Raw genomic sequence first — 57,671 nt, forward strand, 5'->3', positions numbered from 1 at the left:
CAGTCTAAAAGCTCTGGTTGCGTTCCCGATTTTTGCATGAAGAAGAGTCTGTCTTATATTTATCCAGCTATCAACTTGCCCCCCCTGGTATATCCAGGGGGGGCCGACTCTACTTCAGACGAAAGTCTTCTTCTTTGATTTTAGTTTCAAGTGATGGTTTAAAATTCACCCCTTGAACATGAACATTTGCCTCTACAACCTTTAGCCCCGTCATGCTTTCAATGGCTTCCTTCACTGCTTCCTGTACGCTTAAGGCGACCTCAGGAATTGATACACCAAATTCTACAACGATAAAGAGATCTACTGCAACTTCATGTTCACCGACTTCAACTTTAACCCCTTTTGACAGGTTTTTATTTCTCCCTAACATGTGTGCAAGATCTCCTACAAGACCCCCACTCATGCCAACTACTCCCTCAACTTCAGAAGCAGCTAACCCAGCAATGACTTCAACTACTTCGTCAGCAATCCGAATAGAACCGAGGGAATTATCCGTTCCCAAGCTTTCCATCTCGTACCCTCCATATTGATGTTCGTCGTCTGTGGTTCATGGTTCGAAAATCGCACTCCAAATATCGAACATCACCTTTTTCCAATATTATGTTGTTATTATACCAAATAAGGGCTGATCTAGCAAAGGCATTTTTGGCAGTTGCTATTTTTCGAATTTTACTCCCCTAAAATACGTCGTTGAATAAAATTCGTATAAACTTCTCCACGACGGTAGAAGGCATTGTCTAACACTTTCAAGTGAAATGGAATCGTCGTATGAATCCCTTCGATAACATATTCCTCAAGGGCTCGCTTCATACGTGCTATGGCCTCTTGCCTCGTAGCACCCCAGACAATCAACTTCCCGACCATCGAATCATAGTAAGGTGGAACCGTATACCCCTGATATACTGCACTGTCAACCCGTACTCCTGGCCCACCTGGAACATGATAGATTTTAATCATCCCTGGTGAAGGCATGAAGTTCTTATCTGGGTCTTCTGCATTGATTCTGCACTCTATTGCCCAGCCTCGAACTTGAACATCTTCTTGAATTAATCCCAGCGGCTCACCAGCTGCTATACGAATCATTTCCTTGATTAAGTCAAGTCCCGTTACCATCTCTGTGACGGTATGCTCGACCTGTATCCGAGTATTCATTTCTATGAAATAGAAATTCCCGTGACGATCCAATAAGAACTCAATCGTCCCTGCACTTGAATAGTTAACCGACTTAGCCGCTTTGACAGCCACCGCACCCATTTCAGCTCTTAACTCTGGGGTTATAGCACTTGAAGGAGATTCCTCGAGAAGCTTTTGATGGCGACGTTGTAGTGAACAATCTCGTTCTCCCAAATGGACTACATTACCAAATTTATCTCCTAATATTTGAAATTCGATGTGTCTGGGTTCTTCAACGTATTTTTCTAGGTAAACCTCAGCGTTGCCAAATGAGGCCTGGGCTTCGTTTTGTGCCGCTTGAATGGACTTGATCAATTCTTTGGAGTTTTGAGCAACCCGCATTCCTTTACCACCGCCGCCGGCTGATGCCTTAATTAAAACGGGATACCCGATTTCTTCCGCAACTGCCCCAGCCGCTTCTACATCTTTGATGATATCTTTAGAACCAGGAACTACAGGTACGCCGCACTCAATCATTGTTTTCCGTGCCATGGCCTTATCTCCCATGGATTCGATGACTTTCGGGGATGGCCCGATAAATGTGATGCCACATGATTCGCATATCTCTGCAAAGCGAGCATTTTCCGATAAGAAGCCGTATCCCGGGTGAATGGCATCAACACCTGTTAATTCTGCCGCGCTGATTATGTTAGGGATGTTTAAATAACTCTTGGCACTTGCCACGGGCCCGATGCAAATTGCTTCGTCCGCTGCCTTGACGTGCAAAGCTTCTCGATCTCCCTCAGAAAAAACAGCGACCGTCTCAATATCAAGCTCGCGACATGCACGAATGATGCGCAAAGCGATTTCTCCGCGATTCGCGATCAAGACTTTTTTAAACATACTACTTCTCCTTATTTTCAATGATGAATAGCGGTTGACCATATTCCACAGGTTGCCCGTTCTCAACAAGAATTTGAATGATCTTACCCTCTATTTCTGACTCAATTTCATTCATTAATTTCATAGCTTCAACAATGCAAACAGGCTGCCCCACTTCGACCATCTGACCGACTTTAACATAAGCAGCTGCTTCTGGAGACTGTGAACTATAAAACGTCCCTACCATAGGAGACGTGATCATTTTTGTGTTCTCCAAGCCAACTTGTTCTGGAGCTTTAGGAGAAGCTTCAATAGTGGGAGAGGGATGAACTGCAGGAGGTGCAACAGCACGCTCCGTTCCCTCTTGACGTGCACTGGCAATCACTGGAACACCGGCAAAACTTGGTCCTTTGCGAATGGATACCTTCACTCCATCGCTTTCAAGATTTAATTCACTGATTTCAGTTTCATCTATAATCTTAATTAATTCTTTTATCTCTTGTAAATTCAATTTCGAGTCCTCCTTAGATAACCACGCTGGCTGTGTTTCTTTCGTCTCTTTTGTCTCTTTAGGCCCCTCTCTGGATATGACGCCAGCCTGTCTCTCCTCAAAAAACTTCTTGGCGACTTGAGGGAAAATGGCATAACTGATCACATCTTCTGGGGAACGAGCTAATTCTGCACTTTCTCGCTGTGCCTTAGCAAGACCTGGTTCCAGAATATCAGCCGGCCGAACGGTCAGCGGTTCCTCATCGCCAATAATTTTTTTCTGAATTTCATGGTCTATTGGGGCTGGGGGACGACCATATTGACCACGAACATAGGCCTTTACTTCGCCTGGTACTAATTTATATCTTACCCCGGTCAGCACGTTTAATACAGCTTGTGTCCCAACAATTTGACTTGTAGGTGTGACCAGCGGTGGATATCCTAATTCTGCTCGAACCTTAGGAATCTCCTCCAGCACATCATGAATGCGCTCCAATGCCCCTTGTTCTTCCAGTTGAGATACAAGGTTGGAGATCATTCCGCCCGGAACTTGATGTTCAAACACTCTCATATCCGAGATACGAGTTATACCACGTTCGAAACCTCGGCTTTTACGCAATGCTTCAAAATATTTCGCAATTCGGAACAGCTGACGCAGATTCAAGCCCGTATCATGTTCCGTGTCTTGTAACGCCCGAACGACGGTTTCGACAGGAGGTTGACTTGCACCAAAAGCCAAAGGAACACTGGCAGTGTCAATAACATCCACACCTGCTTCTGCTGCTTTTAAGTAAGTCCCGACAGCCATTCCCCCAATATAATGGCTATGTAAATGAACCATGATCCCTAACTCTTTTTTTAACAACGAAACCAATTCATAAGCCTTGTACGGGGTTAGCAATCCTGCCATATCTTTTATACAGATGGAATCAGCACCAAGTTCAGCAAGTGACGTGGCTGTTTCTAAATAATGTTTTGTGGTATGAACTGGGCTTATGGTATAGACAACAGACGCCTGAACATGGGCACCTGCTTTTTTTGCCGCGTCCATTGGAACAACCATATTTCGAACATCGTTTAGCGAATCAAAAATACGGATAATATCGATCCCATTTTTCACACTCAGTGAGACAAATTCTCGAACGACATCATCTGGGTAGTGTGAATACCCAACTAAGGACTGGGCTCTTAATAGCATTTGCAGTGGCGTCTTTTTGACAATACTCTTGATCTGACGCAACCGCTCCCAAGGATCCTCACCTAAAAAGCGCAAACAGACATCAAAGGTGGCTCCTCCCCATACTTCTAGCGAAAAAAACCCAGCCTCATCCAACTCGGTTAGAATTGGCAGCATATCTTCAGTTCGCATCCGAGTGGCCCAAAGGCTTTGGTGAGCATCCCTCAAAGTTGTATCCGTAATTTTGACTGGTTTCACTGCCTTTACCCCTCTCTGTATTCTCCCCATTGTTCGAATATCCCTGCAATGGTTAATCTTTTTATTATCGCAAAATAAGACATATATTTATTATATGGGGGTGCGGGGTGTTTATCAACGAGATGATAGTAAGTATACAGTATTTTATGACAGATACTATTCACCCTATGTAAGCGAGATTAAACCGCATAAGCTGCTACATAGACAATGCAGCCCAATTCTATGAGCTGCACTTCCGGATCAGTAAATGTAATTATCTTTAATTTATTTTCCTATTCTAATAACGCTTTTACTCCAAACATAGTTTGATAGCCGCCAACAACCCCGATTAATACACCTACAACTATCAGCCATTTTGGGATGTTTGTAGTCACCCATAATATTATTAGCAACATCGTTTCTAACTATACCATCTTCCGGTGGATAGACCTATTTTCGAGCTGATATTGTAATTTTATCAAGTCGAACTTTTGTTACCCTCACGACGATGTCTTGAATGTGACTTACTTCATTCGGTGTTAAGCTGGGGGCATAAACAATGACTGTCACATTTTCGGGGAAAACGTCTGCCACAGCATCTTGGAACCCTTTCATTTTGAGAAGGTTCTCGACTTCTCCTTCTTTAAGTATTTTCGTACTGAGTTCAAGCCATTTTTCTTGAGCTTGTACTTTACTCTTATCGACCGTTGAGTTTAACAACTCGGAAAGCATTGCTTTTGTTTCTTGGCGAAATTGGTCTCGTTTTAAGCGATAGTTCACAAAATAATTTTCCCCTGAAACGTTTTCTTTCACTGTTTCAACTTCAAACTGAATCGGAGGGTCCTCGACGGAAGCATTAACAGGTAAACTCGCTTGTCTCGAAAAATAGGCAGGTGGTTCGGACTTGATCACCCAAATTCCAAGTGCTGCAAGAATTACCATCAAACTCACTATACCACCCACCCACAATTTATATACGTGTCCGAAAAGCAGGATGACCGGTCTCTTTCCCCGACTATTAAACATACGTTATGATCCTCCCATCGGTACGACAGTGATTTTAGTACCCGGGATACTAAGGAGCGTTTGTACTGCTAAATGAATTCCCTCTCTCACCGTTGCGTCCCTAGCTCCCTCAGCAATAATCAAAACTCCTGCAACTTCTGGACGATCTTCCATGACCATGACTGGTTGAGATGAACCACTGGGCATGACCACTTGATTATTTTCCGTTACTTCCGTCGTTTCCCTAGTTCCTCCGGTCTTATCTGTTTCCTTTGAAGTTCGTTTCGTAACATTCTCGTTGCGTGCATACTCAGTTTTTAGCCCGGTTGAAAAGCTAACAGAAACATGCACCTTGCCAGCCCCTTCCATCTGCAATAAATTGGCTTGTAATTTGCTCTCTAATTCTTTTTCCAAGGCCCCGATTTTCGTCATTGAGGTCGACGAAGGCGTAGTCTGGGCAGACTTAGACAGCGTTCCCTGGGTAGGCGTTGCTGGCTCTTTACCAAAGTAAATGAGCGACATCCCAATTACGATAACTGCCACTAAACCAATTAACATTCTGTCCGACGATGAAATTTCTTTGAGTAGCTTCATACTCAAAATCTCCTTCCATAGTTTTTATTTAGCCTTACCTTCTTGAACGATAATCTTATCTTTCGAAATGCTCATTATCTCGGAAATTCTTTCCCTTGCATTATTAGCTCTTGGCGACTGGTTTTCAGTGGCTAGAGGGGGGTGTCCGATCGTAATTGGTTGAACTGAAAGTATTTCTTCCTTTGTAGAAGTGAGTGTAACTTTGACCAGAACGATCTTAGGCTGATCTGTTAACCCGCCTGAACCTTCTTCAAACTCAACCTCGACCTCGACCTCCGCCCCCTCGACTCCATCAGACCCTAGGGCGAGAGCTTTAATCTGATTTACAAGAATCTGACGGTATTGCTCTTGAACAGCATCACGTGCCAATTTTAGCCCTTGTCCTTCCGTGGCTATTGCCGGTAAATCCTGAGGGGTTGTGGCTGACCAGGCAGGTATATCCATATCTAAAGGAGTATGTAAAAACGTTGTAATCGGAGCAAGCACTGCAGAGATCACAAACAATCCCATCACCATCTGCACAAATCCGCGCATCGATTTATTAGGCAACAACATTTCCAGAAAGGTGGCCAACAGTAAGATCACGGCCAAATTACGCACAAGGGTATGTAACGTCTGCACAATTCTTTCCTCCTTAGTGCAACATCACCGAAAAGGTTCCCGTTCCTATGACCACGGCGACGGTCATAAAAAACATAATCCCAACTGCAGCTACCGTTACTAGGATAAAGATTAGACTCTTGGACATATCTTGTAGGCTTTCTGCAAGGGTCTTTTCACCGAGCGGTTCAATGAGGGCGGCTGAAATACGAAATACAAAGATCATAGCTAATATTTTCACCAAAGGGGCTACACATATCACAATAATGGCTAGCAAGGCAATGATTCCCACCGCATTTTTCAGTAGTAAACCGGATGTAATGACTAGCTCAACAGCATCTTTAAAAAATTTTCCGACTACTGGAATAAGATCTGCTGAATACTTAGCTGTACGGAATACCACGCTATCGGCAACCCCTCCTGTCACCCCTTGAATCGTCATAACTCCGATAAACACTGTCATGATGACGCCTAAACTCAATTTGCCTGCAAATTCAAGAAGTCCGGCGAGTTTACCAAGCTTAAAGTGTTCAGATATATGATTAAACAGTCTAAGTACAGCAGCAAGAAAAAAGAATGGTAACACAACCGTTTTGATCATAGTGGCTAAAACTGTCAAACTTCCCATAATGAGGGGCTTAAATAGGGCAGCGCTGGTTAAGTTTCCCATGGAGATCAGTAAGGTTAACATCACTGGAAACAAGGTTTGCATGAGCCCAACCATCTTATCAATGGTTCCCATGGCGACCCCTAAGGCCTCCCGAAAAGAAGTTAGGGCCAAACTTATTAGCACAAGATAAGTCATAACCTGAGCGAGCTTCCCAACATTCCCCTCATAGGCTACCTGCAGCTGACCCAATACTGCACAGAGTACGGCCAAAATAAGTAACTTGCCTATTAGAGGAGCACTACTCAAAACTTCCCGTCCAAGTAGTTTTACTAAACTCTGACCTAAATTTTCCGGGCTCAGATCCAACGTTCCGCTCTTTAAATCCTCAAACATTTGTGCCAATGAAAAACCAGGCATAGCCTCCAGCACATCAGAATCCAGTTGTTCGAGAAATCCCCGCATTTGAGTTAGATCAATTTGGTGGGAAAGTCCTGTTGACTCTGTTGAAGAAGGAACTTCCTCGGCAAGTACGGGGGAAGTTGTCCCACTGATCAAGACGACAAAAAATAGTAGTTTGATAAGGAATCGCTGCAAATACATCACCTCACGGAACGAGTCGTACCAGTGACTCGGTAATGGCTACAATAATGGGAATGGCTATTACAATAACTGCAACTTTAGCCGCCAGCTCAATTTTACTTGCCAAGGCACCTTCCCCTGCATCACGACAGATTTGAGCACCAAACTCAGCCAGATAGGCCACGCCCACTATCTTTAAAACAATCAGTAAGTAATAAGAACTAATATTGGCCTGATCTGCTAGGTTCTGAAGTAAATCTACAATGATCTTAATCTTGCTCATCACGAGGATAAAAATTGACGCACTTGCTAATATAGTAAGTTGCAAGGCAATTTCTGGTCGAATCTGTTTCAGAACGACACTAATAACTGTAACAATCAGGGCTAGCCCTACGATTTGCCATATCTCCACGTCTTAGCCCCCTAATAAAGGTTAAAAACACTCTTAACCAGGGTAAATAATTCAGCAATAGATTGTACTACAATATAGAGAACCACTATGACGCCTATAATCGTGACGCCCTGAGCCATTTCCTTGCGGCCGGATGAATCCAGCACGGATGATAATACTCCAACCAAAATACCAATGCCAGCAACAGTAATGATTAGATTAAAGCTCATTTATCCGACTCCTCTCCATGGTTAAATTAAAATGAGCACACCAGCGATCCCACAGAGGAAACCTAGATAGGACCACATCTTAGCTTGCTTATCAGACCACATTCCTGCTTGCTCCTTCAGCAAAGCTAGTTGACGTTGAACTAGTTCTATTTGTTTATGTTGCTCATGGCTATCCGATCGACCTAATCCTCTGCCAACATCACTGATTACATGCCAGTCTTCTTGTTTCAAACAGAAATGCTGATTCTGCTTGAAGATTGTGCCTTTCCAAGCCAAGCTTGCTGACTCGCCCCGCTGCAAACGTTCCTGTAGCTCTTCAAAAAAGCCTTGCCAGGGTTGATCCGTTCGTTCCTTCACGATACAGAAGGCCTCTGGTAATGGGGTAGACCCCCAAATAATTTCCGTATCTAGAAGAGCCAAGGCCATTAGACAGCCTCGTAATTCTACCGGTCTTCGTCGAATTCGGTGAGCCAACCACAATCCCAAACTGCCGCATCCAGCGATGATTGCAACACACCCTATTATGAGCATCACAGGCTCCTCCCTGTCTTAAGGTCATACACCCCATCGATCGTTCCCGGCCCATGTTTCCGGCTTAACACAACTAGACGTTCGAACACTCTTTGCTCCAGCAAATGAGCTAAGGTCGGCCTGCTCCGTGCTTCTTCTAAAGAACTGGCGTGTGCTGTACTAAGAATTCGCACCCCGGTGCGCAAGGCATCCATAAGGGCAGTCACATCTTCGCTGTGACCAAGCTCATCCATAGCTATCACTTGAGGGGCCATAGAACGAACGATCATATTCATCCCACAAGCTTTTGGGCAGCCATCCAACACGTCTGTTCTGTATCCCAAGTTATAGGTGGGCACCCCTTGCCACATCCCAGCCAGCTCCCCACGTTCATCTACGACACCGACGGTTTGCCCCCTTAGTCCTATTTGCGGAACCCCGTTACTTATGAGGCGGATCAGATCCCGTAAAAGAGTCGTTTTACCAGCCCGAGGCGGAGAAATCAAGAGAGTATGGTAAAACAATCCTTTTTCGTCTAAGAGTAAGGGTATGATTTTTAAGCCCTGCCCCTTAATTTCCCGAGCAATTCGCAGATTCAAGGCAGAAACGTGCTTCAAGGTTTGAATTTGGCCACGTAGTAAGACTGCCTCTCCCGTTACCCCCACTCGGTTCCCTCCCGGAAGAGTTAAAAAACCCTGTTTAAGGTCCTCCTCGGCAGCATAAACTGAACTTTGAGTCATTCGCTCTAGCGCACAAACTAGATCTTCCCGTGTAGCGAAGTATGCCTTTTCTGGGTTCGTTACTCCTCCATCTCGGTTCATAAATAAATCCTTATCTGACGTTCGTACCATAAGAGGTTGACCCACTCGCAAGCGAATTTCTTCAACCTCATGAAAGGGGACTGCCCTGATATTGTTTATAATCGAACTTATCTCTTCACCAAACCATCTTGCCATATCCGCCCATAGCACCGAGCTTTGATTCGGACAGAAAATGTTCTCCTCCGCCTCCAAGACCTTGCCCTTAGCAATGGTTTTAGTTACTTTTGGTGCTTGAATGACAGATAGCGTATAATGTAGCGACACGTCATTGCCCCCCTTCATTGAAGGTATGTCCTCAGGTTCGATTTTAGACATGATTAAGCGTAAGTTTTGCGCGTGGAAAAGGCACACCTCTCAGGTGTACTGAAATAAAAGAGGCTGTTACGAAACTTGAGATTATTTAAGTCGGTGGTGCGTTATCCCAAAAAAGAGGATTGTACACCTTTGAAGCGGTGAACAATCCTCTAAATATATAAGGAATTAACAAATATAGTGGGGCTGTAACAAACTGGAAAACAAGTGTAGTTACAGCCCCTTAACTTAAATGGAATGGAATGTATCGATAGGGTAATTACTTGGAGGATTTTTGAAACAATTTTTCCACTTCTTCAGGAGTGACCGCCCTACTAAAGAGGAATCCCTGCATTTCATCACACTGCTTGTCCTTGAGGAAAGTCCTTTGTGTCTTCGTCTCCACGCCTTCAGCAATTACTTTCAAGTGGAGGTTTTTAGCGAGCTGGATAATGGCGGCAACAACTTGCTCTCCATTTTCGCCCAAACTTATGTCTTGAATAAAGGACTGATCTATCTTCAGAGTATCAATCGGCATACGCATCAAATAATTCAATGAAGAGAATCCAGTTCCAAAATCGTCGATGGAAATTCGCACACCCAAATTCTTGAAAGAGTTCAGCATTTCAACCGAAGCATCACCATTTTTCATTGCAATGCTTTCCGTAATTTCAAGTTCTAGCCACTGTGGATCTAGGCCAGTTTCTTTTAGCACATCCGCCACCAGCTTAATGAATTTCGGTTCTTGAAATTGCCGAGCAGAAATATTAACTGCCATACGCAAGTGGGGATATCCTTGTTTTTGCCAGGTCTTATTTTGAGCACAGGCTGTCCGTAAAACCCATTCTCCAATGGGCACAATCAAACCAGTCTCTTCCGCTATGGGAATAAATGAAAACGGGGGAATGATTCCATTTTCTGCTGAATTCCAACGGATCAGAGCCTCTAGACCCACGATACATCCACTTTCAATATCGACCTGGGGCTGATAATGAAGGATAAACTCTCCTCGATTTAAAGCCTTACGCAGGCTATTCTCGGTTGAAAGGCGATCATTAGCTTGAATATTAAGACCCGCAGTAAAAAACTGATAATTATTTCTGCCCTGCTCCTTAGCATAGTACATCGCCGTATCCGCGTGTTTTACCAAGGTTTCCAAATCACTGCCATCGGTGGGATAAAGGGCGATCCCGATACTTGTACTCATGTATACTTCATTACCATCCAGCATTAAGGATTGGGAAAAGACCCGCAGGATCCGTTCGGTCACGGACTTAACCTCTAATTCATCCTTAATTTCCGGAAGTAAAACTAAAAACTCATCGCCGCCTTGTCTTGCAATCGTATCTCCTTCGCGCAAGGTTTGACGTATGCGATCTGCGATATCCTTCAGAAGTTTGTCACCAAGGTTATGACCCATCGTGTCATTAATCAGTTTAAAGCGGTCCAAGTCCAAAAACATGACCGCTAACATTCCCTGTTTGCGTTTCGACCTTGCTAAGGCCTGATGCAAACACTCATTGAAATTCAGACGATTTGGAAGACCCGTTAAGGCATCATGATGCGCATGATGCGCCAATTCTTTCATCAGGTTTCGCTTATAACTGACATCGTGAAAAACTAAGACCCCACCAAGGACCGTTTCTGTTCGATCACGAATAGGAGCAGCCGAATCCTCAATAGCGATGCTCGAACCCGTTTTATTGATCAAGACCGTATGGTTTGCTAAACCGACTATACATCCTTCCTGAAGACAGCGGACGATCGGATTTTGTACCTTTTTCCCAGTTCCTTCATTGACAATATGAAAGACCTTTTCCAGTGGCTGGCCAATTGCTTCTGAATTGGTCCAACCTGTTAAAGCCTCAGCGACTGGGTTTAGGTACTCGACGTTCGCCCGCACATCTGTGGTAATCACCGCATCTCCAATGGACTTCAGTGTTACTTGAGCCCGTTCCTTCTCCAGCCAGACCGCTGCCTCAGCATTTTTACGTTTTGTGATATCTCGAATTATGCTTACAATTATCGGCTTTCCATTCGAGGTTGCACCTTGAGCACTAATATCAATCGGAAAGACGCTTCCATCTTTGCAAACGTGCTGGAGCTCGAACTGGAGTCCTTTAGGTGCCTTTTGGAGAAAGTATGGCACAGTTAACTGATCCTCAGGCAAACGCAAATTGCTAAGAGGCATATTGGTTAATTCCTCTCGGGTGTAGCCATAACGTTTAACTGCCGCTTCGTTAGCATCAATAATCTGCCCATCTGGGTTGATAAAGATAATCAAATCAAGCACGTTCTCTGCCAAAAGTCGAAAGCGTTCCAAGTGTTCTTTATCTTTTTGAAGGGCTTTCTCAGATTGCTGAAGGGAGCTATATCCCCATTGAAACAAAAAACAGAGCAATACTGCCATCACAGCAACATATAACCAACCCTTAGCTATCGATAACTGGAGGAATAACCAGCGATCTGTCACAATAGCGCTTAATATTCGATCTGAAAAGAGAATCCAGATTCCACTGCTCAGAGTATAAAGTATGACCATACGCAATGGAGTGACCCTCTTAAAACCATGTCCTTTTGAATGCCACGTCTTCTTAAAGTCCATTTCAGAGACTCCTCCCTGAATGCTTTATTCTCCAATATTTTCAGGATTCCTTCAAAATATTAGTAGCTTAAATAATAAATACTGAACATTTTTATATAAGAGTAAATGATGAGAAACAAAGGGTGCTACGGTTGTGATAGCACGTCCGTAGCACTCTTTAAACGCAAGGTGGGATATGGTCCTCTTTCGCATTGCAAACTTCATATACGAAGCCTCAATGTTCAGCTTAGTTCATCAAGCTCATTTTAGCTATTAGGCAAGATAACTAGGCCCTTTGAAGATAACTTCCTGTCCTAGTATCGATGATCAGTACATCCCCTTCATTAACAAAGAAAGGAACTTGCACTACTGTACCGGTTTCCAAGGTTGCCGGTTTTGTTCCTCCAGTTGCGGTATCCCCTTTTACTCCTGGTTCAGTAGCAGCAACAGCAAGTTGGACAGTATTTGGCACATCAACTCCAATAACCTCTACCTCAAAAAAGAGTACCCCTAAGGTCATGTTTTCTTTCAGCCACTTGATCCCGTCCCCAATTTGCACCGCAGTCAGAGATAATTGTTCATAAGTTTCCTTGTCCATGACCACAAAATGCTCCCCATCTTTATAGAGATAATCCATATCTCGGCGCTCAACATGGGCCTTCGGGACCTTTTCTCCGGCATTAAACCTTCGCTCTACGACTCCACCCGTTTTTACGTTTTTCAATTTAGATCGGACAAAGGCTGCCCCTTTACCTGGTTTAACATGTTGGAACTCAACCACTGAGAAAACATCGCCATCTAATTGTATTGTTACACCTGTCTTAAAATCATTTGCAGAAATCATATATGTCTTTTCCCCCTAAATATTCTAGTATAGTGAGCCCTCTCTAAGATTTTATCTTAGTAAGAGGCTAAAACGCTTCACTCAAAGATAATGAACTCTTTCGGCGACTGTGTCAAGACTTCGCAGCCACTTTCAGTGACCAAAACAATATCTTCAATCCGAACGCCACCCCAATCCGGGATATAAATTCCTGGTTCGACAGTTATTACCATGCCTGGTTCAAGCACGCGCTCTTCTCGAGTATTAAGATTTGGTCCTTCATGAATGGCTAGACCCACGGAATGTCCTAGTCCATGTCCAAAGTAATCTCCATAGCCAGCGTCTTCGATAATTTTTCGTGCTACAGCATCAACTTCTTTTCCGGTGCGCCCCGGCGCAACCGCTGCAATCCCTGCCCTCTGGGCTGCTAAGACGACCTCATAAACTTCCCGATGTTTTTCCTCTGGTTGGCCCAAAAACACCGTTCGGGTAATATCGGAGCAATAGCCCTGATAAATCGCTCCGAAGTCCATCGTCAGAAACTCTCCTAAATGAACTTTTTTTGAACTGGCTGCACCATGAGGTAAGGCAGAACGAACGCCCGATGCCACGATAAAATCAAAAGAACCTCCACTTGCACCAGCTCTGCGCATGGAATACTCTAAGTCAATTCCAATTTCTGCTTCCGTCTGGCCTATTTCAATCGACATCAGTACGCTGGAAAAAGCATCATCTGCAATTTTTACAGCTTGCCGAAGTATCTCAATCTCCGCCTGATCCTTCACAGAACGCAAATGACTGACAAGATTGGGTAGAGAAAGAAGTTCTGCTTGTGGGAACCCTTCTTTTAATTTCCCAAAGCTCTCATAGGTGACAAAGTCTCCTTCAAAACCAACCCGCTGGGCCTGTCGCCCAATTTCTGCCAACGCTTCAAAGTGGTCCTGTCCTGTCTTAATGATTTCAAAAACAGGCGCCTCGCTAGTTGCCTGTTTTATGTAACGAAAATCCGTCAGCAAAAACGCTTTTTCTACCGTAATATACAGAGTTGCTTCTCCACCAGAAAATCCGCTCAGATATCGCCCATTCTCAGGGCGGATAACCACATAAGCATCGATTTTTTCTTCGCGCATCTTTTGGCGCATCCGTTCTAGCCGACTCATGATGTATTTCCCTCTTTCTATTTTTCCGATCGTGAGACTCCCCCCACAACTGGAGCAGTACCCCCAGGTAGACTCCCACTAAGTCTCGATGTTCAACTTTATTGAACGAGTTCACTACGTCGATCTTGATAGTCGATGGCATACCGCATCGCTAAAACATAACCGTCTGCACCTAGACCTGAAACTTGTCCGATACATACCGGTGCAATGACAGAATTGGCTCTAAATGCTTCACGTGCATGAATGTTGGAAAGATGAACCTCTATAGTCGGAACCCTTACTGCACGAATAGCATCTCGAATCGCATAACTTGTATGAGTCCATGCCCCAGGATTAAGAATTAAAAAATCATCACAGGTTAAAGCCTGTATCCAATCTAAGAGGTCCCCCTCATGATTCGTTTGCCGGCATTCAGCGTTAATCCCCACTTGATTAGCGGTTGCTACTACTTCCTGATTAATCTCAGCTAAAGTGCGCGACCCATAATGTTCCGGTTCACGTAGTCCTAATAAATTCAGATTAGGTCCATGAAATACCCAAATGCTTGCCAATTCATCACTTCCTCGTCACATATCCAAAATTTTATCACAATTTCTTCATGTCGCATAGTATTTTAAATTATAGATCTCATTTAACCGGACCTTTCTAATATACCAAACAAAAACCTCCGATATACGGAGGTGATTAGTGAAGAATTATAGAAACAAAAAGACCTGCTATTGTTGTGTTTGTAAGCTTTGAGTTTGAGGCAGTTGCTCGACTTGACTCTGCTGCTGAGTTTGAGGTAATTGGAGTGGTTGAGTTTGGGTTTGCACCCCTGGTTTTGCCTGTTCCGCAGTATCCCCTTTTCCACTTACCAGCCGAGGAGAGAGCACAATATCCATATTACTTAACATAATTTGCACTTCGCATGGTCCTCCGTCTCCAGCTGGTTGAACCTTATGGATCTCGGCGCGTGGCAGAATTAGGTGGATCTCATGGGGAACTTTGGGTTCACCGATACGACGAACGCGAAAACTCACGCCCTCTACTTCCATTTCAACTTGATCAAGATATTCGCCTACAAACTCTTGTCCATGATCTACACGGATATCTGCATATTGAGCTTGCCCTTTTGTGGGTTCTTTAAAATCTGGGAGAACAATTTTTTGTCCGACTTGAAGTTTAAGTGGATCAACACAGGGGTTAACTTCTATAAAATCGTCACAAGTCCCACCCCAGCGCTGGGCTAAAGCATGAAAATTGTCTCCAGGTTGAATGCAGTATTCCTTACCCATTGCACATTCCTCCTCTTCTTAGGCTATGGGAAAGGAGAATGTCACGTTCCGATAATTTCCTTTACTGGCTGATAAAATAAATCTGCAGAAGTGCTTCTTCCCCATCTGCATTTAACACGACTTCCTGAACATGAATGCTGAAATCTTTTCTTTCTTCCAATATCTTGAGAGCTGTGACAACCCCCTCCCATTGTCCACGCAAATGTAATCGGACTAAACTGTAATCCAGCTTTGCACCCTTTCCAATGTCTCCTCGTTCACCAAACCGTTCAACATTCAAGGAAACCAAGTCCACACCTTCTTTTACAAATACACCACGACATTGTTCAATAATGTCAGGTAACTGGTCAAATGTGGGTATAGCGGCCGCCTTCGTGTCCGTTTTGGTGTCGCTAACGTCTGTTCTCAATACTTGTTGCCAATAGTCTTTATTCTGTTCTAATGATCTTAATTGAAGGTAGGCTGGCTGCCAAAGAAACATAAATCCCAAGCAAATGGACAGCAGTAACCCCACAACGATTCCTTTAACAGAGCGCAGTGAAAACCGCATTGAAGAAGGGGCTAACAAGGGATTAGATTTAGTCATAATAGAGAAGTAAGCCATGATTTACCCTCTCTCATCAAAGGATTTACCACTTGTATCTTCCATTATGTTTTGGGTCATTTCCTGTGGTCTGTTCTCGATAATACTTTCTGATTCCGTTATGACTTGTCCACATTTTGCACTTAAAGAAAACTCGACGGTGTTCAGGGATGTCAATTTATAGCTCGTCAAAGCAGGTTGTTCCCAGCCCATGGTCCGCATGGTCTGGATCAGAGTTTGAACACTTTTCGTATTTTTAGCATTACAGCTAAGGGACAGATTCCCTCGCTTATAACTGACATTCTCAATCTTTAGTTCCGGGCTCGACATTGCTTGCATCTGTATCAAGCGAGTACCTATCTTCTCCGAATCTATCTGTACCTTCCTCCAGGCAGCCTCAAGTGCTTCCTTTTGTTGGCCTTGGGCCACAAGCTTTGCACCCTGATCAGAAAGTTGCTGGACCGCTTGCTTCAAGGGTATCGTCTTTTGAAAGAACCAAACCCAATTCATAGTTCCAGCCATCAAAAGAGCACAGGCGAACAGCGCCATTCCCTGGTACGTCCGTCGAACAGCTTGCAAGTTATTTGATTGCCTCCACAGATTTAACTCAGGCTGCTCAGCTAAAATGCGCAAGCCATATCCCATTACCACCTCGTAACAAGCCTTCCCCTCCTCCAAGCCCTTCTGCCAGACACTAGGAACAGAATGGAGTCGGGCTTGCTCTACCGTTGAAACATGATTCGACTGAAGTAACTCTTGAGCCAACTGGTCAGCTACAGGGTCCCCGCTCCAAACCAAACGTTTCAAATTGAGATCAGTGCGCTGTGTTCTGTAATACAAGAGAAGGCGTCGGATCTCGGTCCCCCACGCTTCCGTCCGCCTTTTGTGCTCTCTACACTTTCCTCTGGTCTAGGAAGAGCGGGCAAAACTCGGACAATTTCTGGAACTGCTCCACGAAATAGGACCATCTGAAGAGAATTAGGATCGCCCTGAAGATAAAGTACATCTTCGTTCAGTTCAAATCCCAAAGCTTGTCCTAGGATAGAGAACGAGAAATCTACACCTGTTACCTTAAACCCTGCTTGTCCAAAGGCCGCAACATACTTCTCTAGTAGACTTTGTCGGGTTGCACCAAGTAGAACCTGCAAGCTGATCTGCTTTTCTTCGGAAGTCACCAGGAAATCATAGAGTAAATCCGATCTCGCGATTGGAATCTCCTCATCGACTAACAGCGATATTGCCGATTTCCTATCCCGCTTGGAAATCCAGGGCAAAGTATAGGTCTGGATAAACCCTTGTTGCAGGGGAATTGCTAGATACACTTTCTCACTTTTTCCTGGGTTTTGCATCCTATAGCTAGACAAAATGCCAAGTAAAGCGTTTTCATCACGCACGTTGCCCTGTTCGATGATTCCAGTCGGTATTGAAATACGGTCAAATTTGACCGAAGTAGAACTATGACCTAGTTTCCTAAAAGGAGGGACCGAAAACCAAAACGCCCGAACTTCCCCATCGGTTAATTCAAACACTACTGATCTCTTGCGCATCGGAACACCTCCTTATCTGGTTCGATATTCTAGTTCGTAGTTCGTAGTTCCCGTTTCATGGTCAGATTCAAATATCGAACCACGAACATCAAATTAGATCCCTGCCCAATACCACTTAGAAATTTGACTTCCCCACAATAATGCAAAGATTGCTCCTAATGCAAGATAGGGCCCAAAGGGGATCTGTTGCCCAAACCGCTTTCGACCTGCAAAGAGAAGACATATCCCTATGAACGCTCCCACAAAACTCCCTATCAAAACGGCTAGGAATATTGAGGGAAATCCCAGGAATGCCCCCATTGCAGCAACCAGTTTTGCATCTCCGAGTCCCATTCCTTGCGGATAAACTCGGGCAATAATCCAGAATCCCCCCCCTGCGCCCAAAGCACTGAACGCGCTTCCCCATCCGCTCGGGTTTCCCGGTATGAGAAAGGCGCCTAATAAACCAAGCCCTAAGAGGGGAAGGGTAAGAACATCTGGCAACCGAAACGTATCGAGATCAATAAAGGACAAAGCTAAGAGCACAGCCACAAAGACTAGGTTCAAAAGTAATCGAGCCGAATGGGTCTCCGTGCCAAAACTTAAAAATGCAGTAAGAAAGAAGAGCGTCCCCGTAAGAAGTTCGACTGCTGGATAACGCCATGAAATCCGAGTCTGACAGCCACGGCACTGCCCTCTCTGGATCAGAAAGCTAACTACGGGAATGAGTTCCCATGCTCGTAGGGCGTGTCCACAAGTGGGGCAATGTGAACCGGGCGAGACAATAGATTCCCCACGTGGGACACGATAGATGACAACGTTCAAAAAACTACCAATCAAAAGACCTAAGATTCCGATGGTTATACTGAATAAATACAATGTCATGTCCCCTTTTAGTTAATTTTGTGCATCAGCTTGAGTCCACGACTATCTAGTGATCTTGTTCAACTAAAATTCGACCTCGAGACTTTGGTGGGGGAGTTCCCGCCCCCCACCGAAGCAGTGCACGGGGGATCAATACTATTGGGAATAATCTCATAAGGATTGGGAATAGGGCTATCAGGATAAGACACCTCTCCCACTTGTAGCAGGGGAAGTCTCACGATGGGATTAATCCTAATTTGCGGATGTCCAAAGCACATTCTTTAAAGTTTCATCATACGCACGTACTTCGGCCGCCAAGCCATCACTCGACAAATAAATCATAATCGTGTTAGTAGCCAATTCTGGGTTAGGAATGCTATAGTCCTTCTCCAATTGAGCAGTTCCAAATCCTTTCTTACCACCACTTGGCGCTGCCTGCTGAGTTGTCGAAGTGTCTAGTTTGCTGATGTATTTAGGAATGAACTCCTCACCAGTTACCACTCCATCTTTTATCGTCAAGTCTGTATCAATGGGATACGCTCCTGTATCCAACTGAAAACGATCTAAGGCTGCTTTTACCTGGTGCGCTGTCGCCACATCCGCCTTTTGCCGTGCGTTTGTTGTACTAGACACCAATTTAGGGATTGCTACAGCACCCAAGACTCCTATAATAATGATTACAGCCAGCACTTCAATTAGCGTAAACCCGTTGTCCTGCTTGATATAATTCATTCTACTTCTTCCTCACTTTCATCACCCATTTTATAATATAACTGAATACTCAGGGACAGTAACCCACTTACTCATATCCGACATCCGAGTTCTGACTTCTGGCTTCTGTTATTCAAGATGTGAACTGAGATCAAAAATAGGAAGCATTACCCCCGCTGCAACTAGGCCGATCAGTCCTGCTAAAGCCAGAATAAGTGCCGGTTCAATCATACGCGTTAACCGATCAAGCTGATCTTCAAGCTCGCTTCGAAACATTTGGGTGACATAGTGGAGCATCTGGTCCAACTGTCCCACTTCCTCAGCGACCGCGATCATTTCCGCCCCTTCCTTGGAAAAAGCTTTGCTTGCACGCAATAAAGGGGCCATGTGCTTGCCCTCTCGAACGTTTAGCACGAGCTGGTTGATTAATTGGAGCATCTCTAGACCACTCACAGCTCCTGCTGTTAAGCGAAGAGCGTCCAATAAGGGAATTCCAGCACCCAATAAGCGACCCAACATCCGACTAAATTGTACCAAGTCACGAAGATGATAGACCTTCCCGATGAGAGGGAGTCTTCCCATTATGTGAATCAGCCGCTTTCTGAAGATATTTGGGCTAATGAGTTTCAAAACCACCAAGCCACCGGTGATTAACCCAAGTCCGCTCACCAAAACCACGGGGAGTATGCGACCACCGGCAAAGATGACTTGAGTCAAAAAAGGTAATTCCGCACCCATACTTATAAAAAGTTTTTCGTACATCGGGAGTACCCAAACAGAGAGTACATAAAGTACAATGACCACAGCGAAGAGCAAAAGAATCGGATAGGCAAGAGCAGCTTTGATCTTTTTCTGATAAACGTTTTCCTGATCTAACTCATCAGCTACATCACTGAGAACTTTCTCCAGTGTTCCCGTGTATTCCCCGGCTTTGATCATGGAGAGTACAAATGAATTTGGGGATTGATTCTGGCGAGATATTGCTTCCGACAAGTCGCTGCCTTCTTCCACCCGTTCCTTGATGTTCTTCCATTGTTCTATTGGAAATGTTAATTTTTCTTCATGAAAGGTCATTATCTCCAAAGCTTGCAGTAATGGAATTCCAGCTTCCAATAAAGTAGCCAACCTTCGAGCGAAATGGCTCCATTGGAAATTCGTACTGGACGGTAGCAATACGCTTTGCCAATTTCGACTTGCCCGTATTACCACTGGAAAGTGCCCTTTATTCCTTAAGTACTTTTGAACTTCCGTGATTTCATGCGCTACCAATATTCCCCGTTGAATTAGTCCATTTTGATCAACAGCTTTCCAGACGAAACGCTGCCTACTCATCGCCTTAAATTATCTGGACTTTGTAACCTTTCCTGGGCAATCTCATTAGTAATTAAACCCTTGTGAACTAAGTCCATAATGGCTTTATCCATAGTTTGCATTCCTAGTTTAGCATTCGTCTGGATAACGGTCGGCAGTTGATGAGTCTTTCCCTCACGAATGAGGCTGCGAACCGCTGGCGTCGCTAACATAACTTCAATGGCCGCCACGCGCCCCAAGCGATCTGCCCTAGGAAACAACTGTTGAGACAATATACCCTGTAACACTGCAGCCAGCTGCACTCGGATTTGCTGCTGTTGATGAGGCGGAAAAGCATCAATCATCCGATCTACCGATTGGGTAGCATCATTTGTATGGAGTGTACTGAAAACCAAGTGTCCAGTTTCAGCAGCGGTCACTGCCGTTGCGATGGTTTCTAAATCTCGCATCTCCCCTACTAAAATCACATCTGGATCTTGTCTGAGTACTGCACGTAGCGCATTTGTAAACGACTTGGTATCATACCCTACTTCCCGTTGGTTGACTAAGCTCAGTTTATGGCGATGTAAATATTCGATAGGGTCTTCAATCGTTACGATGTGACAAGCCCTAGTGCGATTAATGTAATCAACTAACGAGGCAAGGGTAGTCGATTTACCGCTTCCAGTTGGACCTGTCACCAACACCAACCCTTTATGTAGCTTGGCTAATTCAATACTTACTGGCGGAAGACCAAGGCTTTCTGGACTCGGTATCACAAACGGAATCAAACGAATCACTACTCCGATCGAGCCACGCTGTCGAAAAGCATTGACCCGATATCGTCCAACTCCTGGCAAACTATACGATAGATCTAGTTCGCCGCATTCAGCAAATCGTTTGGCCTGTTGTTCATTCATCAGGGTATGGACAAACGTTTCTAAATCAGCCTGAGATAGTTTCTCCGTTTGAAGTTGTACCATTAAACCGTTAATACGCAGAACTGGAGGACTTTCCACCGTCAAGTGGATATCTGAAGCCTTCTGTTCTCCCGCCACCTGCAACAGTTCTTCAAGTGATAGCATTTCTTTTCTCTCCTCTTACCCTTCGATTCCAGAAACAGCGTGTAATACTTCCTCTACTGTCGTAAGCCCTTGAATCGCCTTCGATAGCCCATCTTCAAAAACTGTCATCATTCCGGAAACCATCGCCTGTTGCTCAATGTCCCTGAATTATGGCGAGAAATTACAAGTTCCTTAATCTCTTGATTATATAGTAAAAACTCATGGATCCCAATCCTACCTCGAAACCCAGTTCCAAGACATTGTGGGCACCCTGTAGAGCGATAAAGCAGGGTAATAGATGCTTGCAACCTAAGTGCTCTTTTCTGGGCCTCAGATACTGCATATTTCGCCTTACACTTCTCACACAATCTGCGAACCAACCGTTGAGACAATACCCCGCTGACCGCGGACGCCAAAAGATACGGTTCTATCCCCATATCCAGGAGTCGAGCTAACGCCTCTGCAGCTGTGTTAGTATGAAGCGTCGATAAAACCAAATGTCCTGTGAGGGAAGCCGTAATGGCGATTCTGGCTGTTTCTTCGTCGCGAATTTCCCCGATCATAATCACATCTGGATCTTGCCGCAGTATATGCCGTAATCCGACCGCAAAACTGAGTCCTGCGGGAAGATTGACTTGAACTTGGTTTACTCCGAGAAGTTGATACTCAACAGGCTCTTCAATTGAAATAATGTTTTGCTCATCAGAATTAAGTTCTCGGAGCAATGCATAAAGAGTTGTGGTCTTACCACTTCCTGTCGGCCCTACGACTAATATTAAACCGTTCGGACGTCTTAACAGGTTTTTTATCCCTGCTTCAACCTCTGATCGCATCCCTAAGGCATCTAAGGGACGCTGAGCCATCTCTGGGTCCAGAATACGCACCACAATTTTTTCTCCATACAAAGTTGGCATTGAGGCCATTCTGAAGTCTACATGCCTAAGCCCTGCACTGAATGTCATCCGACCATCCTGAGGCATCCGACGCTCTGCAACATCCATTTGCGCCATTACTTTTAAACTGGAGACAATACTCCTTGCAGCGTTCAATGCTAGAACATGTTTCATGATAAGTTTACCATCTATGCGATAACGCACCACAAAATCGTTCTTGCGTGGTTCCCAATGTATATCACTGACCCCTTGGACTACCGCCTCGTGCAAGACAGAATGGACTAATTTAAGGGTGGGGGCATCTTCTTGCTGAGTATCGCTTTCGGAGGGCTTGATCATCCAAACAGCTTGCTCTTCAACAGTTCTGTCCTCAAGATGAGTAAGCCGGGCAACCGATTGCTCCACCGTCAAATACTGTCGAATAGCGGTTTGGATTTCTTCGCTCGTTGCAAAAACTGGCTCAACCTCTAGTCCTGTGAACATCCGAACATCCCGGAGGGCGCGTTCATTTGTAGGGTCTGACATGGCGACTCTTAACAATCCGGAACCTCGTTTAAACGGAATAAGTGTGTAGCGATGAGCCATCTCTTCAGGAATTAAGCCTGCAACCTCTGGGTCAATAATGACTTGAGTCAGAGCAATTTCAGGGATACCCAGATATCTGCGAACAGCTTCCGCTAACCTCGCTTTGGACAATACACTCATACGCACAAGAACTTCGCCAATGGGTTCTTCACTTTCCAACGCAACTTCTAATCCCGCTGCCAATTCCATACCATTAATATAACAATTGTCGAATAAAAATCGACCAAACTCACTCTTTTTCTTCATGTTAGGTATGTAACTCCTGATAGCTCTTCAGGACCCACTTTCCCGCATCTACATCTAACTGAATTATTTCCTCAATTTTTCGAACTGCTAGTCCAGAATGTCCCTCAGAAATCACTTTATACCCCCCTCCACTCGATTCAATTACGATAACAACACGACCAGTTACTAAAGAGAGGCTCCCCTGCCGTAGTCCAGAATCGACAAGCAACTGGGCTTTTGCCCACTCGATTCCACCTTCAGCTAGGTATTGAGCCTGTCTACTTTGGGAATCACGTCTTACCATTCGACTCTCCGCATTTGCTTTCAGATACCCCTCCATTCCCACTCCTGACAAAATCGTCAATAGCAGAAGGATAAGAAGGCTGACATAACCCGGTGAACTGTGCTTGCTGGAGATGATTGCAATACTGGGGATACTTATAGATACGCCCTTTGCCGAATGACGGTTCGCCACGTCACAATTTGTCCATCCACACTTGCTTCCAAATAGACATCCCACAGACCTGGTTTCACCTCCGTACAAATCCATCTCGAAGTATAACTTGCCAACGGTTGCGAAACGCCTAAGTGTCCCCAATATAGATCTTTCGTCCCATCCCGATCCAAATCATCTATGAAATAAGAGTCGAGTGTAGGTATTGGATTTACATCACTAGGCATCGGTAAAACCCTTAACTCATAATCTTTGATCCATTCTACAGTTTCCGCCATACGAATCGCATCGGAAACCGTTCTTCCAGCCGTCATAACTGAGTAGCGAGCCTCCAAGTTATTTTTAAATACACGTGCCCCCCGCCACTGATCCGTCGTTAGGCGCATTGAAGTTATAAGCAAAATTCCAGAAATCACTAAAGCAAATAAAACCTCTAGGAGAGTGAAACCATTTTTCTGATCATTACTCCATCTATTCGACTGCATAAAGACTCTCCAGTATGTACTGATAAGGATTGCCTCGTTGCGTCCAACTTACTTCTACACGCACTTTCAATAGTTGAGGTATTTCTCCCCACTCGGAATGAACCAACCAGTGAAATTCCCCTTCATTGCCTTCCACCGTCCCACCTGGTATACAGGCTTGTTGAGCGAAATTACGACTCCAAGTATGAGCGGCCAACTGCTCCATTTTTTTCTGGGCAAGGTTTGTCCCCTCCATGAGATAAGAGGCTTGCCGCGCTTCGGAAATTGCTCCCTCTGTCAATCCAAAGAGAACAGCAAATCCTAAGGATAAAAGAAACACAGCCAGCAAAACGTCAAATAAAACATATCCGTAGGTAGTTTTATTTTTGTCCGCAGTTCATTCCCCCTTTAGGCGTTTTACTAACCGTTCCCTCGCTACTCTTAGACTAATCATCCTATTTGACCTGTCCCATCGTTCCAATCTGATAAACTTGAGCATTATCAAAGGGATTTATGGGGATTTCGTCTAAATATGGACCTGCCCATTCGCTCATTCCGTTCGGTGCTCGAACCAAATCTGTAACACTTAATGGATAAACTCCGACATCAATCCTATAAAGTTGGACGGCTCCTTCGATTCTTGCTCTGTTGGCCGAGTCGATCCGAATCCAAACCTGATTCGTCGCAGAACCGAAATGGGGCGTGGCCAAAGTTAGAATAATACCCATTAAAAAAACAACTATCAATATCTCCCATAATATAAATCCAAAATCCCCATTTTCCTCTTTCACAGCTCTTTTATCCGTACTTACAATAATCTTCACCACCATATCAGACTATTTAGTTTAATTTTTCCTTATTTATTTTCCAACTTCTCTGTTCACTTTAAAACTCCTTCAACGTCGACGTATTCTTATCAGAAATACAACCATTAGCTATACTCTCTAAATAAATAGCAGATTTACCTCTTAATCGATGTGATTTCCTTCATGCAAATATACCTGAACCTCAAATTGGGCATGAAAAAGGGCACGATGCTTCGTGCCCACTACTTAAATCACCTGGTTCCATGCGTCTAATATCTCCGCATCTGTACACTCCTTGGAAATAACCGCTCGCCCGATCCCATGAGGGAGGATTAGAATTTTTCGACCCCCTTGATTTTTCTTATCCGCTTGCATAAGTTGCAACAAGACTTGAGGGTCTTTAATTGTAGTCTCAACAATTTCCGTAATTTTGGTTGGCAACCCAAATTTGTTTAACAAACGCTTGATTCGATCAACTTCGGCCATAGTCATAAGCCCTTTGGCATTGGCCAGATGAGCTGCTGCCACAAGGCCGATGCTAACCCCTTGCCCATGGGTCACCCCACGATAATTCATCTCAGTCTCTAAGGCATGCCCGAAGCTATGTCCAAGATTCAACAAGGCACGTCGCCCTTGTTCACGTTCATCTTGGGATACAATCCTGACTTTGACCGTCGAAGACCTGGTCACCATTTCACGCCAAATCAAGGGATCCCTTCTTTTAAGGCTTTCTTCCTCTGTTTCAAAAAACTCAAAGAGGCCCGAGTCTTCGATTAAAGCATGCTTAATGCTTTCCGCTAAACCATTTTCAACCTCTTCCCATGGCAAACTCTCTAAGGTCGTAAAATCTGTCCAAACTGCGCGAGGAGGGTAAAATGCTCCTAAGATATTTTTACCTGCAGGATGATTGACAGCAACTTTCCCACCAATACTGCTGTCAACTTGTGCCAATAACGTTGTTGGTACTTGAATCAAACGAATCCCTCGCATAAAGACACTAGCAAAAAAACCGGCCAAATCTCCTATAACACCGCCACCGAGGGCAATAACTAGCGTATGGCGGTCGGCACCAAAGCGAAGTGCCGCTGTCGTTAGCTGACTTAAACGTTCTAGCGATTTTTCCGTCTCCCCGGCGGGGACAAACAAGAAATTCACACGATAATCAACAAGGAGTCCTTTTTGGAGACGTTCCGCATAAAGCTTCGCAACTTGCGGATTGGTAATGATAAGAATGTGCTCTACATCTTGAAATTGCGAATGAAGATACTCTCCAAGCGCTTCGAGCTGAGCTCCTAAAAACACGGGGTACGGTATGTTTGCCGTCACTTCAACTTTCTGATACTCTGGTAAACTCATTATTATCCGTCATCCTTCCAAGCCTTGCGAGAATCTCACTCACCACTTCATCAATATTCTTCTGTGACGTATCAACTGTAAAATCCGCCTGAGCATAGCAAACTTGTCGCTCAGTCCATAATTTTTCAATCGCCTCTCTTGTCCCCTTGAGAAGTGGGCGATCATTTTTATGTCCGATTCGACTGAGAATAGCTTCCATCGAGGCATGAAGATTTATTATAATCCCGTTTTGAGACAAAGCTTCCAAGTTGCGAGAGTCAACCACAGTCCCTCCGCCCGTCGCAATAACAATTTGGCCCTGCTGACTGAGCCTAGCGACCACGATTCTTTCTTCGGAGCGAAAGCGGGTCTCTCCATGCCGTCGGAAGATCTCAGTCACACTTAAGCTCGTAACTTCTCCAATGACACAGTCTGTATCGACAAAATCCCAAGCGAGCGACTGTGCAAGGCGCTTACCAACTGTGCTTTTGCCAGTTCCCATAAATCCAATGAGAACGATATTTCGCATGAGATCACCCTCTCAATGTTAAAGTGCTAAATACGCTTGATATGCTTCCCAGGCCGTTTGCAATTCAGTAAAGCTGTCAGCTGGAAATTTTTCAAGCACCGCTTCGGCGATCACCCAAGCCACCACGTGTTCCAACACAACCAAGGCCGCTGGCACAGCACAGATATCTGATCGTTCCACACTCGCCTTAACAACCTCTTTGGTTTCTAGATGCACCGTATCTAGTGGCTGATACAAGGTTGGGATCGGTTTCATAACCACTTGAAGAATAATGGGTTCCCCGTTGCTCATACCTCCTTCAATTCCTCCGGCATGATTGGAAGCCCTAGCAAAACCTTGACCCTTGCTATAAGTGATCGGATCATGAACCAACGAACCCATGCGTTCTCCTGCTTCAAATCCAAGTCCGAAAGAAACCCCTTTCATTGCTTGCACTGAGAGCACTGCCTGTGCCAGTTTTCCATCTAACTTACGGTCCCACTGAACATGCGATCCAAGTCCTGCTGGAATATTATGAACTTGTACCTCTATCAGTCCGCCTAAAGATTCACCTTTCTCCCTAGCTTCAAGGAGTCGCTCCCCCATCTTTTGTTCAGCACCAGAGTCCCCTACGGACCACTCTGATTGTTCTACACGTTGCCAATACTCTCTCTTGTCAGTATACTCCGCATGAACACCACCTACTGCAAGAACATGCCCTCTTATCTCTACTCCAAGGGCAGATAACCCTTGTCTAACAATACTACCGATAGCGACCCGCATAGCAGTCTCTCTTGCACTCGCCCTCTCGAGAATATTCCTCACTTCTGTGCGGTATTTAAGCGTTCCGGTCAAGTCTGCATGCCCTGGTCGTGGGGTCATCACCTTCCGACTATCTAAGTCAGCCTCATCGCCAAAGGCCATGACTTCCGCCCAGTTTTCCCAATCACGATTTTGAATCTCCAACGCGACCGGAGCACCAGTGCTTAAGCCTCCTCGCACTCCAGAAACAAGCTGAACCTCATCTTGTTCAATAGACATCCGCCCTCCACGCCCAGGCCCTTGTTGCCTCTTCCTCAACGCCTCATCTACTCTATCCTTGGAAATCTTCATTCCCGCTGGCAGGCCTTCGATAATTCCTACTAATTTCTGGCCATGTGATTCCCCTGCTGTTAAAAAACGCACTATTTATCCCTTCTCTCTATCCCCGTTACTCTGCTCTGATGCGCATACCCACCGGGGCAACAATGACACTTCTGTGCTCACCCGACGAATTAGTCAAAGTGATGGTTGTTCCCATACTTCGCCCTAAGGCATTAAATTTTAATAAGCCATTATTATCCCCTGGGCTACCAAAAAACTTAATTCCGTCCTTTAAATAGACGTTTTTCATCAGCTTGCCTTGCCTAAAGATCTGATAGTGATGATCCTCAGCCTGATAATAAAATTTAACATCATACTCGATATTCTCTGCCAAGGCAGCCTGTCGGACATCCCTAACTTCCTCCAGCAATTGAGTATTTGCTAGGGATAGGCGTTGCTTTTCAAAGTTAACAGGAAGCTTAATAAGTAAATAAAAACCTGAACCCGCCAAGAGAATTAATACAAGCATCATTTCCAGCAATGTAAATCCTCTATCATTGGCCTTTACTTTACACATTTGACTCTTCCTTTACTTTGTCCCTATCTTAGAATATAAGTTTAAAGCAACTATTTTTTCTTTCTAGATTATCCTTTATAAAACATCCGCCGTAAGAGCTGGTCTTTTAAAGCCAGTTGCATCGCCTCAACTGGAGCTTGTCCACCTAGCCAAAACTCCCACGCCAAAACGCCTTGATACAGAAGCATGCCTAATCCGTTCAAAGTACGGCATCCCTGTTTTTTGGCGTCCTGCAAAAAAGCTGTTTGACTCGGGTTAAATATTATATCGACCACGAGAGCTTGCTCAGAAATCCCCTGCAGAGAAAATGGGAATGGCTCCCCTAGTAACCCCACCGAAGTTGTCTGCACCAACAGGTCGACCTGTTCCAGCCAATCTCCCTGAGCAAAATCCCCTGAAGTGGCCGTTCCTCCCTCAGCTCGAATCACCTGAACCAGCGCCTGTGCCTTTTCAGGCGATCGATTTAAAATATGCACGATCATCCCCTGCTCAGTCAGGGCTAACGCAATCCCTTTAGAAGCTCCGCCAGCCCCGAGGAGAACTGCTTTTTTCCCCTTGAACCCGTTGAGTTCTCCTTCAACAGAACGAATAAACCCCGCCCCATCCGTATTATGACCAATTCGCTGCCCGTCATGTATTTTCACGGTATTAACCGCCCCAGCTCGTCTAGCTTCGGGGGTCAGGTTATCTAGGAGGGAAATGATCTTCTCCTTATACGGTAGGGTTACGTTCCAACCAGAAAACCCTAGAGCACAAAGACCTTCTACCGTCTCCGCCAAATTGCTAGGCACCACATGAAAGCGTTGGTACTCTGCATCAATTCCTAAGGCTTTATACCCTGCATTGTGCATCTCTGGCGAGAGGGAGTGTGCGATAGGATCTCCGATAACTGCATAATGCTTCTCCATTTTCATAACAGTCCTTTACAAATTGGTCCGCACTTTTTTTAATAGAGAAAAAGGAATGGCAGGCCATTCCCTAGATGCTTAATGAATTTTGGGACTGAAAGGTTTCACCGGAGCAAAATGTTTCATCAACCAGACGAGCACCTTCTCCATCCTGCGCATAACACGAGTTCCGATAAATTCACGATCATTAATTGGGCTGACCAGTATTGTGTATAGGCCGAGCCGATTTCCACCTAATATATCCGTAAACAACTGATCTCCAATAACAGCAGTATCCTTATGCCCCGTTCCCAAGAGACTCATTCCCGAGCGGAATGCTCTTCTTCGTGGCTTTGTCGCTCCAAAAACAAAAGGAATGTCCAAGCGCTCCGCAACAATAGCTACGCGCTGTCGCTTACTGTTGTTAGACACAACACACGCACAAATTCCCGCGCTCTTAACTTTAACAAACCATTCTGCCACTTTAGGACCAACTTCGATGTCATTCCACGGAGTCATAGTATTGTCCAGGTCTATAATGAGCCCTTTAATCCCGTCCCGTGTAAGTTGCTCAATCGAAATAAGATCAAGTGACGGAGCTTGTAGTGTTGGCCGAAAATACTCAAACATTGAACCCTCCAAAGTGTAGAACTTTTCATAATTATACATTAGAGGATACCGCAAGAGCAAGTAATGGACTTATTTTTTGGAATTAATCTTTCCCATCTCTTCCATTAATTTTTGAATTGCCTTCTTTTCAATGCGAGAAACGTAGGAACGCGAAATCTCTAAAGCCTTTGCTATCTCTCTTTGGGTCCGTTTTGGACTGTTCATCAGCCCATACCGCAACTGAAGTACCATTTTTTCCCTTCGATTTAGATTCTTTACAAGCTCGAGCAAGGCTCTTTGTTCCGACTCGTTTTCAACCTTTACAGAAATATCTTCTTCATTCGAACCTAGAACATCAATGAGCGATATCTCATTTCCCTCTTTATCCATACCAATCGGATCGTAAATCGAAACTTCTCCCCGCGATTTTTTCAGTGATCGCAGATGCATCAAAATCTCGTTTTCAATACAACGAGCCGCATAAGTGGCAAGTTTGGTCCCTTTATTCGGATCAAATGTATTGATCCCTTTGATTAAACCAATCGTGCCAATGGAAATCAAGTCATCACCGTCTTCTCCTGTTCCGTCAAATTTCTTAACAAGATGAGCCACCAAACGCAGATTGTGCTCAACGAGTGTATTACGCGCTTGCTCTACCTCACGGGTTAGGGTAAAGGGTTCTGTTTTACTGACACTTAGGATTTGCAAATAACGCGCTTCCTCTTTTTCATTTAAAGGCTGAGGAAAGGCATTATTATTGATATACGATACGAGTAGTGAAACTCCCTTTAGAACGGAGAGTGCAATGCTGACTAAAAATAGTTCCGTGAACATCATCTCCACCTCTTTCGCATGTTGTTCTAATAACTATGCGGAAGAGGAGACAATTGTGCTTTTCCACTTTATAATAAAAAAACTGCCTGCCCGATCTTCGGGTAGGCGGTTTTTTTAGGGTTGAATTCTAATATGTTGTTTCCGAGACCAATAGTCACCTTTGAGTTACGTCGAGTCGCATACGAAAATGGAGCATACTGTAACTGTATTACTCTTCCTCTCTAGGTAATATCATATGGATAATAAGATCGGATAATCTACCTTCATCCTTGGCCCGTTGCATTATATTAGATGTAATCGGTTCATCCTTATGAATGATTATTTGTCCAGAACTGTCCGTAATATCTTCACCCGCCACTCTCCCAATAATATTCATATCGCTGACAGCGGAAATGTCTTCGTGTGCACCAGAATGCAACTGTTCGTTAGGAATCGCCTCCAGCGTAGTTTTAGAATCTCCCAAGTGCTGAAAGATATCTACTTTCGTCTCTGAATCAAATGTCGCAGCTACTTCTTGTATACTAGGATTTCTTTTTTCAGGACTACCTTGCTGGGCGCTTTCCAGATCACTATAAACGATCTCTTTTTCCTCTTCGCTTTCTCGAGAGTCTGTCATCATATCGCTAGTTATACTATTTACATCTGTTTTTATAGTAGATTCAAGAGTCGACGCACTCGATACCATTTGAATAATTAATTCTTTCACTCGGCTAGTTGGTTCTTCTACCCAATATCCCTTACCTAGATATGTTTGCTCCGATTCGTTATCCTTTAAAACTCCAATATTTATATTTTTCCGTCGTTCTTGTCCTCTAGCTATTTCAACAATATTTTTTAGTTCTATTGCGATGATTTCTGTTTCCTTTTCTATATCTTTATCAATCTCAGCAATGATATTTTCTAAAACTTGTGTTTTCTGACGAATAGTTTTACCTATGGCTAGAACTTCCATATCAACATCTAGATCTATATACTCAGATATCCTTGCTACTCTTTTATCCGCTAGCTCTAGTAGAATCGCAGCGGGAAAAGAATCATTTGTATCTGTCAAAGTACTAAATTCATGTCTGAGGATCTCAGTTTCCCTTTGACATTCTTCGATTTTTTTCGAAAGTTCCTCTAACTCTGCCTCTTGAGACATTTTTAATTTATTGATATACTCTTCCACTTCAGTTTTTCTAAATCCCCATATTTTACCTTTAAGCTTTAACATTTGCTTCACCGTCTTCTTCCCAGTTAAGCATAGTACCATAACGTGTGGCCGTTGCCAAAAGCTCATTACTCATTTCACTCAAAACAATATGCAACCTTAGCAATTCCTTATTACGTTCACTTATCAATGTTGTTAAATCTAACTCTTTTTTTTTCATGTCCTCAATAGCTGCAATTACCCTTCCCGTACCGCTAAGGTGCGCTGAAAGTAATCGACTGAAAATATCATCTTGCAAAGATAACTTAGGTGCTAATTCTTGTCCTAATTTCTCAACTTCTTTTAGCAATGTTTCTTTTTGTTGAACTTGGATTTCAAGTCCTCGTCGGAGTTCCTCGCGTTTCTGAACGAATTCTTGATCAATACACGAAAGCTCAGAAGCGACAGACACTGGATCATATCCGATAAAGGAACGTTTAAAACTCGAGGTCATGCTAATCACCCTCCTTCAAGAATCAGGCAATACAATATTCAAACCAACTGAATAACGAGCTATGTTTGTCCCTCAGCTTGAGCAACTTAAGGTCTGAACTACGTCTTAGACTAGCCATCATAGCTTCAACCACTGCATATATAAAAAAGCCTCTATAATAACTGGAAAGGGCAATTACAGAAGACTAACCAACACCGACTGGGCATTGTGCGGAAATGGCTCTTTTGTCTTATTGATTTCAATAGCTAAAGATTATCTGAATTGTTTCATGTTGTCAATTTAATTCAGTATATCCTAAGTTTAGACATTGAAAGCCCGTGTATCATGGGCCTTGGCTCCCTTAGTTGTATCATTTTCAATTGCTAAGGTCTTAATTAATGCATAAAGCTAATTTGTTCTGAACCGTTTCACAATGCTTAGTTACCTCTTTCCAATTCACAAAAATCCTAGTAATATCTTCTTCTTTTAACTGACTCCCAGTTTGAACTTCAATAAACTCCAAGTCAGTATCTGCCAGTATTCCATGTTTACTCCCAACTGGAATACGGAGCACATCCCCTGGCTTGACTTGATAAATTACATCATCTAAAGCGAATTCACCTGTACCATTTGTTATGCTCCATATTTCACTTCGTAGGTAATGCACTTGGTAACTTAGGTTCTTCCCCGCAGAAATTCTAATTCTTTTAGTCAAAACTTCATTCCCATTTTCATATTTTACATGGTCCAGTACCCGATACCAACCCCAACGCCTTTCTTCGAACATCGGCCGCTGGATAAATCCCTTTGCCAGATCCTTTAACTTTGGACTAGCCTTTTTATCTGATACTAAAATACCGTCTGGGCTTGCAGCGACCACAACGTTAGATAATCCAAGCACAAAAATTGGAATATCCAACTCATTAATAAGGTGGGTACCCCTACAGTCCTCGCTTAATACCCCATTTCCAATAATTGGTGTGGGTATTTCTTCCGTTAAGGTGTTCCAGGTCCCTAAGTCTTTCCACTCCCCCTGATAACGAATAGCAATAACTTTCCTAGCCTTTTCAACTACTTCATAGTCAAAACTTATTTTAGGTAATAATGCATACTCCCTTTTCAGATCTAGGTAATCTACAGGTAAGCTATTCTCCTCTAGCTTAGAAAGGACATAGCCCAATTTAAACGCAAATACTCCACAATTCCAAAGTGATTGCCTTTCGATTAGTTCGAGGGCTAGTTCTTTCGTAGGCTTTTCCTTGAAATAGCTAACCTTTATGCGGTCAACTCCATCTTGCTTTAACTCGGGTACTATATACCCATGTCTTTCAGAAGGGTAGGTTGGTTTGACTGCGACTAGAGCCAGATCTGCAGCAGTATCATTAAGAACGTCTTCTAGTTCTTTGACCATATTAAAAAACCGATAGTCCACATAGGAATCCACTGGAACTACGGCAACTACTTCACTATGACTGACTTGTTTAACTGAAGACAAATATGCTGAGGCTAAAGCAATCGCAGGATAAGTATCCCTTCGTTCCGGTTCAACCACCATCTCAATGGATTCGCCAAGCTGACTTTGAATTATGTTCACTTGGGATTGATTTGTTGCAATAACCGCAGACTTTGTTAAGCCCACTGCTTTTAGTTGGCCCCAAATCCTTTGAACCATCGATTCACGCTCCCCGTTACCATTTTCCAGTACTTTAAGGAATTGTTTAGATCGTGAATCATTGGATAACGGCCAAAGTCGTTGTCCTGAACCACCAGAAAGCAAGATTAGTCTCATAAATAAAACCCCTTTTCACTAAATGAAGGTATTCTGGGCTGACCCTACTCCTTGGTGTCATCGAAAGTCCACCTACGATTCATTATAAAGTTACTAACAGGAACCACCATAACAACTAGACATTGAGCATACAGATAGCTCCAATGAAGTAGATGAACGACAATAAACATGATAGCACTATTCAACCCAAGTCCAATGAGAGAAACCATTGTATAATAACAAAATTGTCGTTTCCCACCATTTTTTGCACGAAATGTCCAGTTACGGTTTAAGTAATAAGAAATCAACAAGACCAACAGAAAACCTGCGGCTGATCCTACAACAGGGTCTAGATGCGCCAATTCGACCAATGCTATGAGGCTGGAAAAATGAAGAATTGTACCTAATAATCCGACCAATCCATATCTAATTATTAGGTAGATTTGGGAAGTTGACTCCTTAGATATGTTCATTATTTCTTAACCCACATCCTTTGGTCTATACACTCGTGTTGGTGTTTTTGTCAGGAAACGAAAACACGTTAACCGTTTCATCATCTGCTAGTCCATGATCCGTTTTCTCCCAATAAAAAGGCCTGAAAATTAGTTGCCAAGCCGCTTTGTAGGCGGCTACACTCATTAACAACCAGTAGATTGGTGTCAAGAGAGCATACTTAATAAGTCTAAAAGAAAGAGTATAGTCTTTTTTAGCGTGTAGCTCACCTATAACCTTATATACGCCTGCAACATTACTGAAAACAAACAGAAAATTTCCTATAATCAGCTCCACTGCAGCAATATAATAAATAGGCCCAGGAAACATCATGGGTATCAATTGGTTGCGGGTCATGTACCATAAGAAAACTAATGTCCATAAAAATGGATTGATTAATGGGAGAAGTGGAGTTGCTAGAACGATGACCTGTATACCAATCATTCCTCGAGTTCTGATTTGACGCCATAAACGCAATGGAAACCGCATGTGAACGAACCAAGTCAACATATACCCCTTAATCCAGCGAGATCTCTGTCTTATCCAATTTCCGGTACGGCTATTCGCTTCCTCCCAAGTTCTCGAGTCAACGATACCTGTTGTAAAACCCTCCCCATATAACCGAATCCCGAGATCAGCATCCTCAGTGACATTGTAAGGATCCCAAGCATTAAGGCTTTTCAAAATCTTAGTCTTAAAGTGGTTTGAAGTACCACCAAGCGGAATGGGAATGTCCAATTGCATGAGTCCTGGTAACAGCAAGTCAAACCACATGCTATATTCTTGTGTAAACCAACGAGTAAGCAGATTTTGCTCGCTATTATAGTAGTTCAGCTTGGCTTGAATGCAACAACATTTATCAGAACTTCTGTTAAATGCCAAGTGCACTTTCTTAAGCTGGTCTGGTTCAGGTCTATCCTCTGCATCAAAGATAACTACATATTCTCCCATGGCATGGATTAATCCGTAATTGCAAGCCTTCGGCTTGGTCTTAGGCTTAGAGTTGGGTACAACAATGCAAGTATAGTAGTGTGGCAGCTTCATGGAGCGAAGGATTTCCTGAGCCTCCACATCATCTTCCTCTATCAAGAGACGAATATCTAATTTAAACTTAGGGTAATCCAGCCTCTCAAGGTTTTCTACCAAAGCTCGAATCACACGGCCTTCTTTATACATAGGTACTAATATGGTGTAGATTGGAAGAGTTCGCTCATCTATTGCAGCAACTTCTTCATCTGAAATCCGAATCTGGGCAGTGGGACGGATCCCACGTAGAATCATTAAAAATTTTAATGTTGAAACAATAAAATAAACCAATTGAATAATAATGTTAATTGTCAAACCAGTTCTAAAGGGGTCAATCGACATGCCAACTATTATGGCAATTAAAAGCCCGACCATTCCAGTCACTTGCCGTTTTGTAAATACTTTACGTGCAGATTGATCAGGACTATCCACTGCTAATTTATTAATACTAATGGACATCAACTCACTGGTATAAGCCTGTCTCCAGAGCGATTCCAGTTCCGCATGTGTTGCTAAAACTTGCTCAACAGTATATCCAAGCATTGATTCCAAGAACTTGATTTGATCGTCTGTTAAAGTTTTAGCTACTGCTATCACCACTTGATTAAGACTCGTGTGCACAACAATCGCCTGATACTCGCGTGCTATTTCTTCGGGAATTTTCGAAGAGTATATTGCAAATTGAGATCCAACTCGTCCCATACCCTGTTGAGATGCAATAATTTTGAATAGCGCATGCGCATCCACCATACCTAACGACAAGATAATATCACCTAATAGACCGCCGCTTTTCTGTTGAAACTCTAAGGCTAACCTTAATTGTGCATCGGTTAACATGCCTCTCTGAACCAGCATTTCCCCGAGCTTAAACTTTTGTGGAATTAGTTGGGATACCTCTCGAAGCTCTTCCTCCTCTATCCAGCCAAAATCAATCAATATATTTCCCAGTCGTCCACCATAAATTTCTTGATGATTTAGGGCTTTCTTAAGTCTTGCTTGTGTTAACAAACCCTTTTGAACCAATATGTCACCCAGTCGAAGAGGGTTTTGCTCGATCATTTGTACCACCTAACTATAAATTCAAATTATTTTTTATCAACTGTACATAGGAATTTTGGTTAATATTAGTAAACGCTATCTCGTCACGATTCAAAACACCAGTATCCATTGACTGTACCCCGGTTCTTTGACTTACCACGTATCTCGGTCGGCCTTTGACCTCATCATAAATGGCCGCAATATATTCTCCAAGGATACCGATGCCTAGCATGATCATGCTGTTCATACAAAGTAACAAAAGAATTACTGTTGTAAAGCCAGTTACTGCCATTCCAGCAATCTTCATATATATGGTTTGAATACTAAGAATGACAGCAACGACAAAAGAGAACATCCCTACTATGGTAACGAGTCGTAATGGCCAGGACGTAAATGCCACAATCGCATGGAGTGCCAAATTGACAAGAGAGATAGGACTCCAACTCGTCTTACCGTCTATCCGAGGAGCCACATCGAATTCGAGTTCCACTCGGGAGAAACCCAACCAGGCCGTCATACCGCGAAAAAACGTGATTTTTTCCGGCATCTTGGCCCAAGCCTCAACAACTTGCCGATCCAGAAGCTTGAAATCGCTTGCCCCACGTAAATCTTGCCTTGCTAACTTTTGGATAAGGCCATAAAACATGTTCGTGCTAATCCGATAACTAAGGGATTCTTTACTACGTGACTTCTTAACACATTCAACAATTTTGACTCCCTGTAAACGCCATTGCTCAATCATAATTGGAATTAGTTCAGGCGGATGTTGAAGGTCACAGTCCATAATAATGACTGCTTGTCCCCTTGCATGTTCTAATCCAGCGCATAGTGCCCGTTCCTTACCGAAATTTCGACTAAGACGAATACCTTCTAACTCAGGAATTTCTGTACTAGCAGCCGTAAGAATACTCCACGTTTCATCAGTAGATCCGTCATCCACTACAATTAATTCAAAATAAGAAGTAGCCTGTCGAATGAATTCCACAATTGTCTTGAGTGACTGGTATAAATGCCCAGCTTCATTCCAAACAGGGATAATTACAGATACTACGATTGCTGGTGAATTCAATCGATATTGCCTCCTGTACTTTTAGTGACCTTATACAATCTCCATTCCGTTCCAAATTCCTTAACGAATTCTACCCAATCTGCCCCCTGAGTGAATAAGTTTGGATAAGCTATATTAATAGCGTTTATGCCCGCTTCAGCTCCAGGTTTAGGTACAAGAATATAATCAACTTTAAATTTTACTGGGTCCGAGACAGCATTTTTAAAATCCTTGTCACTAGGTATATAAAAGCGCTTCGGAAATTCACTTTGCAAAATTATAAAAAATGCTGTGGACGAATCCATTAAAATAGTACTATGAGAGTAATTATCATCCAAATACTTAGCTATTTCGATATCCTGTTTCCAACCATAGTATATTTTAGTGTGGTTTCCGAATGAGTTCTGGACGAACGTATTTTCATCCGGTGCAATTGATGGCTGAGTTATTGCATAGGAGAGAATTCCGTAATTCAATATCATCGCACTCAAAGGAAATATTAATTGCCACTTACGTTTAAGCTTGCTTAACTCAAACGGTAGCCAGGCAACTGAAACAGGCAACACATACATAAAATATCTTAACCAACCTAAGGTACTACCTGTAATCAACATTACGATTTGCAACATTGGTATAGATATGACCATGCCAAGTAAAATTAGGGTATCCCACTTAAGAATCCTATAAGTGAGTAATCTAAGAATTAAAATGGATATCAGAGGTCCAGAAAACACCGAAATCTTTTTTAAAGCATACAAAGCAGCATTTATCGGATTGTGAAACATAGCCGCATATATAGGAACATCTAAATGGCCTTCAAGCTGAGCTAAGTTAGTGTATTCTCCGTTTAAGAAATTGAGCGGATTACCCATAATAACCCAGTTCAGCAAAAGCCACACGATTATTGAGTAGCAAAGCGGCGGTGCTATTACTGACAGTACTCCTTCCGTTTGTGACCATTTGTAGTGAAAATGTCCTTCATCTGGAGGATTTTCTTTTTTATGGAATAATATTGTGGCAATAACACAACTGAGAAACATGCTGAATCCAAATGGGACTGCTTCGTACCTGCACCAAAAAGCCATCGCGAGTGCAAAACTCGAAACCACCAAATCACCCAGTTTATTTTCGTCAAGCCAATTTAAAAAAGATGTAATACACAGTATCAAAAAAAATATAAATGGGGCATCACTCAAACCGTTAAAGCCGAATAGGAAAATCATAGGGTTTAGGGAGAATAACAGAGGAAAAACAACAGCGCACCATCGCGGAAGATTTCGTTTGATAAAAGCCCGCGCCAAAACACTCGCCGTAAAGGACGAGAATAGTGCACACATCAACAAACCCGAAATCCCTTTGGTAGCCATAGCAGGTATCCACGGATATAGTAGCAGAAATACCAAATCCACCATACTTGGCAGAGGATTCCACACAAATCCGATAGCGCCAAGATGAGGATCTCGACTATATAGAACATAGAACGCATTGGCAACTCGACTGATTCCATCGCCGTGATAATATCCAACATAAACGTTGTAATAATAACCTGCCGCACACTCCAGTATAAACACCGTAATCCCTATCAAGCAGATTAAGGTTGTGCCTGCTCGTTGGGTTCTTGAATCTTCAACTGCTTTAGCCATGTCTGTTACCCCTATTTACGGTTTTGATTTGCTCAGAACATAGTTTTCGCTTGGCTCCATGAGGGATGGTATGCTAGTAAGGCTTGTTAAATCTTGTAGGTTACAGCATTACTACATAGGTTAATTAACAGATTCACGAGTGCTATTAATAATCCTATATAGTCTCCACCTTGTTCCGAATTCCTTGACAAGTTCTGCCCAATCAGACCCATTAAAATATAGGTTCGGATATGCATCATTGATAGCACTAATAACTGATGCAGAACCAGGTTTCGGAACTAAGATATAGCTAACTTTATATTTTTCGGGGTTGGATATGGCATTTTTAAAATCATAGTCACTAGTTATATAAAAACGCTTGGGGTATTCACTTTGCAAAATAATAAGATAAGCCGAGAATGAATCAACTAGAATATTACTGAAGGGGTAGTTGTCATCTAAATACTTCGCTAACTCAATATCTTGCTTTTGGTCATAATAAGTTTGATTATGGGCTCCTAAAGAGTTCTGTAAAAATGTATTTTCATCAGGTGCGATAGAAGGTTGAGTAATGGCATAAGAGAGTATCCCATAATTCACAATCATCGCTGCTAAAGGAATAATTACATGCCACTTTCTCTTCAGCTTACTCAACTCATATGGTAACCATGCAAATGACACTGGTAACACATATAAGAAATACCTTAACCAACCTAAGGAAGTACCTTTCATCAACATAATGATTTGCAACATTGGAATAGAAACGATCATGCCGATCAGGATTAGGGTATCCCATTTGAAAATACGTCGATTAATCACTCGTAGAAATAAGATCGATAAAAAAGGCACTGAGAATACTAACACCTTCTCAAAGGCAAAGATGATAGCTTGTACCGGATTGTTGAGCATGGCGGCATACACAGGATTACTTAAATGGCCTTGAATCTGGGCCGTATTGGTATATTCTCCGTTTAGAAAATTAAGAGGATTATCCATAATAATTGCGTTCAGTAAAACCCATAGCAATATGGAATAGAAAATTGGTGTGACTATTACCGCCAGGGTCCCTTCCGCTCGTGACCATTTATAATGAAGGCGTCCTTCATTATTTGGTTTAGAATTTTCACTTATCAGCATTGTGACAATAACACAACCAACTATTATACTGAATCCAAAAGGGACCGCTTCATATCTGCACCAAAAGGCAATAGCAAGGGCAAAACTCGATACAGCCAAGTCCCCTAATTGATGTTCATCCATCCAATTTAAGAAAGATACGATGCTCAAGATGGTAAAAAATATAAACGGTGCATCACTCAGGCCATTAAATCCCGCTAGGAAGATCATGGGATTTAAGGCGAATAACAAAGTAAAAATGACAGCGTACCAACGAGAAAGACCCCGTTGAATAAATGCCCGAACCAAAATACCCACTGTCAAAGATGCAAACATTGCGCTCATTAGTAAGCCAGCAATTCCTTTTGTAGCCATTGCAGGAATCCATGGATATAACAACAGAAGCACCAAGTCTACCATACTCGGAAGAGGATTCCATACAAAACCAATAGCACCCAAGTGGGGATTTCTACTATATAAAACATAAAAGGCATTTGCCACTCGACTGATTCCATCACTGTGATAATACCCAACATAAATGTTGTAGTAATAACCTGCTGCACACTCCAGTGCAAATACCGTAATCGCAGTCAACCAAATTAGCATTCTATTTGTTCTTTGGGTTACTTTATCTTGAAATGTAAACGCCATACCATTATTACCCCAATTTTAAATTCAAATTCTTCCAAAAACCGTTTACTAGCACAAATCGTTAAGTAACCCCAATATCTATCAATCACCCCCTCATCAACTTATCCATTATACTTTACCCAATATTAATATAATGTTCCTCCCTAACGGACTAGGACTAGGGCTATAAAGATAGGATTTTAGCCCTATTGACTATAATTATGCATTCTATTTTTAGTATCGCATAATTATACAGATAGTCAATAGAATTAAATACGAAAACCATAATATTAAAGTTATCCCATTTCAAGGATTTGAAATGGGATAACTTTAATAACTCACGAAAATGATTCTCCTATTGTTAGAATTGTTCCGGGGTCTGTCCACCCCACAATTTGGAAACAACTCACTAGGACCATGAAACTGTTCTAAAAGAGAGCGATTCCCTTATTTAAAATTGGCTTTCTTGCTTCTAAGCGCCAGTATCTTAACTAGATCGCCGGAATGCCTCACAATGGGCTATTATTTATATAATCAGATAAATTCTATCTCAATTGGCATCTGTTCAATTACCTGCTTCAACTCTGTCCAACAATCCTTAGTCGTTTGAATCATAACCTCTCCCAGTACTTTGTCCGTCGTGGTTACTACGCCAAGATGACCCAAACCTTCAACCAATTTGCATAGCATTTGAATTTCCGAGCGGTCTATGCGGGCTTTGATGATAAGGTCAATATTTTCATATATAGAATTCACTTGAGGGTCCTTCTGCTCTTCTGGAAAATTCATTAGCTATTCTCCCTTAATCTTACCTATTCTTATATATTCAGTAAAAATCTCAACGATAGTTCTCGAAGTTATGAAATAAACTCAATCTTAAACGGCATATTCTCTATTGCCTTCTTTAAATCGGGCCAACACTGTTTTGTCGTCTGAATCATGACTTCTCCTAATGCTTTGTTCGTCGTCGTGACAATGCCTAAATGCCCTAACCCCTCGACAAGTTTGTCTAACATTTGCATTTCTACCCGCTCTAGACGCGCGTTAATAATAACATCAGCATCTGAAAACAAATCGATCACTTCGGAAGTTCTCATCGACCTGCCTAAGGAACCCATCCACTCGTCCCCCTCTCGACTCCTACCTATTTTTTCTCGCTTTTCGCCCGCCGTAAAATACTATACGGCAGTATTTTCTCGGGTACACTCATCCTAATCACTTGCTGAGCATGCCGGGCCACATCTATGGGCGTACCTTTAGCATCCCACATCTCACTCACCTCGAATGACCAAGAGATTCCGTGCGGAGTCAGGACTTCCAAAACCTCGCCTCGCTTGAAGTGGTTCCGTTGCTCAAACCAGGCCGTATCTTCCTCAACTGTGTAGCTTCCTGTTTTCTCTTCGCTCAAACATACCCCGACGAAATCATAATCTCGGACATAGTGAGAGGACTCTAAGTTATGAGAACTCGCCCCCGGTTTGCCGAATAAAAATCCTGCTGAATAATCTCGGTGACTGACTTTATCCATTTCTTCCAGCCACTGAGGAAGCTGCGCTTGAAAGGCTTCTTCCCCCTGATCCCAGAGCGTATCAATCGCCTCCCGATAAACCTTTACTGAACTGGCGACATATTGAACGCTTTTCATCCGCCCTTCGATTTTAAAGCTATCCAGGCCGATAGGCTTTAATAAGGGCAAATGGGGCAAAAGGCATAAGTCGTGTGAATTAAAGACATAGGTCCCACGTTCATCTTCTTCAATCGGAAAAACATCTCCTGGCCTTTTCTCCTCTACAAGAGCATATCCCCAACGACAGGGCTGAGTACACTCCCCGCGGTTGGCATCTCGCCCTGTCAAATAGTTACTCAGTAAACACCGCCCAGAGTAAGACATGCACATCGCTCCATGGATAAAGATCTCCAACCCTCCAGTGACCTTAGAACGAATATCCTGCAGTTCTTCAAGGGTCAATTCTCGGGCGAGGACGATTCTTTCAATCCCCTGCTTCAGCCAAAATCCCACCGAATACGAATTTGTGCTATTCGCTTGAGTGCTTAAATGCAGTGGCAGCCGTGGGGCTACTTCTTGAGCCATCGCGATGATACCGGGGTCAGAGACTATTGCTCCGTCTACGCCGAGTTCTTCCAACTTCTTGAGATAAGCTGGAATTCCCTCGAAATCTGGTTCATGGGCGAAAATATTCACTGTCACATAGATTTTCTTTCCCAACCCATGCGTCCAGCGCACCGCTTTTTCCATTTCCTCGAAGCTGAAATTTCCAGCAAAAGCCCGCAGGCCAAATGCTTGACCGCCCATATAGACCGCGTCTGCTCCATAAGCCAACGCGTATTTTAGCTTTTCCCAATCTCCCGCAGGAGCTAACAATTCTGGTTTTTTCATTATGATTCCCCTAACTATATATCTACAGGCTTTTGAAATATATTTTCTACTATATCCAATTGCTTAACGTCAATCATTATGATAGAACTGGGCTTTTCGACCTTTAACCCATAATCTAACTCTCTGGTCAACACTCATACCTACTTACTATACCCCAAAATCCAGTGCTTGTCCTCTTTCTTCAATGATCTGGCTTATTTCTAGTTAGGGATTCTCATTCAATCAGTTGTTCCTTAGAGATTACATAGATTAAGACTTTCTTTAACACTTAGATCAGGAATATAAGCAAAGCTTAGACAATTAGTGGTATTATTAACATATAATACGTTTCAAAGACGACAAGGAGGACACTTTAGAATGACCGATCAACTTCTCTATCAAGGAACTGACGATTACATTGTCTCTAAGGATCTCCAAAACAGTGTTAATATCTCAGTGGCCTTAAAAAGACCGCTCTTAATTAAAGGGGAGCCTGGCACAGGCAAAACCGTCTTAGCGGAAAGTATAGCTCGCTCTCTTGGTCTGCGCTTACTAATCTGGAATATTAAATCGACGACGAAAGCGCAAGATGGTCTTTATGTCTATGACACAGTCCAGCGTCTCTATGACAGTCAATTTGGTGAACAGAATGTTTCTAACATTAAACAATACATTAAGCTGGGCAAACTCGGCGAAGCCTTTGAATCCAGCGAACGAGTTGTCCTATTAATTGATGAAATCGACAAAGCCGACTTGGAATTCCCCAATGATTTACTCTGGGAACTGGACGTCATGAATTTTTACATACCGGAAACAGGAGAAACAATCACGACTAAACATAGGCCTATCGTCATCATTACGAGCAACGCCGAAAAAGAACTACCGGATGCATTTTTGCGACGTTGTATTTTTCATTATATCGACTTTCCTGATCAAACAATGATGGAAGAAATTGTCCATGTCCATTTTCCAGACTTGGAAGGCCAATTACTGGCCGAAGCCTTGAAATCGTTTTATTGGTTGCGCACTATCTCAGGTTTACAGAAAAAGCCTAGTACCAGCGAGCTTCTCGATTGGATTCAAGCTCTGACCCTCGGCGGTATCGATCCCTCTAGAATTTCTCAGGAAATCCCCTTTTTAGGAGCTTTGTTAAAAAAGAATCAGGATTTTGATTTGACCTTGAGACAACTCCAAACCCGCGGGACAGAAAATCCATCTCGCGCCAAACGTGGCTGGTAAACATGTATACAAACTTTTTTTATCTACTACGTCGCGAGGGGGTTCCTGTTTCTATCACAGAGTGGATGACCTTAATGGAGGCACTTTCAGTTGGCTTAGCGGAATCCAGCCTGTCTGGGTTTTACTACTTGGCAAGAGCGGTCTTGGTTAAAAGTGAAAGCCATTTTGATCAATATGATCTGGCCTTTCAGACGTATTTCCAAGGGATCGCTTCCCCAGAACAATTATTGGACCAGGTTGCTCAATGGCTGGAAAATCCTCTGCCGCTAAAAATGTTCTCTGAAGAAGAACGCAATGAGCTCTTAAATAAATTAGGCTTGCCCGATTGGGAGAGTTTAAAAACTGCTTTGGAAGAACGTATGCGAAAACAAGATAGCCCTCATCACGGTGGAAATACCTGGATCGGCACAGGCGGGACCTCCGCCTTTGGGCACTCGGGTTTTCATCCCGGTGGCGTGAGAATTGGGGGTGAATCTCACGGGCAATCCGCGGTCAAAGTGGCCAGTGAACGCAATTATCGAGACTATCGAAAGGATGAAACCTTAGGAATTCGTCAGTTTGAAGTTGCTTTGCGTCGCTTGCGACAGTTTAGCACGCGCCTTGATGGAGTCAAAGATCAACTGGACTTAGACGATACCATTGATGAAACCTGTAAAAATGCGGGACGCTTAAAGCTTGTCTGGACAAGACCACGCAAAAACTCCGTCAAGGTTATCGTACTGATGGATGTCGGTGGTTCGATGACCCCTTATGCCAATATCTGTAGTCAATTGTTCTCAGCGGTTCATAAGTCCTCCCATTTCAAGGATTTAAAGTTCTTTTACTTTCATAACTGTATCTATGACCGCTTGTACTTAGACGCTTCTAACAACCCCAGGAAAGCAGTTAAAACTGCGGATGTCCTAGCTTCGCTGGGTCCAGACTACAAAGTAGTCCTCGTCGGAGATGCAGCCATGGCTCCAAGTGAACTGATGATGAGAGATGGTAACATCTTTTGGGATCTTAGCAACGAAGAACCCGGAATTACTTGGTTACAGCGTATCGCTAAGAAATTTCCTTATAACGTCTGGCTCAACCCACTCCCAGAGAAGTATTGGGAACGAGTTCATGGGTACCAAACACTAACAATGGTGCGTAATATTTTTCCCATGTATGAGTTAACCCTAGAGGGACTTGATCGGGCGATCAAGAAATTAATGGTGCGCAAGTGAAAATTCTTTTATCCAACATCCCTTGACGAAACTCCTCTGCTATATTACAATACAGAAAATAATAAGCAAGACAATGATGGGAATTAGTAAGTCTTTGTGGAATGTTCAAGCGAGTCAGAGAAGGTGAAAGTCTGATACACTTCCCGTAGACCGAATGGATCCCAGAGTCGTAATCCGAACACGCAGAAGCGTCAGTAGGTGATACCGGGGGTTTCCCGTTACAGAAACACGGATATCGAGAGGCCGACTCTCCGCATCTGCTTATTTTTGTGCGAGAATCGTATCCTACTTCGTATCTAAGCTTAAAGTGTGGGCATCTAATATTTAGATCCCGTACGAAAAAGGTGGCATAATGGAAATTAACTTTCCGTCCTTCTAGGGCGGAGAGTTTTTTATTTTTAATGTAGGAGATGGAGGGTTTTGATTATGGAAAAAGGTTATTTTGGTGAATATGGTGGTAGCTTTGTCCCACCCCAATTACAAAATGCATTAGATCAGTTGGATGACACCTTCGAAAAGTATAAAGACGATCCAGAATTCAACAAGGAACTTGACTATTATCTCCGTCAATATGTTGGCCGCCCAAATCCCCTTTACTATGCAGAGAAACTTTCTAAACAATTAGGGGGCGCAAAAATCTACTTGAAACGTGAAGATTTGAACCATACTGGTGCTCACAAAATTAACAATGTTCTTGGTCAAGCATTACTTGCCAAACGCATGGGGGCAAAACGGATCATTGCTGAGACTGGAGCCGGACAACACGGCGTAGCCACGGCAACAGCCTGTGCACTCTTTGATATGGAATGCGTCATTTATATGGGAGAAGAGGACACCCAGCGCCAATCTTTAAATGTCTTCCGGATGGAACTCTTAGGAGCCCAAGTAATCACAGTGACCTCTGGGACTCGCACGTTGAAGGATGCCGTGGATGCCGCTCTTGGGGACTTCGCCACGAACTATGAAACAACCTTCTATATGCTCGGTTCTGCCGTGGGGCCTCACCCCTATCCCTCTCTCGTCAAACACTTCCAATCAATTATTTCACGAGAAGCACGCCAGCAAATTCTGGAAGCAGAGGGAAAACTCCCGGATGCTGTCATGGCCTGTGTTGGTGGCGGCAGTAATGCCATTGGCATGTTCGCCAACTTTATCGCAGACCCGACCGTGCGACTCATAGGAGTCGAGCCTGGAGGATTGGGTTTAGAAACTGGTAAACACGCCGCGCCCCTCTCAGCCGGAGCACCTGGAATTGTTCATGGTTTTAAGTGTTATGTCATGGCAGACGAAAAGGGAGAGCCCCTTGCTACCCATTCTATTTCAGCAGGTCTGGACTATCCCGGCGTAGGACCCGAACACAGCTACCTGAAAGACATCGGCCGTGCTGAATATGTAAGCATTACGGACGCTGAATCCTTGGAAGCCTTTCACAGACTTTCTCGAGCGGAAGGCATCATCCCTGCTCTCGAAAGTGCTCACGCTGTCGCTTATGCGCTTAAACTCGCACCTACCATGAACTCAAACCAAATCATCATTGTTAATCTATCTGGACGCGGAGACAAAGACGTGGAACAAATCTTCAATATGGGTAAGAAATTCAACTGACAGCAAAACCGTTCCGCCCACAATCCCCTCACACTCGTATATTGACCCTATCGATCCTAACCCTATCCCCCAAGACCTCTCTGCTCATTGATACAATTTTATGTTCTTCAAATGCTCTGCATACGTTTTAGCAAACTCGTGATAGCCATCTTTTTTCGCCACATAATATAGAAAATCTGTTTGGGCTGGATACAAGGCTGCATGGAGAGAGGCATGTCCAGGATTGGCAATCGGCCCCAGCGGTAATCCTGGGTTGAGATAAGTATTATAAGGAGAGGGAATCTGGAGATCCTTGTTATAAAGTTTTGGCTTAGGAGTGCCCAGCAAGAACTGAATAGTAGCGTCAATTTGCAGAGGTTGGTTAATCTTTAGTCGATTCATTATTACCGAAGCAATCAACGGACGATCTTCTTGTTTTACCGCCTCTTTTTCAACCATAGAGCCTATGGTAACCCACTGAGGGACGGACAGTTTAAGTATATCGAGTTGCTTCTGCACTTCCGGCGTAAGTTCTTTAGCAAACTGTTGGAGGAGTAAATCAATCACTGCATGAGGAGTTGTTTTAACAGGGATGTCGTAAGTATTAGGAAATAAGTAGCCTTCTAAGCGGTGAATCCCCTTAGGCGCATCCTTGAGAAATGAGTATGTAAACCCATCTTCCGTGACCACCTTCTCAAACTGTTCTTTACTGCCAATTCCTTTTTGAACTAGAAGCTCAATGATTTGAACCGTAGTATACCCTTCTGGGATAGTAATCCGGTTGGTATCTAAGGAAACTGCACCAGCACTAATTAAGCGTTTTATCATTTCGCTAGGAAGCATTGTGGGGGCTAATTGGTAATCTCCAACATAAAGCATGAAATCCGATTGCTGCGCCCGAGCTAAATATCTAAACGCCCATGCACTACGGATAAGATTACGTTCTTTCAATTCCTCTGCTAATTGGGCAGCCGTTGTCCCTGAATTAATCGTGATCTTCTCGCTTTCCCCTGTAGTGGAGTATGGTTTTGTGGCCCAACTCCACCATGATAAAAAACCCACTCCTCCGATCAAGAGAACAAATATAATAATTACCAATTTAGATGTGCCAGCCGTCTTCTTTTTTCTGGACATATTCTCACCAACGTCAGGCATAAGTCCCATATAGTTAATAGGGAGGAACGCACCTGATCCTTTCTATCGAAATTATTGCATCGGCTATTTCAATTCAGCGGAATCTTAGTTTCATTGTACAACAGTACCCACGTTACTTCCAGCTTGTCCTTTGTAGATTTCTCTATTCTTTATAGTTCCTCATCTCATAAAAAACCGCGACGTGTGACGATTGGGAGAACCTACGATTGACTAAGCGCAAAAAAGAAGAACTCACTGATTCTCAGCGAGTCCTTTTTTTGCGATACATTTGTAAGCGCTAAGCTTACTCTTTTTCGTCTTCCTCGGATTCTACTAGGGTTTCCCAAGCGTCAGCCACTTTTTCCCACTCTTCATCATCTTCGATGTCGAGCAGCATTTCTCCACCCTCAGCATCTTTGCCGAGTTTAAGAATAATGGCCTCATCGTCATCCTCACCTTCGGATTCGTCTTCCGAAATAGGCATCAAGACGAAGTATGTCGAGCCTTCAAGTTCCAAGGTATCGAGATGAAGAAATTCGTGGTCTATTCCCTCATCATCTGTGAGTACGACTGTGTCAAACTCTTCAGCGTCATGCTCTTCGTGGTCATGTGGTTTTTCAGTCATGTGATTCACCTCTTATCAAAGAATATTGTCATTGTACTATTGTAGGTAATGATTGTCAAATCCTCATACAGGAATATTTCCTGTTGAGCGACGATCTAGGTAACCCTGAAGGATAAAAACCGCCGCCATCTTGTCAATTACAAGCTTCCGCTTCGCGCGTGACACATCCGCTTCCAGAAGAGTCCGTTGTGCCGCGACCGTACTTAGTCGTTCATCCCACAACTCAACTGGAAGCCCAAACTCCAGACGTAAAACCTCTGCAAACTCATCAGTCAACGCACAACGAGGCCCTAGGGTTCCATTCATATTTTTAGGATAACCAATCACAATTTCCATTACCTCATACTCGCGGATGAGTTCTCTTAACTCATCAATTTCCTTCTTGGAGCGCCTAATCGTCTTAACCCCTTGGGCTGTCCAAAAAAAAGCGTCACTCATCGCCACACCAATCGTCTTCGACCCAAAATCCAAACCCATAATCCGCATAATATCCCCTCCAACCGGCTTTTGTGTTTTACTATATTTCAGCTTAGTTCCTGTTCATTTAGTCACTAATGGTTAACGCCACTCAAATTCAGTCCTATAACTCCGGCCACTATTACAAGTATAGAAACAATTTTAAGGGCATTAACTGTTTCATGAAAAAACACTATGCCGATAATTGATATAATCACAATCCCTACAGCAGACCAAATAGCATAAGCTACACTTACTTCAATTTCTTTCAAGGACAATGACAATAGCCAAAAACAGAGAGCATATGAAAGAAACATACCTATCGCCGGGGTTATCTTGGTCAATCCATTCGACAGTTTCATTAAAGTAGTACCACAAAGTTCAAACATAATTGCAAATAATAAATATATCCAACTCATTATTTCACCTTCATCCATAATCCAGCATTAAAGACTGGCTTAGGCCACCAGCACCCCAGAGCATGCACCGTCGTCCCTTCGTCTCCCAGCTTCCCACCACCCTAGCAAGAGCCGAGGCAAAACCCATCCTAAGCACCACGTCCCTGACCCCTGAGCAGGGGGAGAGTTGCGTGGCCGGAGCTGAGCGTCAAACGACAGTGTGCGAAGCGGAGCCCACCAACTCTCCCCCAAGCATGCACACCCCGTCGTGCTTCGGCTTCGGCCTCGGTCTTCCTACTTTACTCACACGATTTTTAGGCAAAAATGTGGGCAAACCCTCCCACAATACCCACAAAGTACGCACGCCTCATTATCCACCACAGCTACTCTTTCGTTGAGACGCAAAGCCCCCTGAGGGCAGGCTTCCAAACAATTCCCACACCCTTGGCACCAATCAGCAATATAAAGTTTCCGTTCTCTGTGCCTTACTTTATCTCGTAAGTGGGTGGGTATATCTTTACCAGACAACAAGAGTAAGTTATAATCCACTTCTTCCCGACTGGACATTCCGAGGGCCATAGCTTGTACTCCCGGAATACATCTGACAAAGTCCACGGCTTTTTTCGGGTCATGGGTTAAATGTCCGCCCCCGAAAATCTTCATAGCGTAAATCCCAATGCCCAATTCAGCCGCAAACGAAATAGCTTCGAGCATATCCGGTAAATTTCCATCAATAATCCCAAGTCCCTGATAATTTAGAATCGGGTGAATCACATCAAGACCTGGCTGGAGTGCACCGGCCCGAACTCCAGCAACTGCATGCGTTGAAATTCCAATCCAACGTACGATACCCTTTTCCTTGGCTCTCAAAAGTTCTTCCCAGGCCTCTGTGTGCCCTTTTAAAGTTAAAGCACTTTCCTGTTCATGGAGAAGGAAGAAATCAAGAGTTTCCCTGTTGAGGGCAGTTCGCGCCTTTTCTATGCTTTGGCGCATTTCCAACGCTGTGACAGAATATGCTTTGCTAATAATGCGAACGTCAGGATAACCCTTTATTGCCGCCGCAATCTGGGCATAGTTATCATAGATTTCCGCAGTATCAATCCAATTAACCCCCTGCTCAAGAGCATACCGCAAAACGGACGCCCCTTCGGCTTCCGTAACACGGCCTTGTAACGGAGAAATGGCTAAACTACCAAAGCACACCTCTGAAACCATGGGCCCCCACAAACCGAGCTTAACCTGACGCATAGATACTCTCCTTTCGAAGTTCGTGTTCGAATAACAAAAGCCTCACGTCTCTCCTCGAATATTGAGTATCGAGCATCGAACATTGCTTATCCTATATCCAGATGTAGAAAACCCTCACCACTTCTAGTGAGGGCTTCTCCATTATACTTATCTTTCTTGCAAATAGTTTCTGACGAGCTCTTCAATCAGCTCAAAGCGTTCAAGTTTACGAATCATTGCTCGCGCCTGATTGTGGCTTGTAATATATACAGGGTCGCCGGACATGAGATATCCAACCATTTGGTTAATAGGATCATACCCTTTTTCTTGTAAAGCTGCATACACTTTCTGCAAAATATCCTGCGCAGAAATGTCTTCTTCTCCTACAGCTTTAAACATCATGGTTTCTTCCATTCGATCCATTTTCCTGACCCCCTTTCACCATCTGCTTTTTTGTTAACTCAATATATAAATATTCTTGGCATCCCTAGCTTTTTCCTCTATTTTTTCATAAATCCTCGCAGAATCGTCGGGACACGATCAATGGCCTCGCCTAGTTTACTGGGATCCTTCCCTCCAGCTTGTGCCATATCCGGTCGGCCACCACCGCTACCACCCGTTATTTTAGCCACTTCTTTAATAATCTGTCCCGCATGGAGCCCACTTAAACCTGTCGGACTAACAGCAGTCACAAAGTTAACCTTACCTTCGCTTACTGCGCCCAAGACAATAACCCCAGTTTTGAGTTTAAGCCGCAGTAGATCCGCCATTTGACGCAGGCCCTCCATATCAGACACATGCACCTGAGCGGCTAATACCTGAACTCCGTCGACTTCCACGACACGCTTCAGTAAACCTTCAGCTTCATTTTTGCCAAGTTTTGCTTGGAGTTGTCCGATTTCTCGTTCGAGGTCTTTCACCTGGGTCACCAATCCGTTCACGCGCTTACTCACATCTGCCGGCTGTGCTTTAAGAATCTGAGCAACCTCTTGGACTTGCTCATCCAGGGTACGTAGATAGGCTAAGGCTTCAAATCCTGCCACAGCTTCAATCCGGCGCAGTCCTGCCCCTATTCCGCCCTCGCTGAGAATCTTAACCAGCCCGATTTCTCCCGTGTCTTTGACATGAGTCCCACCGCACAATTCTTGACTGAACAACCCCATCCGAACGACCCGTACATTATCTCCATATTTCTCGCCGAAAAGTGCAGTAGCTCCACTGAATTTGGCCTCTTTTAAAGACATCTCGGTAGCTTGAATAGGCATATTTTTGAGCACGGCTTCGTTAATGAGATTTTCTACTGCCCTTAATCCATCCGCTGTCATCGGTGAAAAATGGGTGAAATCAAAACGCAAGCGTTCCGGCGTCACTAAAGAACCGGCTTGCTGGACATGTTCACCTAACACAGTACGCAGGGCGGTCTGGAGGAGATGAGTAGCGCTGTGATGTCGCGAAATAGCCTGTCTTGCCTGGCTATTGATTTCAGCTTCTACCGTTTCCCCGACATGTAATACCCCAGTCACAACCTGAACACGGTGATAAAGAGTACCTGTTAAACCCTTTTTCACCTCAAGCACCCGTGCCTCTGCCCGGGACGTTTTAAGTACTCCCACATCAGAAACCTGACCGCCGCTTTCTGCATAAAACGGAGTGTCCGAAAGGAAGACTATGACTTCTTCCCCTTCACCTGCATCTTGAGTCTCTTCTCCACCAACAAACATGCCTTCAATCCGAGCCGTAGCCGTTGCCTGTTCATATCCGACAAAGGGTGTCACTCCTAAGAGTTTTGCCCTTCCCATCAGTGCTGGACTTTCAATAACGGCACGCATTTGCTGAGATTGGTCTTTTGCTAAGAGTCGATGCTCCTCGACTGCCGTTTGAAAGGCTATCATATCCACGGCTAACCCTTGTTCTTCGAGTATTTCCTCCGTCAATTCCACTGGAAAGCCATAGGTTTCATAAAGATAGAAGGCATCTGGTCCAGTTAAAACCGTTTCCCCTTGCTTTACGAGATCCTTGACCTTTTCCTGCAGCAACTGAATCCCTTGCTCAAGGGTGGCTTGAAAGTTCTTTTCTTCTAAACTCAAGTGGTTCAAAATGAAATTCTCATTTTCCGTAAGTTCAGGATACGCCTGAGCGTAGTCTCTTTGGACAATTCGAAAAACAGATTCTAAGAACGGCTTGTCAATCCCCAAAAGCTTAGCATAACGGACTGCGCGACGTAAAATTCGGCGGAGGACATACCCCCGACCTTCATTATTAGGTCGAATTCCATCTGCGAGCATAAATGATACTGCCCGGACATGATCCGAAACCACTTTTAAGGCCAAGTCATTTTTAGGATTTTCCTTATACCGAATTCCGGCTAATGAAGCTACATGGTCAATAATAGGACGGAATAAATCCGTGTCAAAATTAGTCTCCACCCCTTGCATAACCGAAGCAATGCGTTCTAAACCCATACCAGTATCAATGTTTTGTTTCGGTAGAGGGGTCAAGTTCCCCGCTTCATCCCTATTATACTGCATGAAAACTAAATTCCAGATCTCCAAGAAGCGATCACATTCACAACTACCCGCGGCACAATCGGGCTTACCACACCCTTTGGTTTCTCCGAGATCAACATAAATCTCCGAACAAGGGCCACATGGACCAGTCGGACCAGCTGCCCAAAAGTTCTCAGGGTCCCCAAGAATCCTCTCAGCCCTAACCCCTGCCGTCATCCATATCCTTTTGGCTTCTTCATCTTCGGGATAAATCGTCACCCATAGTTTTTCCACAGGGATTTTCAATACTTCTGTGATATACTCCCAGGCCCAGGGAATCGCTTCATTTTTAAAGTAGTCCCCGAATGAAAAGTTCCCTAACATTTCAAAGTAGGTATGATGGCGAGCCGTTTTTCCAACTACCTCAAGATCGGGGGTACGGACACATTTCTGGGCCGTTGTCGCTCTAGGAAAAGGTGGCTCAACTAGTCGTTGAAAATATGGTTTAAAGGGTACCATGCCAGCGACCGTTAACAAAAGAGTCGGATCATCCTTAGGAATGAGCGACGCACTAGGCAATATCCGGTGCCCTCTTGCCTCAAAATACTTAAGAAACATGTCCCTTAATTCATTTCCTGTATACATCCCTGAACACTCCTTTAAAAATATGGCTAAATAATTGCATATAGAAAACTTGGCTAGCGCCAAGCCTTCAGGCGCTAAAAAATAATCTCCCCCTAGTTTAACAGGGACGAGATTTTCCCACGGTGCACCCTCTTATCTAACGGGTAAATAATGCACCGATATGTATTAATTGATCAAAATTCCCAGCGTATTTCTAAAGTATATACAGGGGATGTCTAATTTGTCAACCACCCTACACCTTAGTCGAAACTAGCCTAAAGTATATGTGATTAAATACAACTCTAATCACAGCAGCCACGGGGACAGCCAATAACATACCCCAAAATCCAACAAGTTCTCCACCAGCTAGAAGGGCAAACACAACCCAGAGTGGATGAAGCCCTACACTGTCCCCCATAAGCTTGGGCGAGATAATGCTTCCTTCCAGCTGTTGTACTATTAAAATAATCAAGCCAACCTTAATTGCCATAGCAGGGGAATGCGTTAAAGCCAGCAAAATAGCAGGTACTGCTCCGATAACCGGACCAAAGTACGGGATGAGATCAAAAATCCCACATATCAAACCAATCAATAGCCCATACTCCATCCCGACTAGTTTTACGCCAATCCCGATCAATATCCCTACAATCACTGCAACGACTAAATCCCCTCGCACAAATTGCCGAATCACATGATTAATGTCTTGCCAAAGTCGACGCCATTCCATCCGCCAACGTTGTGGGACCATTCGGTTAAAGTGGACCCCTAACCCTTTCCAATCTGCCAGGAAATAGATGGCAATAACAGGGGATAATATGTACAGTGTGGCAGTGGACAACACCTTTGGCAAGTTGTCTAAAAAGAGATTAAGGCGATTGGCAATGATTACTTCTCCCTGCCCTAAATGTTCATCCAATACAAGCGCAACACGACTAGGTAAGCCTGTCGCCTTAAATTGCTCACGAAGGCCATCGACCCTTTCTGTGAACTGCTGAATCGCATTGGGGAGGATCACAGCTAATTTGCTAAGTTCATTATAGAGTACTGGAAGCACGAGGAAAACGATCGTAATCATAATCGCAATAATCATGCAAAATACAATAAGAATAGACCTCTTGCGACTAATCTTGTGCCGCTCTAACACTACAACCAAGGGGTTCAGCAGGTAGGCAAGTAGAAAGGCTAGGAAAAACGGACCTAAAATCGACCTCACCTTGAAAAGGAGGAGCATTGCCAAGAGTAGACAAGTACCTGTGAAAATCCATCGCCATCGTTTATGCTTCATGTTATTCCCCCCTCTCTTAAAACCATGTAACTGCAGTTACTTTACCTTTGGACTAGTATTAAAAAAAGCGCGCCATGCGCGCTTAACTAACTTAACCATTTATTCCGTCATATCATTTAACATAGATTATTCTATAGCAATGCAGGAAAGCTCCGCTTCGCTACCTTGGAGAGTTATGTCCTCTAGGGCTGGATCATCCCAAGCCACCAGTGAACCATCCTCTGCGAGATCGTAAATAACCACTTTATCGGTTTGAGTCGTGAATTCGACGCAACAATCCCAACAATAGAATTGCTCAACTCCGACTTTACCAATGGCTCGTCCACTGCACACTGGACAATTCATGCTAGTATTCCCCCTTCATTTGTTTGGTCCAAGGGAGATACTTGATTATCAACGATCAAAATATCTTTTCCATCGATCATAACATGGGGTCTCAGAATCGTTCCCCTGCCATGAAGTAGGTCAGCGAAGAGCCCGTCAGAAACCTCAAACCCTACCATCTTTTCTGCAGTATCATCGAGAAAAACATCTTCAATCGTCCCTCTTGCGTCTCCACCTTGGGTATAGACTTCATTGCCTACTTTGTCAGACCACCGTGTGCCCTTAAGTTCTTCGACAGCTTTGCTGCAAACGGTTATGGCATCTTTTCCTACTGTCATGATAGCCTTGCGAGGAATTCCTTTTTCTGAATGAAAGAAGTGCCCGCCTTCTAAGAGAACACCAACAACCTCGTCTTTGTCGTTATCTAAGACCAGATCCTGTACCCACCCAATCGAATCCCCACTTTTTAGGTCTAAGACGGGTAGTCCGACAATCTCTCTAATGCGTCTCATGCATCTTCCACCTCGCAAAAAAGTTCTATCTATACTCTGCCCTACAGTTCTATGATTTATGCATAAGCTGTTCATTAATGGGTGAGACTCCCACTTACAAGAAGTGGGAGTCTCACGATTAATGAACAATGACTTAGCGGCGACCACGAGGATCAGAAATAATGGTTCCCCCGCCAACTACTATATTTTCTTGATAAAAGACGACAGCCTGTCCTGGAGTCACTGCACGTTGCGGTTCATCGAAACGAACCATTACTTCATGCTCGGCCCCTGTTTCCCCAGGATAAATAGTAGCCTGAACTCCTGATGAATTATAACGAATTTTCGCTTCGACTTTTAGGGGTCCTTTTAAGTGCGGGATGGATATCCAGTTTAGATCAATGGCCCAGAGTGTATCCGTAAACACTTCTGCATTTTTCCCTAACACTACCTCATTGCTTTGAGGATTCAGGCCCACGACAAACATCGGTTTACCGAAAGTTGCCCCAAGGCCTTTTCGTTGCCCAACCGTGTAGTGAATGATTCCTTGGTGCTTGCCTAAACTGTTTCCCGAAAGATCCACAAAATGTCCCGGTTTAACCGTCTCACTTGAGCGTTCTCGGACAAAAGAAGCATAGTCATCGTTTGGAACAAAACATATCTCTTGGCTGTCAGGTTTGTTTCCTACCCCTAGACCTCGTTCATTAGCCATTTTTCGTATTTGCTCTTTTGGGTATTCTGCCAATGGAAAAAGAGTGTGCGCCAATTGGTCCTGAGTTAGCATGTAAAGTGCATAGGTCTGATCTTTTCTTGTATCTGCACTCTTAGCTAATAGAAACCGTTCACTATCTGGATCTCGTAAAACTTGCGCATAATGACCAGTAGCTATGTACTCTGCTCCCAATCCGCGAGCCTTACGAAGCATCTCCCCAAATTTAACATACTTATTACAGGCCAAACAAGGGTTTGGCGTTTCTCCCGCTAAATAAGCCTGAGTGAAATAATCCACTACAGTCTTCTCAAAATACGGACGAAAGTTCATAACATAATGGGGAATTCCCAGTATGAAGGCAACCCGTCTTGCATCATCAATAGCGGAATTGGAGCAGCAACCTCCTTCCACCTCAGGCCCAGAAGCTTCCCAAATCTGCAAGGTAATCCCGATAACATCATAGCC

General features: G+C 43.7%; 60 protein-coding genes and 1 pseudogene (1 of these 61 running past the window's edge). 3 read left to right on the plus strand and 58 right to left on the minus strand.

What is annotated here, in order from left to right; genetic code table 11:
- Nucleotides 1-109: 109 nt before the first annotated feature.
- The 46 genes and pseudogenes from E4K67_RS13965 to E4K67_RS14185 form a co-directional block, all read right to left on the minus strand.
- A complete protein-coding gene (locus E4K67_RS13965) occupies nt 110-511 on the minus strand; it encodes an Asp23/Gls24 family envelope stress response protein (RefSeq protein ID WP_135547675.1) in 402 nt (133 codons plus the stop codon).
- 158 nt (nt 512-669) lie between these two features.
- A complete protein-coding gene (gene accC, locus E4K67_RS13970; RefSeq protein ID WP_135547677.1) occupies nt 670-2,016 on the minus strand; it encodes an acetyl-CoA carboxylase biotin carboxylase subunit in 1,347 nt (448 codons plus the stop codon).
- 1 nt (nt 2,017) lies between these two features.
- Nucleotides 2,018-3,919, minus strand: a complete 1,902-nt coding sequence (gene accB, locus E4K67_RS13975; protein ID WP_135547679.1) for an acetyl-CoA carboxylase biotin carboxyl carrier protein — start codon at nt 3,917-3,919, stop codon at nt 2,018-2,020.
- 429 nt (nt 3,920-4,348) lie between these two features.
- Complete coding sequence (locus E4K67_RS13980; RefSeq protein WP_135547681.1) at nt 4,349-4,924, minus strand: SpoIIIAH-like family protein; 576 nt, start codon at nt 4,922-4,924, stop codon at nt 4,349-4,351.
- Nucleotides 4,925-4,927: 3 nt separating this feature from the next.
- Nucleotides 4,928-5,497 carry a stage III sporulation protein AH gene (locus E4K67_RS13985; protein ID WP_135547683.1) on the minus strand — a complete coding sequence of 190 codons (570 nt, stop codon included), beginning with the start codon at nt 5,495-5,497 and terminating at the stop codon, nt 4,928-4,930.
- A 24-nt stretch (nt 5,498-5,521) separates the two neighbouring features.
- Entirely contained in the window at nt 5,522-6,118 is a 597-nt protein-coding gene (gene spoIIIAF / locus E4K67_RS13990) for a stage III sporulation protein AF (protein ID WP_135547685.1), read from the minus strand.
- A gap of 13 nt (nt 6,119-6,131) precedes the next feature.
- Nucleotides 6,132-7,307 (minus strand): stage III sporulation protein AE, encoded by a 1,176-nt coding sequence (gene spoIIIAE, locus E4K67_RS13995; protein WP_420841540.1) that lies wholly within the window; start codon nt 7,305-7,307, stop codon nt 6,132-6,134.
- Nucleotides 7,308-7,311: 4 nt separating this feature from the next.
- The gene (gene spoIIIAD / locus E4K67_RS14000; RefSeq protein WP_135547689.1) at nt 7,312-7,698 is read right to left on the minus strand and encodes a stage III sporulation protein AD; all 387 of its coding nucleotides are present in this window, start codon (nt 7,696-7,698) and stop codon (nt 7,312-7,314) included.
- 11 nt (nt 7,699-7,709) lie between these two features.
- Nucleotides 7,710-7,907 carry a stage III sporulation protein AC gene (gene spoIIIAC, locus E4K67_RS14005; RefSeq protein ID WP_135547692.1) on the minus strand — a complete coding sequence of 66 codons (198 nt, stop codon included), beginning with the start codon at nt 7,905-7,907 and terminating at the stop codon, nt 7,710-7,712.
- A gap of 21 nt (nt 7,908-7,928) precedes the next feature.
- On the minus strand, nt 7,929-8,438 hold the full coding sequence (locus tag E4K67_RS14010) for a stage III sporulation protein AB (protein ID WP_135547694.1): 510 nt from the start codon (nt 8,436-8,438) through the stop codon (nt 7,929-7,931).
- Nucleotides 8,438-9,502: a stage III sporulation protein AA gene (gene spoIIIAA / locus E4K67_RS14015; protein WP_243454464.1), complete on the minus strand. Its 1,065-nt coding sequence runs from the start codon at nt 9,500-9,502 to the stop codon at nt 8,438-8,440. The genes E4K67_RS14010 and spoIIIAA overlap by 1 nt, the downstream gene beginning before the upstream one ends.
- A 307-nt stretch (nt 9,503-9,809) precedes the next feature.
- Nucleotides 9,810-12,134, minus strand: coding sequence for an EAL domain-containing protein (locus E4K67_RS14020; protein WP_135547696.1), 2,325 nt, complete (start codon nt 12,132-12,134; stop codon nt 9,810-9,812).
- Between the two features lie 265 nt (nt 12,135-12,399).
- Nucleotides 12,400-12,957 carry an elongation factor P gene (gene efp, locus E4K67_RS14025; protein ID WP_135547698.1) on the minus strand — a complete coding sequence of 186 codons (558 nt, stop codon included), beginning with the start codon at nt 12,955-12,957 and terminating at the stop codon, nt 12,400-12,402.
- A gap of 77 nt (nt 12,958-13,034) precedes the next feature.
- Nucleotides 13,035-14,096 (minus strand): M24 family metallopeptidase, encoded by a 1,062-nt coding sequence (locus E4K67_RS14030; RefSeq protein ID WP_135547700.1) that lies wholly within the window; start codon nt 14,094-14,096, stop codon nt 13,035-13,037.
- A gap of 98 nt (nt 14,097-14,194) precedes the next feature.
- Nucleotides 14,195-14,647 carry a type II 3-dehydroquinate dehydratase gene (gene aroQ / locus E4K67_RS14035; RefSeq protein WP_135547702.1) on the minus strand — a complete coding sequence of 151 codons (453 nt, stop codon included), beginning with the start codon at nt 14,645-14,647 and terminating at the stop codon, nt 14,195-14,197.
- Between the two features lie 165 nt (nt 14,648-14,812).
- Nucleotides 14,813-15,373: a LysM peptidoglycan-binding domain-containing protein gene (locus tag E4K67_RS14040; protein WP_135547704.1), complete on the minus strand. Its 561-nt coding sequence runs from the start codon at nt 15,371-15,373 to the stop codon at nt 14,813-14,815.
- Nucleotides 15,374-15,434: 61 nt separating this feature from the next.
- Entirely contained in the window at nt 15,435-15,977 is a 543-nt protein-coding gene (locus tag E4K67_RS14045; protein ID WP_158408477.1) for a hypothetical protein, read from the minus strand.
- Between the two features lie 3 nt (nt 15,978-15,980).
- Complete coding sequence (locus E4K67_RS30650; RefSeq protein WP_243454465.1) at nt 15,981-16,796, minus strand: hypothetical protein; 816 nt, start codon at nt 16,794-16,796, stop codon at nt 15,981-15,983.
- On the minus strand, nt 16,760-17,503 hold the full coding sequence (gene pilM, locus E4K67_RS30655) for a type IV pilus biogenesis protein PilM (RefSeq protein ID WP_243454466.1): 744 nt from the start codon (nt 17,501-17,503) through the stop codon (nt 16,760-16,762). Before pilM ends, E4K67_RS30650 begins: the two co-directional genes overlap by 37 nt.
- A gap of 93 nt (nt 17,504-17,596) precedes the next feature.
- On the minus strand, nt 17,597-18,361 hold the full coding sequence (locus E4K67_RS14055) for a prepilin peptidase (RefSeq protein ID WP_199242543.1): 765 nt from the start codon (nt 18,359-18,361) through the stop codon (nt 17,597-17,599).
- 237 nt (nt 18,362-18,598) lie between these two features.
- Entirely contained in the window at nt 18,599-19,078 is a 480-nt protein-coding gene (locus tag E4K67_RS14060) for a type II secretion system protein (protein ID WP_135547710.1), read from the minus strand.
- A 108-nt stretch (nt 19,079-19,186) separates the two neighbouring features.
- Complete coding sequence (locus E4K67_RS14065; protein WP_135547712.1) at nt 19,187-20,389, minus strand: type II secretion system F family protein; 1,203 nt, start codon at nt 20,387-20,389, stop codon at nt 19,187-19,189.
- Nucleotides 20,386-21,432 (minus strand): type IV pilus twitching motility protein PilT, encoded by a 1,047-nt coding sequence (locus tag E4K67_RS14070; protein ID WP_135547714.1) that lies wholly within the window; start codon nt 21,430-21,432, stop codon nt 20,386-20,388. Before E4K67_RS14070 ends, E4K67_RS14065 begins: the two co-directional genes overlap by 4 nt.
- 15 nt (nt 21,433-21,447) lie before the next feature.
- Nucleotides 21,448-23,078: pseudogene (locus E4K67_RS14075) on the minus strand (GspE/PulE family protein).
- A 58-nt stretch (nt 23,079-23,136) separates the two neighbouring features.
- Nucleotides 23,137-23,589, minus strand: coding sequence for a hypothetical protein (locus E4K67_RS14080; protein ID WP_243454468.1), 453 nt, complete (start codon nt 23,587-23,589; stop codon nt 23,137-23,139).
- Nucleotides 23,553-24,053: a PilW family protein gene (locus E4K67_RS14085; protein ID WP_135547716.1), complete on the minus strand. Its 501-nt coding sequence runs from the start codon at nt 24,051-24,053 to the stop codon at nt 23,553-23,555. The genes E4K67_RS14080 and E4K67_RS14085 overlap by 37 nt, the downstream gene beginning before the upstream one ends.
- Nucleotides 24,040-24,372, minus strand: a complete 333-nt coding sequence (locus E4K67_RS14090; RefSeq protein WP_338031871.1) for a hypothetical protein — start codon at nt 24,370-24,372, stop codon at nt 24,040-24,042. The genes E4K67_RS14085 and E4K67_RS14090 overlap by 14 nt, the downstream gene beginning before the upstream one ends.
- A gap of 115 nt (nt 24,373-24,487) precedes the next feature.
- Complete coding sequence (locus E4K67_RS14095) at nt 24,488-24,823, minus strand: type II secretion system protein (RefSeq protein ID WP_243454469.1); 336 nt, start codon at nt 24,821-24,823, stop codon at nt 24,488-24,490.
- Nucleotides 24,824-25,084: 261 nt separating this feature from the next.
- Nucleotides 25,085-26,194 carry a 3-dehydroquinate synthase gene (aroB, locus tag E4K67_RS14100; protein ID WP_135547722.1) on the minus strand — a complete coding sequence of 370 codons (1,110 nt, stop codon included), beginning with the start codon at nt 26,192-26,194 and terminating at the stop codon, nt 25,085-25,087.
- A complete protein-coding gene (locus tag E4K67_RS14105) occupies nt 26,166-26,702 on the minus strand; it encodes a shikimate kinase (protein WP_135547723.1) in 537 nt (178 codons plus the stop codon). The genes aroB and E4K67_RS14105 overlap by 29 nt, the downstream gene beginning before the upstream one ends.
- An 18-nt stretch (nt 26,703-26,720) precedes the next feature.
- Nucleotides 26,721-27,866, minus strand: coding sequence for a chorismate synthase (aroC, locus tag E4K67_RS14110; protein WP_135547724.1), 1,146 nt, complete (start codon nt 27,864-27,866; stop codon nt 26,721-26,723).
- A 25-nt stretch (nt 27,867-27,891) separates the two neighbouring features.
- Nucleotides 27,892-28,341: a prepilin-type N-terminal cleavage/methylation domain-containing protein gene (locus E4K67_RS14115; RefSeq protein WP_135547725.1), complete on the minus strand. Its 450-nt coding sequence runs from the start codon at nt 28,339-28,341 to the stop codon at nt 27,892-27,894.
- A 68-nt stretch (nt 28,342-28,409) separates the two neighbouring features.
- Entirely contained in the window at nt 28,410-29,249 is an 840-nt protein-coding gene (gene aroE, locus E4K67_RS14120) for a shikimate dehydrogenase (RefSeq protein ID WP_135547939.1), read from the minus strand.
- A 78-nt stretch (nt 29,250-29,327) separates the two neighbouring features.
- Complete coding sequence (locus E4K67_RS14125; protein WP_135547727.1) at nt 29,328-29,858, minus strand: YqeG family HAD IIIA-type phosphatase; 531 nt, start codon at nt 29,856-29,858, stop codon at nt 29,328-29,330.
- 69 nt (nt 29,859-29,927) lie between these two features.
- A complete protein-coding gene (gene sigK / locus E4K67_RS14130; RefSeq protein ID WP_135547941.1) occupies nt 29,928-30,671 on the minus strand; it encodes an RNA polymerase sporulation sigma factor SigK in 744 nt (247 codons plus the stop codon).
- Nucleotides 30,672-30,879: 208 nt separating this feature from the next.
- Nucleotides 30,880-31,893, minus strand: coding sequence for a hypothetical protein (locus E4K67_RS14135; RefSeq protein WP_158408478.1), 1,014 nt, complete (start codon nt 31,891-31,893; stop codon nt 30,880-30,882).
- Complete coding sequence (locus tag E4K67_RS14140; protein WP_135547731.1) at nt 31,871-32,314, minus strand: hypothetical protein; 444 nt, start codon at nt 32,312-32,314, stop codon at nt 31,871-31,873. Before E4K67_RS14140 ends, E4K67_RS14135 begins: the two co-directional genes overlap by 23 nt.
- Before the next feature lie 370 nt (nt 32,315-32,684).
- Complete coding sequence (locus E4K67_RS14145) at nt 32,685-34,082, minus strand: sugar phosphate nucleotidyltransferase (protein WP_135547734.1); 1,398 nt, start codon at nt 34,080-34,082, stop codon at nt 32,685-32,687.
- Nucleotides 34,083-34,126: 44 nt separating this feature from the next.
- Nucleotides 34,127-34,534: a GtrA family protein gene (locus E4K67_RS14150; protein ID WP_135547736.1), complete on the minus strand. Its 408-nt coding sequence runs from the start codon at nt 34,532-34,534 to the stop codon at nt 34,127-34,129.
- Nucleotides 34,535-34,559: 25 nt separating this feature from the next.
- Entirely contained in the window at nt 34,560-36,638 is a 2,079-nt protein-coding gene (locus tag E4K67_RS14155; protein ID WP_135547738.1) for a cyclic di-GMP-binding domain-containing protein, MshE-related, read from the minus strand.
- Between the two features lie 13 nt (nt 36,639-36,651).
- Nucleotides 36,652-37,686 (minus strand): glycosyltransferase family 2 protein, encoded by a 1,035-nt coding sequence (locus E4K67_RS14160; protein ID WP_135547740.1) that lies wholly within the window; start codon nt 37,684-37,686, stop codon nt 36,652-36,654.
- On the minus strand, nt 37,683-39,308 hold the full coding sequence (locus E4K67_RS14165; protein ID WP_135547742.1) for an ArnT family glycosyltransferase: 1,626 nt from the start codon (nt 39,306-39,308) through the stop codon (nt 37,683-37,685). Before E4K67_RS14165 ends, E4K67_RS14160 begins: the two co-directional genes overlap by 4 nt.
- Nucleotides 39,309-39,428: 120 nt before the next feature.
- Complete coding sequence (locus E4K67_RS14170) at nt 39,429-41,054, minus strand: ArnT family glycosyltransferase (protein ID WP_135547744.1); 1,626 nt, start codon at nt 41,052-41,054, stop codon at nt 39,429-39,431.
- A 513-nt stretch (nt 41,055-41,567) separates the two neighbouring features.
- Nucleotides 41,568-41,822: a DUF4911 domain-containing protein gene (locus tag E4K67_RS14175; RefSeq protein WP_135547746.1), complete on the minus strand. Its 255-nt coding sequence runs from the start codon at nt 41,820-41,822 to the stop codon at nt 41,568-41,570.
- Nucleotides 41,823-41,890: 68 nt separating this feature from the next.
- Complete coding sequence (locus tag E4K67_RS14180; RefSeq protein WP_135547748.1) at nt 41,891-42,151, minus strand: DUF4911 domain-containing protein; 261 nt, start codon at nt 42,149-42,151, stop codon at nt 41,891-41,893.
- Nucleotides 42,152-42,177: 26 nt separating this feature from the next.
- Nucleotides 42,178-43,431 (minus strand): peptidase U32 family protein, encoded by a 1,254-nt coding sequence (locus tag E4K67_RS14185; RefSeq protein ID WP_135547750.1) that lies wholly within the window; start codon nt 43,429-43,431, stop codon nt 42,178-42,180.
- Between the two features lie 357 nt (nt 43,432-43,788).
- Here E4K67_RS14185 and E4K67_RS14190 point away from each other — a divergent pair, with 357 nt between their 5' ends.
- From E4K67_RS14190 to trpB, 3 genes are all read left to right on the plus strand, one after another.
- Nucleotides 43,789-44,649, plus strand: coding sequence for an AAA family ATPase (locus tag E4K67_RS14190; RefSeq protein ID WP_135547752.1), 861 nt, complete (start codon nt 43,789-43,791; stop codon nt 44,647-44,649).
- A 2-nt stretch (nt 44,650-44,651) separates the two neighbouring features.
- Entirely contained in the window at nt 44,652-45,860 is a 1,209-nt protein-coding gene (locus E4K67_RS14195) for a vWA domain-containing protein (RefSeq protein WP_135547754.1), read from the plus strand.
- A 426-nt stretch (nt 45,861-46,286) separates the two neighbouring features.
- Nucleotides 46,287-47,465, plus strand: a complete 1,179-nt coding sequence (trpB, locus tag E4K67_RS14200; protein WP_135547756.1) for a tryptophan synthase subunit beta — start codon at nt 46,287-46,289, stop codon at nt 47,463-47,465.
- An 84-nt stretch (nt 47,466-47,549) separates the two neighbouring features.
- On the opposite strand, the gene mltG is transcribed toward trpB, so the two are convergent.
- The 12 genes from mltG to mnmA all read right to left on the minus strand — a co-directional run.
- Nucleotides 47,550-48,578, minus strand: a complete 1,029-nt coding sequence (mltG, locus tag E4K67_RS14205) for an endolytic transglycosylase MltG (protein WP_135547943.1) — start codon at nt 48,576-48,578, stop codon at nt 47,550-47,552.
- A 304-nt stretch (nt 48,579-48,882) separates the two neighbouring features.
- Entirely contained in the window at nt 48,883-49,203 is a 321-nt protein-coding gene (locus tag E4K67_RS14210; protein WP_135547758.1) for a DUF1292 domain-containing protein, read from the minus strand.
- A 63-nt stretch (nt 49,204-49,266) separates the two neighbouring features.
- On the minus strand, nt 49,267-49,689 hold the full coding sequence (gene ruvX, locus E4K67_RS14215; protein WP_135547760.1) for a Holliday junction resolvase RuvX: 423 nt from the start codon (nt 49,687-49,689) through the stop codon (nt 49,267-49,269).
- 65 nt (nt 49,690-49,754) lie between these two features.
- On the minus strand, nt 49,755-50,078 hold the full coding sequence (locus tag E4K67_RS14220; RefSeq protein WP_135547945.1) for a DMT family transporter: 324 nt from the start codon (nt 50,076-50,078) through the stop codon (nt 49,755-49,757).
- A 10-nt stretch (nt 50,079-50,088) separates the two neighbouring features.
- Nucleotides 50,089-50,217 carry a hypothetical protein gene (locus tag E4K67_RS31100; protein ID WP_274594876.1) on the minus strand — a complete coding sequence of 43 codons (129 nt, stop codon included), beginning with the start codon at nt 50,215-50,217 and terminating at the stop codon, nt 50,089-50,091.
- A gap of 143 nt (nt 50,218-50,360) precedes the next feature.
- Entirely contained in the window at nt 50,361-51,305 is a 945-nt protein-coding gene (locus tag E4K67_RS14225) for an aldo/keto reductase (protein WP_135547762.1), read from the minus strand.
- A 147-nt stretch (nt 51,306-51,452) separates the two neighbouring features.
- Nucleotides 51,453-51,707, minus strand: a complete 255-nt coding sequence (locus E4K67_RS14230; protein WP_135547764.1) for an IreB family regulatory phosphoprotein — start codon at nt 51,705-51,707, stop codon at nt 51,453-51,455.
- Nucleotides 51,708-51,784: 77 nt separating this feature from the next.
- Nucleotides 51,785-54,415 carry an alanine--tRNA ligase gene (gene alaS / locus E4K67_RS14235; protein ID WP_135547766.1) on the minus strand — a complete coding sequence of 877 codons (2,631 nt, stop codon included), beginning with the start codon at nt 54,413-54,415 and terminating at the stop codon, nt 51,785-51,787.
- Between the two features lie 232 nt (nt 54,416-54,647).
- Nucleotides 54,648-55,679: an AI-2E family transporter gene (locus tag E4K67_RS14240; RefSeq protein ID WP_135547768.1), complete on the minus strand. Its 1,032-nt coding sequence runs from the start codon at nt 55,677-55,679 to the stop codon at nt 54,648-54,650.
- 126 nt (nt 55,680-55,805) lie between these two features.
- Complete coding sequence (locus E4K67_RS14245) at nt 55,806-56,024, minus strand: hypothetical protein (RefSeq protein ID WP_135547770.1); 219 nt, start codon at nt 56,022-56,024, stop codon at nt 55,806-55,808.
- Complete coding sequence (locus E4K67_RS14250; RefSeq protein WP_135547772.1) at nt 56,021-56,515, minus strand: PRC-barrel domain-containing protein; 495 nt, start codon at nt 56,513-56,515, stop codon at nt 56,021-56,023. The genes E4K67_RS14245 and E4K67_RS14250 overlap by 4 nt, the downstream gene beginning before the upstream one ends.
- 133 nt (nt 56,516-56,648) lie before the next feature.
- Nucleotides 56,649-57,671, minus strand: the 3' portion of a protein-coding gene (gene mnmA / locus E4K67_RS14255; RefSeq protein WP_135547774.1) for a tRNA 2-thiouridine(34) synthase MnmA. The gene runs 87 nt beyond the window's last position; 1,023 of the gene's 1,110 nt are visible here — the last part of the coding sequence; its start codon lies off the right edge, out of view; the stop codon is at nt 56,649-56,651.

The organism is Desulfosporosinus fructosivorans (assembly GCF_004766045.1).
Taxonomy (GTDB): Bacteria; Bacillota; Desulfitobacteriia; order Desulfitobacteriales; family Desulfitobacteriaceae; genus Desulfosporosinus; species Desulfosporosinus fructosivorans.

Excerpts from the sequence above, each read along its gene's own strand:
- E4K67_RS13965 (WP_135547675.1), bottom strand. The coding sequence starts at position 511 with ATGGAAAGCTTGGGAACGGATAATTCCCTCGGTTCTATTCGGATTGCT.
- accC (WP_135547677.1), bottom strand. The coding sequence starts at position 2,016 with ATGTTTAAAAAAGTCTTGATCGCGAATCGCGGAGAAATCGCTTTGCGC.
- E4K67_RS13980 (WP_135547681.1), bottom strand. The coding sequence starts at position 4,924 with ATGTTTAATAGTCGGGGAAAGAGACCGGTCATCCTGCTTTTCGGACAC.
- E4K67_RS13985 (WP_135547683.1), bottom strand. The coding sequence starts at position 5,497 with ATGAAGCTACTCAAAGAAATTTCATCGTCGGACAGAATGTTAATTGGT.
- spoIIIAE (WP_420841540.1), bottom strand. The coding sequence starts at position 7,307 with ATGTATTTGCAGCGATTCCTTATCAAACTACTATTTTTTGTCGTCTTG.
- spoIIIAC (WP_135547692.1), bottom strand. The coding sequence starts at position 7,907 with ATGAGCTTTAATCTAATCATTACTGTTGCTGGCATTGGTATTTTGGTT.
- E4K67_RS14010 (WP_135547694.1), bottom strand. The coding sequence starts at position 8,438 with ATGCTCATAATAGGGTGTGTTGCAATCATCGCTGGATGCGGCAGTTTG.
- E4K67_RS14020 (WP_135547696.1), bottom strand. The coding sequence starts at position 12,134 with ATGGACTTTAAGAAGACGTGGCATTCAAAAGGACATGGTTTTAAGAGG.
- efp (WP_135547698.1), bottom strand. The coding sequence starts at position 12,957 with ATGATTTCTGCAAATGATTTTAAGACAGGTGTAACAATACAATTAGAT.
- E4K67_RS14030 (WP_135547700.1), bottom strand. The coding sequence starts at position 14,096 with ATGAGTCGGCTAGAACGGATGCGCCAAAAGATGCGCGAAGAAAAAATC.
- E4K67_RS14040 (WP_135547704.1), bottom strand. The coding sequence starts at position 15,373 with ATGGGTAAGGAATACTGCATTCAACCTGGAGACAATTTTCATGCTTTA.
- E4K67_RS14045 (WP_158408477.1), bottom strand. The coding sequence starts at position 15,977 with ATGGCTTACTTCTCTATTATGACTAAATCTAATCCCTTGTTAGCCCCT.
- pilM (WP_243454466.1), bottom strand. The coding sequence starts at position 17,503 with ATGCGCAAGAGATCAGTAGTGTTTGAATTAACCGATGGGGAAGTTCGG.
- E4K67_RS14060 (WP_135547710.1), bottom strand. The coding sequence starts at position 19,078 with ATGAATTATATCAAGCAGGACAACGGGTTTACGCTAATTGAAGTGCTG.
- E4K67_RS14065 (WP_135547712.1), bottom strand. The coding sequence starts at position 20,389 with ATGAGTAGGCAGCGTTTCGTCTGGAAAGCTGTTGATCAAAATGGACTA.
- E4K67_RS14070 (WP_135547714.1), bottom strand. The coding sequence starts at position 21,432 with ATGCTATCACTTGAAGAACTGTTGCAGGTGGCGGGAGAACAGAAGGCT.
- E4K67_RS14085 (WP_135547716.1), bottom strand. The coding sequence starts at position 24,053 with ATGCAGTCGAATAGATGGAGTAATGATCAGAAAAATGGTTTCACTCTC.
- aroB (WP_135547722.1), bottom strand. The coding sequence starts at position 26,194 with ATGAGTTTACCAGAGTATCAGAAAGTTGAAGTGACGGCAAACATACCG.
- E4K67_RS14105 (WP_135547723.1), bottom strand. The coding sequence starts at position 26,702 with ATGCGAAATATCGTTCTCATTGGATTTATGGGAACTGGCAAAAGCACA.
- E4K67_RS14115 (WP_135547725.1), bottom strand. The coding sequence starts at position 28,341 with ATGTGTAAAGTAAAGGCCAATGATAGAGGATTTACATTGCTGGAAATG.
- aroE (WP_135547939.1), bottom strand. The coding sequence starts at position 29,249 with ATGGAGAAGCATTATGCAGTTATCGGAGATCCTATCGCACACTCCCTC.
- E4K67_RS14125 (WP_135547727.1), bottom strand. The coding sequence starts at position 29,858 with ATGTTTGAGTATTTTCGGCCAACACTACAAGCTCCGTCACTTGATCTT.
- sigK (WP_135547941.1), bottom strand. The coding sequence starts at position 30,671 with ATGTTCACGGAACTATTTTTAGTCAGCATTGCACTCTCCGTTCTAAAG.
- E4K67_RS14140 (WP_135547731.1), bottom strand. The coding sequence starts at position 32,314 with ATGACCTCGAGTTTTAAACGTTCCTTTATCGGATATGATCCAGTGTCT.
- E4K67_RS14145 (WP_135547734.1), bottom strand. The coding sequence starts at position 34,082 with ATGAGACTAATCTTGCTTTCTGGTGGTTCAGGACAACGACTTTGGCCG.
- E4K67_RS14150 (WP_135547736.1), bottom strand. The coding sequence starts at position 34,534 with ATGAACATATCTAAGGAGTCAACTTCCCAAATCTACCTAATAATTAGA.
- E4K67_RS14155 (WP_135547738.1), bottom strand. The coding sequence starts at position 36,638 with ATGATCGAGCAAAACCCTCTTCGACTGGGTGACATATTGGTTCAAAAG.
- E4K67_RS14165 (WP_135547742.1), bottom strand. The coding sequence starts at position 39,308 with ATGGCTAAAGCAGTTGAAGATTCAAGAACCCAACGAGCAGGCACAACC.
- E4K67_RS14170 (WP_135547744.1), bottom strand. The coding sequence starts at position 41,054 with ATGGCGTTTACATTTCAAGATAAAGTAACCCAAAGAACAAATAGAATG.
- E4K67_RS14175 (WP_135547746.1), bottom strand. The coding sequence starts at position 41,822 with ATGAATTTTCCAGAAGAGCAGAAGGACCCTCAAGTGAATTCTATATAT.
- E4K67_RS14180 (WP_135547748.1), bottom strand. The coding sequence starts at position 42,151 with ATGGGTTCCTTAGGCAGGTCGATGAGAACTTCCGAAGTGATCGATTTG.
- E4K67_RS14185 (WP_135547750.1), bottom strand. The coding sequence starts at position 43,431 with ATGAAAAAACCAGAATTGTTAGCTCCTGCGGGAGATTGGGAAAAGCTA.
- E4K67_RS14190 (WP_135547752.1), top strand. The coding sequence starts at position 43,789 with ATGACCGATCAACTTCTCTATCAAGGAACTGACGATTACATTGTCTCT.
- E4K67_RS14195 (WP_135547754.1), top strand. The coding sequence starts at position 44,652 with ATGTATACAAACTTTTTTTATCTACTACGTCGCGAGGGGGTTCCTGTT.
- trpB (WP_135547756.1), top strand. The coding sequence starts at position 46,287 with ATGGAAAAAGGTTATTTTGGTGAATATGGTGGTAGCTTTGTCCCACCC.
- mltG (WP_135547943.1), bottom strand. The coding sequence starts at position 48,578 with ATGTCCAGAAAAAAGAAGACGGCTGGCACATCTAAATTGGTAATTATT.
- E4K67_RS14210 (WP_135547758.1), bottom strand. The coding sequence starts at position 49,203 with ATGACTGAAAAACCACATGACCACGAAGAGCATGACGCTGAAGAGTTT.
- ruvX (WP_135547760.1), bottom strand. The coding sequence starts at position 49,689 with ATGCGGATTATGGGTTTGGATTTTGGGTCGAAGACGATTGGTGTGGCG.
- E4K67_RS14220 (WP_135547945.1), bottom strand. The coding sequence starts at position 50,078 with ATGAGTTGGATATATTTATTATTTGCAATTATGTTTGAACTTTGTGGT.
- E4K67_RS14225 (WP_135547762.1), bottom strand. The coding sequence starts at position 51,305 with ATGCGTCAGGTTAAGCTCGGTTTGTGGGGGCCCATGGTTTCAGAGGTG.
- E4K67_RS14230 (WP_135547764.1), bottom strand. The coding sequence starts at position 51,707 with ATGGATCGAATGGAAGAAACCATGATGTTTAAAGCTGTAGGAGAAGAA.
- alaS (WP_135547766.1), bottom strand. The coding sequence starts at position 54,415 with ATGTATACAGGAAATGAATTAAGGGACATGTTTCTTAAGTATTTTGAG.
- E4K67_RS14240 (WP_135547768.1), bottom strand. The coding sequence starts at position 55,679 with ATGAAGCATAAACGATGGCGATGGATTTTCACAGGTACTTGTCTACTC.
- E4K67_RS14245 (WP_135547770.1), bottom strand. The coding sequence starts at position 56,024 with ATGAATTGTCCAGTGTGCAGTGGACGAGCCATTGGTAAAGTCGGAGTT.
- E4K67_RS14250 (WP_135547772.1), bottom strand. The coding sequence starts at position 56,515 with ATGAGACGCATTAGAGAGATTGTCGGACTACCCGTCTTAGACCTAAAA.